The 57215-nt window shown below is 69.9% G+C and carries 45 protein-coding genes (2 of these 45 cut by a window edge); 17 read left to right on the top strand and 28 right to left on the bottom strand.

The genetic code is table 11. The annotated features are described in order from the left end of the window. Positions 1 to 214 carry the 3' portion of a response regulator gene (locus JGU66_23280; GenBank protein ID MBJ6763704.1) on the top strand. Its footprint begins 158 nt before the window's first position, so the window shows 214 of its 372 coding nt (coding positions 159-372); its start codon lies off the left edge, out of view; it ends in the stop codon at positions 212 to 214. A gap of 7 nt (positions 215 to 221) precedes the next feature. Here the strand turns inward: JGU66_23280 and JGU66_23275 are convergent, their stop codons facing one another. The 5 genes from JGU66_23275 to JGU66_23255 form a co-directional block, all read right to left on the bottom strand. Further along, complete coding sequence (locus tag JGU66_23275) at positions 222 to 1718, bottom strand: PAS domain-containing protein (protein ID MBJ6763703.1); 1497 nt, start codon at positions 1716 to 1718, stop codon at positions 222 to 224. Between the two features lie 265 nt (positions 1719 to 1983). Next, positions 1984 to 2439, bottom strand: coding sequence for a response regulator (locus JGU66_23270; protein ID MBJ6763702.1), 456 nt, complete (start codon positions 2437 to 2439; stop codon positions 1984 to 1986). 57 nt (positions 2440 to 2496) lie between these two features. After that, positions 2497 to 3888 carry a sigma-54-dependent Fis family transcriptional regulator gene (locus JGU66_23265; protein ID MBJ6763701.1) on the bottom strand — a complete coding sequence of 464 codons (1392 nt, stop codon included), beginning with the start codon at positions 3886 to 3888 and terminating at the stop codon, positions 2497 to 2499. Continuing rightward, positions 3870 to 5348: a HAMP domain-containing histidine kinase gene (locus JGU66_23260; GenBank protein MBJ6763700.1), complete on the bottom strand. Its 1479-nt coding sequence runs from the start codon at positions 5346 to 5348 to the stop codon at positions 3870 to 3872. The genes JGU66_23265 and JGU66_23260 overlap by 19 nt, the downstream gene beginning before the upstream one ends. Positions 5349 to 5447: 99 nt before the next feature. Next, on the bottom strand, positions 5448 to 5657 hold the full coding sequence (locus JGU66_23255; GenBank protein ID MBJ6763699.1) for a hypothetical protein: 210 nt from the start codon (positions 5655 to 5657) through the stop codon (positions 5448 to 5450). Positions 5658 to 5915: 258 nt separating this feature from the next. On the opposite strand from JGU66_23255, the gene JGU66_23250 reads away from it, so the two are divergent. Then, on the top strand, positions 5916 to 6329 hold the full coding sequence (locus tag JGU66_23250) for a response regulator (protein MBJ6763698.1): 414 nt from the start codon (positions 5916 to 5918) through the stop codon (positions 6327 to 6329). 5 nt (positions 6330 to 6334) lie between these two features. On the opposite strand, the gene JGU66_23245 is transcribed toward JGU66_23250, so the two are convergent. The 9 genes from JGU66_23245 to JGU66_23205 form a co-directional block, all read right to left on the bottom strand. Next, positions 6335 to 8119, bottom strand: coding sequence for a cation:proton antiporter (locus JGU66_23245; GenBank protein MBJ6763697.1), 1785 nt, complete (start codon positions 8117 to 8119; stop codon positions 6335 to 6337). A gap of 72 nt (positions 8120 to 8191) precedes the next feature. Continuing rightward, positions 8192 to 9898, bottom strand: a complete 1707-nt coding sequence (locus tag JGU66_23240; protein MBJ6763696.1) for a GAF domain-containing protein — start codon at positions 9896 to 9898, stop codon at positions 8192 to 8194. Positions 9899 to 10017: 119 nt separating this feature from the next. Next, positions 10018 to 11052 carry a chemotaxis-specific protein-glutamate methyltransferase CheB gene (gene cheB, locus JGU66_23235; protein ID MBJ6763695.1) on the bottom strand — a complete coding sequence of 345 codons (1035 nt, stop codon included), beginning with the start codon at positions 11050 to 11052 and terminating at the stop codon, positions 10018 to 10020. Beyond that, positions 11049 to 13241, bottom strand: a complete 2193-nt coding sequence (locus tag JGU66_23230; protein ID MBJ6763694.1) for a response regulator — start codon at positions 13239 to 13241, stop codon at positions 11049 to 11051. The genes cheB and JGU66_23230 overlap by 4 nt, the downstream gene beginning before the upstream one ends. Before the next feature lie 2 nt (positions 13242 to 13243). After that, positions 13244 to 14887, bottom strand: coding sequence for a methyl-accepting chemotaxis protein (locus JGU66_23225; protein MBJ6763693.1), 1644 nt, complete (start codon positions 14885 to 14887; stop codon positions 13244 to 13246). Next, a complete protein-coding gene (locus tag JGU66_23220; GenBank protein ID MBJ6763692.1) occupies positions 14884 to 15495 on the bottom strand; it encodes a chemotaxis protein CheW in 612 nt (203 codons plus the stop codon). The genes JGU66_23225 and JGU66_23220 overlap by 4 nt, the downstream gene beginning before the upstream one ends. Beyond that, positions 15492 to 16973, bottom strand: coding sequence for a chemotaxis protein CheR (locus JGU66_23215; GenBank protein MBJ6763691.1), 1482 nt, complete (start codon positions 16971 to 16973; stop codon positions 15492 to 15494). The genes JGU66_23220 and JGU66_23215 overlap by 4 nt, the downstream gene beginning before the upstream one ends. Continuing rightward, positions 16970 to 17455, bottom strand: a complete 486-nt coding sequence (locus JGU66_23210) for a purine-binding chemotaxis protein CheW (protein MBJ6763690.1) — start codon at positions 17453 to 17455, stop codon at positions 16970 to 16972. Before JGU66_23210 ends, JGU66_23215 begins: the two co-directional genes overlap by 4 nt. Before the next feature lie 76 nt (positions 17456 to 17531). Beyond that, complete coding sequence (locus tag JGU66_23205) at positions 17532 to 19235, bottom strand: CHASE domain-containing protein (GenBank protein MBJ6763689.1); 1704 nt, start codon at positions 19233 to 19235, stop codon at positions 17532 to 17534. A 155-nt stretch (positions 19236 to 19390) separates the two neighbouring features. Here JGU66_23205 and crtI point away from each other — a divergent pair, with 155 nt between their 5' ends. Continuing rightward, positions 19391 to 20977, top strand: a complete 1587-nt coding sequence (gene crtI / locus JGU66_23200; GenBank protein ID MBJ6763688.1) for a phytoene desaturase — start codon at positions 19391 to 19393, stop codon at positions 20975 to 20977. 15 nt (positions 20978 to 20992) lie between these two features. On the opposite strand, the gene JGU66_23195 is transcribed toward crtI, so the two are convergent. Next, a complete protein-coding gene (locus JGU66_23195; protein ID MBJ6763687.1) occupies positions 20993 to 21886 on the bottom strand; it encodes a LysR family transcriptional regulator in 894 nt (297 codons plus the stop codon). A gap of 121 nt (positions 21887 to 22007) precedes the next feature. Between JGU66_23195 and JGU66_23190 the strand changes: the two genes are divergently transcribed. Both JGU66_23190 and JGU66_23185 read left to right on the top strand, forming a co-directional pair. Continuing rightward, entirely contained in the window at positions 22008 to 22886 is an 879-nt protein-coding gene (locus JGU66_23190) for a PhzF family phenazine biosynthesis protein (GenBank protein ID MBJ6763686.1), read from the top strand. 28 nt (positions 22887 to 22914) lie between these two features. After that, positions 22915 to 23340 carry a nucleoside deaminase gene (locus JGU66_23185; GenBank protein MBJ6763685.1) on the top strand — a complete coding sequence of 142 codons (426 nt, stop codon included), beginning with the start codon at positions 22915 to 22917 and terminating at the stop codon, positions 23338 to 23340. A 41-nt stretch (positions 23341 to 23381) separates the two neighbouring features. On the opposite strand, the gene JGU66_23180 is transcribed toward JGU66_23185, so the two are convergent. Beyond that, entirely contained in the window at positions 23382 to 25166 is a 1785-nt protein-coding gene (locus tag JGU66_23180; GenBank protein ID MBJ6763684.1) for a methyl-accepting chemotaxis protein, read from the bottom strand. 202 nt (positions 25167 to 25368) lie between these two features. Between JGU66_23180 and JGU66_23175 the strand changes: the two genes are divergently transcribed. Continuing rightward, complete coding sequence (locus tag JGU66_23175) at positions 25369 to 25560, top strand: CsbD family protein (protein MBJ6763683.1); 192 nt, start codon at positions 25369 to 25371, stop codon at positions 25558 to 25560. A 61-nt stretch (positions 25561 to 25621) separates the two neighbouring features. Here the strand turns inward: JGU66_23175 and JGU66_23170 are convergent, their stop codons facing one another. Further along, complete coding sequence (locus JGU66_23170) at positions 25622 to 25783, bottom strand: hypothetical protein (protein ID MBJ6763682.1); 162 nt, start codon at positions 25781 to 25783, stop codon at positions 25622 to 25624. Between the two features lie 385 nt (positions 25784 to 26168). Here JGU66_23170 and JGU66_23165 point away from each other — a divergent pair, with 385 nt between their 5' ends. Continuing rightward, positions 26169 to 27152, top strand: a complete 984-nt coding sequence (locus tag JGU66_23165; GenBank protein ID MBJ6763681.1) for a universal stress protein — start codon at positions 26169 to 26171, stop codon at positions 27150 to 27152. Between the two features lie 95 nt (positions 27153 to 27247). Further along, a complete protein-coding gene (locus JGU66_23160; protein ID MBJ6763680.1) occupies positions 27248 to 29053 on the top strand; it encodes an ABC transporter ATP-binding protein in 1806 nt (601 codons plus the stop codon). Here the strand turns inward: JGU66_23160 and JGU66_23155 are convergent. Further along, positions 29041 to 29409, bottom strand: coding sequence for a thioredoxin family protein (locus JGU66_23155; protein MBJ6763679.1), 369 nt, complete (start codon positions 29407 to 29409; stop codon positions 29041 to 29043). The genes JGU66_23160 and JGU66_23155 overlap by 13 nt on opposite strands. A 265-nt stretch (positions 29410 to 29674) precedes the next feature. On the opposite strand from JGU66_23155, the gene JGU66_23150 reads away from it, so the two are divergent. Then, entirely contained in the window at positions 29675 to 31585 is a 1911-nt protein-coding gene (locus JGU66_23150; GenBank protein ID MBJ6763678.1) for a hypothetical protein, read from the top strand. A gap of 248 nt (positions 31586 to 31833) precedes the next feature. After that, a complete protein-coding gene (locus tag JGU66_23145; protein ID MBJ6763677.1) occupies positions 31834 to 32352 on the top strand; it encodes a hypothetical protein in 519 nt (172 codons plus the stop codon). Positions 32353 to 32394: 42 nt separating this feature from the next. On the opposite strand, the gene JGU66_23140 is transcribed toward JGU66_23145, so the two are convergent. Genes JGU66_23140 through JGU66_23120 form a run of 5 tightly spaced genes read right to left on the bottom strand, consistent with a single transcriptional unit; the run spans position 32395 to position 37638 of the window. Next, positions 32395 to 33177, bottom strand: a complete 783-nt coding sequence (locus JGU66_23140; GenBank protein ID MBJ6763676.1) for an immunity 49 family protein — start codon at positions 33175 to 33177, stop codon at positions 32395 to 32397. Then, positions 33174 to 33767 carry a hypothetical protein gene (locus JGU66_23135; GenBank protein MBJ6763675.1) on the bottom strand — a complete coding sequence of 198 codons (594 nt, stop codon included), beginning with the start codon at positions 33765 to 33767 and terminating at the stop codon, positions 33174 to 33176. The genes JGU66_23140 and JGU66_23135 overlap by 4 nt, the downstream gene beginning before the upstream one ends. Before the next feature lie 20 nt (positions 33768 to 33787). After that, complete coding sequence (locus tag JGU66_23130; protein ID MBJ6763674.1) at positions 33788 to 34630, bottom strand: AHH domain-containing protein; 843 nt, start codon at positions 34628 to 34630, stop codon at positions 33788 to 33790. 9 nt (positions 34631 to 34639) lie between these two features. Next, the gene (locus JGU66_23125) at positions 34640 to 37138 is read right to left on the bottom strand and encodes a TIGR02270 family protein (protein ID MBJ6763673.1); all 2499 of its coding nucleotides are present in this window, start codon (positions 37136 to 37138) and stop codon (positions 34640 to 34642) included. 32 nt (positions 37139 to 37170) lie between these two features. Continuing rightward, positions 37171 to 37638 (bottom strand): DUF4150 domain-containing protein, encoded by a 468-nt coding sequence (locus tag JGU66_23120; GenBank protein ID MBJ6763672.1) that lies wholly within the window; start codon positions 37636 to 37638, stop codon positions 37171 to 37173. Between the two features lie 390 nt (positions 37639 to 38028). Here JGU66_23120 and JGU66_23115 point away from each other — a divergent pair, with 390 nt between their 5' ends. Then, entirely contained in the window at positions 38029 to 39726 is a 1698-nt protein-coding gene (locus JGU66_23115; protein MBJ6763671.1) for a bifunctional aspartate transaminase/aspartate 4-decarboxylase, read from the top strand. A 17-nt stretch (positions 39727 to 39743) separates the two neighbouring features. Next, positions 39744 to 40886 (top strand): type II asparaginase, encoded by a 1143-nt coding sequence (locus JGU66_23110; protein ID MBJ6763670.1) that lies wholly within the window; start codon positions 39744 to 39746, stop codon positions 40884 to 40886. A gap of 98 nt (positions 40887 to 40984) precedes the next feature. On the opposite strand, the gene JGU66_23105 is transcribed toward JGU66_23110, so the two are convergent. The 4 genes from JGU66_23105 to JGU66_23090 all read right to left on the bottom strand — a co-directional run bounded on the left by JGU66_23105 (position 40985) and on the right by JGU66_23090 (position 44487). After that, positions 40985 to 41194, bottom strand: coding sequence for a hypothetical protein (locus tag JGU66_23105; protein ID MBJ6763669.1), 210 nt, complete (start codon positions 41192 to 41194; stop codon positions 40985 to 40987). A 46-nt stretch (positions 41195 to 41240) separates the two neighbouring features. After that, positions 41241 to 41576, bottom strand: a complete 336-nt coding sequence (locus JGU66_23100) for a hypothetical protein (protein MBJ6763668.1) — start codon at positions 41574 to 41576, stop codon at positions 41241 to 41243. A gap of 67 nt (positions 41577 to 41643) precedes the next feature. Next, positions 41644 to 42432, bottom strand: a complete 789-nt coding sequence (locus JGU66_23095) for an N-acetylmuramoyl-L-alanine amidase (protein MBJ6763667.1) — start codon at positions 42430 to 42432, stop codon at positions 41644 to 41646. Positions 42433 to 42540: 108 nt separating this feature from the next. After that, positions 42541 to 44487, bottom strand: a complete 1947-nt coding sequence (locus JGU66_23090; protein ID MBJ6763666.1) for a RecQ family ATP-dependent DNA helicase — start codon at positions 44485 to 44487, stop codon at positions 42541 to 42543. Between the two features lie 408 nt (positions 44488 to 44895). Between JGU66_23090 and JGU66_23085 the strand changes: the two genes are divergently transcribed. The 3 genes from JGU66_23085 to JGU66_23075 are packed head-to-tail and all read left to right on the top strand — an operon-like array spanning position 44896 to position 53967. Continuing rightward, a complete protein-coding gene (locus tag JGU66_23085) occupies positions 44896 to 46377 on the top strand; it encodes an SDR family oxidoreductase (protein MBJ6763665.1) in 1482 nt (493 codons plus the stop codon). Between the two features lie 16 nt (positions 46378 to 46393). Then, complete coding sequence (locus JGU66_23080; GenBank protein MBJ6763664.1) at positions 46394 to 52846, top strand: SDR family oxidoreductase; 6453 nt, start codon at positions 46394 to 46396, stop codon at positions 52844 to 52846. Between the two features lie 23 nt (positions 52847 to 52869). Then, complete coding sequence (locus JGU66_23075; GenBank protein MBJ6763663.1) at positions 52870 to 53967, top strand: fatty acid desaturase; 1098 nt, start codon at positions 52870 to 52872, stop codon at positions 53965 to 53967. Between the two features lie 78 nt (positions 53968 to 54045). Here the strand turns inward: JGU66_23075 and JGU66_23070 are convergent, their stop codons facing one another. Next, entirely contained in the window at positions 54046 to 54738 is a 693-nt protein-coding gene (locus JGU66_23070; protein MBJ6763662.1) for a TetR/AcrR family transcriptional regulator, read from the bottom strand. Positions 54739 to 54891: 153 nt separating this feature from the next. Here JGU66_23070 and JGU66_23065 point away from each other — a divergent pair, with 153 nt between their 5' ends. Further along, on the top strand, positions 54892 to 56301 hold the full coding sequence (locus JGU66_23065) for an MFS transporter (protein ID MBJ6763661.1): 1410 nt from the start codon (positions 54892 to 54894) through the stop codon (positions 56299 to 56301). Between the two features lie 28 nt (positions 56302 to 56329). Next, a protein-coding gene (locus JGU66_23060; GenBank protein ID MBJ6763660.1) for a carotenoid oxygenase family protein crosses the window boundary here: on the top strand, positions 56330 to 57215 show its 5' portion. The gene runs 455 nt beyond the window's last position; the window shows 886 of its 1341 coding nt (coding positions 1-886); its start codon is at positions 56330 to 56332; its stop codon lies beyond the right edge, outside the window.

Genomic DNA, 57215 nt, shown 5'->3' with positions numbered 1-57215 from the left:
GGACGTGGTGATGCCGCACCTGGACGGGCTGGAGACGTGCCGGATGCTGCGCGACCGGGACCCCACGCGGCTGACGCCCATCGTGCTGTGCTCCTCGCGCGCGGAGCCCAACAGCGTGCGCGCCGGGTTCGACAGCGGCTGCTCGGACTATCTGGCCATGCCCTTCATCGGCGACGAGCTGACCGCGGTGCTGCACCGATATCTGGACGGCTAGCGCGCCCTCACAGCAGCCGAGGCTGCTGCGGCGCGGGCAGGGGCGGCATGGAGCGGCGCGGCAGCGTCACGGTGAAGCGCGTGCCCTCGTCCTCGGAGGAGGAGACCTCGATGGTGCCGCCGTGCGCCTGGACAATCTCCCGGACGATGTAGAGCCCCAGCCCGTAGCTCATCTTCAGCGTGCGCGCCGTCTGCGGGCCGCGCCGGAAGGGCTCGAAGAGGTGCGGGAGCTGCGACTCGGGGATGGGGCGCCCCTCGTTGTGCACCTCCACCACCACCTTGGTGCGCAGCCCTATCGCCTTCAGGCGCACGGGCTGCTCGGCGGGCCCGTACTTGAGCGCGTTCTCCACCAGGTTGGACACCACCTGGGCCAGCCGGTCCGGGTCCCACTGGCCGCGCGTGTTGCCCTTGTGCTCCACGCTGATGTCGCGCTGGGGATAGGCGATGCGGAACTCGTGGGCCACCTTGTCCAGCAGCTCCTTCAGCTCCGCGGTCCGAGGCTCGATGATGACGCTGCCCACCAGCCGCGCGCGGGTGAAGTCCAGCAGGAGCCGCGTCAGCCGCTCGATGCGCACCGCCGCGGTGGAGATGCGCTGGCTGGTGCGCGCCGCGTCCTCGGGCGAGCCCCCCGTGGCCAGCACGCGCGACCAGTTCATGATGGCGCCGAGCGGGCTGCGGATGTCGTGGCTGATGATGCCCATCAAGTGTTCCTGGAACTCGGAGTGACGGCGCGTCTCCTCCTCGGACCACTTGCGCGTGGTGATGTCGCGGCTGATGCCGAACAGGCCGTACACGCGGCCGGCCTCGTCGCGCAGCACGCTCTTGGTGGACAGCCACACGCGCTTGCCGCTGGACGTGTGCTCCACGTTCTCGAACGAGAGCGTCTTCTCCGAGGCGAACACCGCCCGGTCGTTCGCGGTGAAGGCCTGGCCCATCTCGTCCGAGAACAGCTCCAGGTCCGTGCGGCCCAGCACGCCGTCCGGCTGGCGTCCCAGGGCCCGCGCGCCCGCGGAGTTGATGAGCTGGTAGCGGCCCTCCAGGTCCTTGGTGAAGACCGCGTCCGTCGTCTCCTCGATGAGGGACGCGAGGAGCGCGTCGGTGCGGCGGGCCTGCTCCCGGGCGCCGCGCTCGGGGGTGATGTCGCGGCCGTGCACCAGCAGGCCGCCCGCGAGCGGACGCGTGCGGACCTCGAACCAGGTGTCGGATTCAGGCCACGCGTACTCGTAGCTGACGCAGTCCTGCGTGCTCGCGGGTTGCTCGAAGCGCACGTGCTGCCGCAGCCCCAGGAGGTCCGGATACGAGTGGCGCAGGTCCTGCCCCAAGGGCGCCTGCTCCGCGAGCAGCTCCGCCATGCGTGGGTTCACGTAGACGACACGCCACTCCGCGTCGACGGCGAGGAACGCGTCCGGCAGCCCATCCAGGATGGCGTGCGGGCCCAGCCCACTCGTGTCCGGCATGGCGGGCGCGGCGGTGGGCTGGCGCTTGTTGGCGGGTGCGTGGGCCATCGACGGGCGGAAGGGGCAGGCCCCTTCTCAGGGAGAGCGCGCGGGCGCGGCGGAAGCGAGGCGAGAGGTGGCTGGGCAGAACGTGAAGCGCATCCAGTCGCCACCATACCCCGCTCCTCGCGCGACGGTAGCCACGCACCCCGCGGGACGAGGCACTCGCACTGCGCGTCACATCTCTGCTTGAAAATGAGAGTGCCCCGCGACCGGGGTGTTCGCTGGTGGTGAATGAATGTGGCGGTGATGGACAGTCGCGCCGTCGACTGCCTCACGACTGCCCGGTGAGGGTCCGGACCGCGTCGCAGAGGGCATCCAAATCGAAGGGCTTGTCGAAGGTGAAGGCGGCGCCCAGGCGGCGGGCCTCCAGGTGGGTGGCCTCGTCTCCGAAGGCGGTGATGAGGATGACGGGCGTGGCCCAGTCGACGCGGCGCAGGCGGGAGAGGACCTCCAGGCCGGTGCACCCGGGCATGCGCACGTCGGTGATGATGAGGTCGGGCACCACCTGCGCCACGCCGGCGCGGCCCCGCACGAGCATCTCGATGAGCTCGCGACCGTCGCGCGCCTCCAGGATGTCGCAGCCGTGGCGGCCCAGGGCCTCCGCCATGAGGCGCCGCATCTCCGTGTCGTCCTCGGCGATGAGCACGCGAGGGTCCGCGGGGGGCGCCTCGCTGCCCGGAACCCAGGGCAGCTCCTCTCCAGTGTCGGCACCGTCATGCCAGGCCATGCGTTCCTCCCAAGGGATTCGAGGTGTCCCCGGGGAAGAGCATCCCGTGTGCCAGCGTCAGGCTTTGCGGGTCGGCTCCTTGCCGTCCTTGTCCTCCGCCTCGCCGCGCTCCAGCTTGCGGTAGAGCGTCTTGCGGTCCACGCCGAGGATGCGCGCGGCGAGGGTGCGACTGCCGCCCACCGCCTCGAGCACGCGGTGGATGTAGCGGCGCTCCAGCTCCTCCAGCGTCACCAGCTCGGAGGCGTCCGTGTTCTCCGGGACGACGCGAGGGCTGCTGTAGTTGCGGACGCGCTCGGGCAGGTCGTCGACGGTGAGCTGCTCGAAGGAGGTGAGGGCCACCGCGCGCTCGATGCAGTTCTGGAGTTCACGCACGTTGCCCGGCCAACCGTAGGCGAGCAGTCGCTGCGCGGCGGCCGGAGACAGGCCCACCACGCGCTTGCCCGTGCGGGTGGCGAACTGCTCGATGAAGCGCTGGGACAACAAGAGGACGTCGTTGCCGCGCGCGCGCAGCGGGGGCAGTTCGATGCCGATGACGTTGAGGCGGTAGTAGAGGTCCTCGCGGAAGCGGTCCTCCTCCACGGCCAGCTCCAGGTCGCGGTTGGTGGCCGCGACGATGCGCGCGTCGAAGGGCACTTCCGTGTCCCCGCCCACCGGGCGCACCACCCGCTCCTGGAGCGCGCGCAAGAGCTTGGGCTGGAGGGTGAGGGGCAGCTCTCCCACCTCGTCCAGGAAGAGGGTGCCGCCGTGGGCCTTCACGAAGAGGCCGGCGCGCGGGGCCTTGGCGTCGGTGAAGGCGCCCTTGGCGTGACCGAACAGCTCGCTCTCCAGGAGGGGCTCGGGCATGGCCGCGCAGTTGATGGCCACGAAGGGCCCCTCCTTGCGGCGGCCTCGGGCGTGCAGCGCGCGGGCGGCCACCTCCTTGCCGGTGCCGCTCTCGCCGGTAATCAGCACGGTGGCGTCCACGTCCGCCACGCGGTCGATGAGGGCGTAGGCCTGCTTGAGGGCGGGGCTCTCGCCCACCACGCCGCTGTCATCCTGCTGACGGCCCAGCGCCTCGCGCAGCCGGCGCACCTCCTGGCGCAGCGCGCGATGCCCCACCGCGCGCTCCAGCACCAGCACCAGGGCGTCCACGTCGATGGGCTTGGTGATGAAGTCGTAGGCCCCGGCGCGGATGGCGGCCACGGCCGTCTCCATGCTGCCGAACGCCGTCACCACCACCACGGGGATGTCCGGGCGGTTGAGGACGATGCGCTCGCACAACCCCAACCCGTCCATGCCGGGCATGCGCAGGTCGGTGAGCACCGCGTCGAAGTCCTCGGACTCCAGGTGCCGGAGGGCCTCGTCGGCGGCGCCGAAGGCGTGGGGCTCGAAGCCGCGGCGGGCGAGGCCCTTCTCCAGCAGCGCGCGCATCTCGCGCTCGTCCTCCACAATCAGGATGCGGCCTGGCATGAGTCGGCTCCCGGGGGCAGGTAGATGGAGAAACAACTGCCATGCCCTGGCTGGCTGCGCACGGCAATCCAGCCGCCATGGTCGCGCACCAGGCCATAGGAGACGGACAGCCCCAGGCCCGTGCCCTCGCCCACGTCCTTGGTGGTGAAGAAGGGCTCGAAGATGTGGGGCAGCACCTCCGGCGAGATGCCCTCTCCTTCGTCCTCCACGTCCAGGCGCACCCACTCCGCCTCGGGGCCGCCCACGTCCGCGGGGGGCGCGGCGCGCGTGTGCTGGGCGCTGACGCGCAGGGCGCCCGAGCGCCGCATCGCTTGGATGCCGTTCATCACCAGGTTGGTGAGCACCTGTTGGAGTTGTCCACCGTCCACGTCCAGCGACAAGCCCGAGGGCACGTCCTGCGCCAGCGTGACGCCGTGCTTGGTGGCCATGGGCTTGAGCAGGCCCAGCGTGCGCGTGACGAGCTGCGCCACGTCCTCGGGCGCGCGGTGGGGCGTGCGGCGGCGCGCGAAGTCCAGGAGCTGACGGATGATGGCCGTCATGTGCTGGGCCTGCTGGGAGATGATGCGGGCGCACTCGCCCACCTCGTCGCCCTCGGCCTCGCCGGAGGCAATCATCTTGGCGCGGCCCATCACCACGTTGAGGGGCGTGCCCAGTTCGTGCGCCACGCCCGAGGCCAGCTTGCCCACCGTGGTGAGGCGGTCCGCGTGGCGCAGGTGCTCCAGCGTGGACAGTCGCCCCGCGGTCTCCGTGGCCAGCCGCGAGCGCGTCTCTTCCAACTGCTCGCCCATGCGGTTCATGGCCGCGGCCAGCGTGGTGAGCTCGTCGCCGCGGCCTCCGCGCAGGGGCACGCGCGCGGTGAGGTCGCCCTCGCCGATGCGATGGGCGAACGTCATGAGCTGCTCCACCGGGCGGCCCACCAGCCGACGGCCCAGGGCCATGGCGGCCAGGAGGAAGAAGACGGCGATGGTGGCCGTGGCGATGGCCGTGCCCATGATGGTGGTGCGCACGTGGAGCTGCTGCTCGGTCAGGGCCTCGGTGATTTCGATGGCGCCCAGGCGGCGGCCCAGCAGCACGGGCGTGTACGAGCGCAGCACGTCCGGGTCATCGCTGGCGTCCACCACCGAGCCGTCATGCCCGGCGCGCAGCGAGGCCAGGAGCGCGGGCGGCAAGAGGGGCGCGAAGCCCGAGCCCGGCCCGCCATCAATCCACACCCAGCGCAGGCGCACCTGTTCTTGAAAGCGGTTGGCCTGGTTGAGCAGCGTGAGGGCTTCCGACTCACCGGCCAGCTGCCACGCCTTTCCGATGGACCCGGCGAGCGTGTGGCCGAGCAATCGGTGGTCGTGCTGCATGTCGATGGCGGAGCGCGCCAGCTCTCGCTCCACCTGGAACGTCTGCAGCCCGGCCATGACGGCCACGGCGAGCAGGACGAGGGCGAGCGTGATTTTTCGGGCGAGCTTCACGGGAAAAGGCAACCCCCGGTCCGTGGGCGAGGGGGAAGAGCGCACGGACCGGGGATGGTACGCAAGAGGTACCGCGGGTACTGCACCTGCGAAAGGCGATCAGTTCGCGCTGCCCGCGCCCTCGCTCGGGGTCGCGGCGGCCTTCGGGGCAGGGTGCGCCTTCGTCCCCTTCTTGCCCTTCGCGGCCGGCTTCGCCGGGGCGGTGGCCGCCGCGTCCGTGCCCTTGGCCGCCTTGGGGGCGGTAGCGAAGGCGCTCATCGACGCGAGAGCGAAGGTCAGACCAACGACGAGGGACGTGGTGCGCTTCATGGTTTGCTCCGGGTTGTTCCCGCGATGGTGCGGGGATGTCCCGGGCTAGAGCAGCCGGCGTGCCAACACCGCCTCTCCTCGGAGCACCTCGGTGCGCGGGGCGGAACTCCCCGGCGCGGGTGGGGCAGATTGCCCCGACAGGGGCAGGATGCCCCGGGGCGAGGTGGACCCGAAGCGAGCGGACTCGGACGCGGCGGCTGGCATGTGCCGTGCTGGCCCGGAGGGTGAATGCCCTGCCCTCCCAGGTGGACTCCCGCGATGACCGCTCCTCCCGCCGCTCCCCGTGCGCTGCGCATCCTGCTGGCAGAGGACGATGACGCCATGCGTGCCCTCCTGGTGCGCGCGCTGTCTCGCGCCGGGCACACGGTGGTGGAGGTGGAGGATGGCTTCGAGCTGTCCGACTACGTCGAGATGATGGCCGGGCAGGGGGGGTCGTTGGAGCCGCCCGATGTCATCGTCAGCGACGTGCGCATGCCCGGGTGCTCGGGGCTGGAGGTGCTGGCGCGGCTGCGGCGGCGCGGGCTCACGTGCCCGGTGTTGCTCTTGAGCGCCTTCGCGGACGCGGAGACGCATGCGGAGGCCCAGCGGCTGGGCGCCCACGCGCTGCTGGACAAGCCGGTGGACCTGGACGTGCTGCGCGCCGCCGTCGTGGACGCCGGCGGCGCGGCCTGAGGACTTCAGGCGGACTTCTTCTCCTCGGCGGCGTCCTGCTCGAAGATGCGCTCCAGCTCCTCGCGCGCGCGGGCGGCCATCGCCATCAGGGCCTTCTCGTCGCGGTGGTACTGCGCCGTCTCGCGCACCATGGCCTCGTCGTACTCGCGGAAGCGGTCCACCACGCGCCGCGTCTCCGAGTAGGTGAGGCCCAGGGCCTGGAGCACGTCCTCGGCCAGCACCAGGCTGGAGTCGAACGTCTCGCGCATGAAGTGGGTGATGCCCAGCTCGATGAGCTTGTAGGCGTGCACGCGGTTGCGGGCGCGCGCGTAGATGGCCAGGTGCGGGAAGTGCTCCTTCACCGTGCGCGCGGTGCGCAGCGAGGCCTCGATGTCGTCGATGGCGAGCACGAACACCTTCGCCTTGTCCGCGCGCGCGGAGCGCAGCAGGTCCAACCGCGACGCGTCGCCGTAGAACACCTTGTTGCCGAAGCGGCGGATGAAGTCGATGTGCTCGGCGCTGGCGTCGATGGCGGTGAAGCCGATGCGCTTGGCGCGCAGCAGACGGGCCACCACCTGACCCACGCGCCCCATGCCCGCGATGATGACGGGGTGGTCTTCTTCCGGGGACACGTCGTACTCGCGCGCCGGTCCCGCGTTCGCCAGGCGCGGGCGCACCCAGCGCTCATACGCGGCGGACAGGAAGGGTGTCACGGCCATGGACAGCCCCACCACGCCCACCAGCAGGTCCGCCTGGGCGCGGTCCATCACCTGGAAGGACACGGCCAGCGAGAAGAGGACGAAGGCGAACTCGCCACCCTGCGAGATGACCACCGCGAGGCTCCACGCGGGCTCGTTCCGGCGGAAGGAGAAGCGGCCCAGGCCGTAGAGCACCAGCGCCTTCAGCGCGGTGAGGCCCAGCACCAGCCCCGTGACGAGCCACGGCCGCGCGGCGATGAGCGAGAGGTTCACCGACATGCCCACGGCGATGAAGAACAGGCCGAGCAGCAGGCCCTTGAAGGGCTCGATGTCCGCTTCCAGTTCGTGGCGGTACTCGGACTCGGCCAGGAGCACGCCGGCGAGGAAGGCACCCAGCGCCATGGAGAGGCCCACCGCGTTCACCAGCGCGGCGGTGCCCGCCACCACGAGCAGCGCGGTGGCGGTGAACAGCTCCTGGCTGTGGAACGACGCCACCATGCGGAACACCGGGCGCAGCACGTAGCGCCCCGACACCACCACCAGCGCCAGCGCGGCCGCGGCCTTCAGCCCGGTGACCCAGCCCGGCTCGGCGGAGGGCTCGGTGGAGTGGCCCAGGAGCGGCAGCAGCGCCAGCAGCGGGATGACGGCCAGGTCCTGGAACAGGAGGATGCCGAACGCGAGCCGACCGTGCTCGGTGGTGAGCTGGTTGCGCTCGGCGAGGAGCTGGAGCGCGAACGCGGTGGACGACAGGGACAGGCCGAAGCCGCTCACGAGGGCCGCGCCCGGCGGCAGGCCCAGCGCCCACGCCACGCCCGTCAGCAGGAGGCCGGTGGCCACCACCTGCGCGCCGCCCATGCCGAACACGGAGCGTCGCAGCTGCCACAAGCGCGCGGGCTGCAGCTCCAGCCCGATGAGGAACAGCAACAGCACCACGCCCAGCTCGGCCACGTGGAGGATGCTGTCCACGTCCGCGATGAGCCGCGCGCCATACGGTCCGATGACGGCCCCCGCCGCCAGATAGCCCAGCACGGACCCCAGGCCGAGCCGTTTGAACAAGGGCACGGCCACCACCGCGGCGGCCAGGAAGATGAGGGCGTGATGCAGGAAGGACATGGCCCCTCCTTCTCACGCCCACCACCGACGCGGCAACGTGGAGTGCGGCGCGGTGCCGCGTGCCCGGCGGGGTCAGAGGCTCGGCGGCGCGAGCCCGGGAAGTGGCGCGCCCGTGGAGCTGGGGCCCTGCACGGGCAGGGTGAACGTGAAGGTGCTTCCCACTCCTGGGATGCTCTCCGCGCGGATGGCGCCTCCGTGGGCTTCCACGAGTCCCTTGGCGATGGCGAGCCCCAGCCCCGTGCCCCGGCTGGCCGCGTCGCGCGCCTGCCAGTAGCGGTCGAAGATGTGGGGCAGCGCCTCGGGCGCGATGCCCGTGCCGGTGTCGCGCACGGAGAAGTCCACCTCGCCGCGCCGTGACGTCACCGTGACGGCGAGCGTGCCGCCCAGGGGCGTGAACTTGAGCGCGTTGCCCAGGAGGTTGCCGAGCACCTGGAGCACGCGACCGCGGTCGCACCGCACGCGCAGGGACTCGGGCGGCAGGTTCGCTTGCAGCAGCAGGCCCTTGGCCTCGGCGAGCGGGCGGATGGACTCCAGGGCCTCGGTGGCGAGCGCGGCGGCGGAGTGCTCGCTCGTGTCGAGCGGCAGCCGACCGGCCTCCAGCCGACCCCAGTCCAGCAGGTCCGAGATGAGCCGGGACATGCGCTCCGCGGCGTCGTGGATGCGCGCGGCCTGCTTCGCCACCGCCTCGCTCCCCGGCTTGCCCGCCGCGCCGCGCGTCAGCAGCGCCGCGCCGAGCTGCACCACGCCCAGCGGGTTCTTCAGGTCATGCGACACCACGGCGAGCAGGTCCTCGCGAGCCCGCGCGGCCCGCCGCGACTCGCCCACCAGTCGCGCGTTGTCGATGGCGAGGCTGGCGCGCAGGCACAGGTCCTCCGCCAGCGCCAGGTCGTCCGGGCCATAGCGGCGCCCGGAGTCCGAGGACACGAAGGTGACGGCGCCCAGCGTGTGCCCGCGCGCGCGCAGGGGGACAATCATGTACGAGCGCGCCTGGAGCAGCTGGAGCAGCGCGGGATGCGCGGGCTCGGCCGCGGCGGCGCGCAGGAGCGAGTCCGTCACCGCGGGCACCAGCTCGGGCTCACCCGTGCGCAGCACGCGCAGCAGTCCCACGGGGGCGTCTTCGTGCATCTCCGTGCGAGAGGGCAGCGCGCGCGCGCGCTCCTGCTGCGTGGGGTCCAGGCTGGCCACGGCCACGCGCGCCACCCAGGGCCCTTGCTCCAGCGCATCCACCAGACACCAGTCCGCCAGGTCGGGCACCGCCAGATGCGCCAGCAGCGTGTACATGCCCTGCGGATCCGGCGGGTGGGTGAACAGCGTCGTCATCGCCTGATAGAGGAACGAGCGGCGGCGCTCGGCCGTCTCCATCTCCGCTCGCGCGGCCTGCTCCACCTCCAGCGCGCGGGCGTACATGGCCTCGGCCTCGGTGAGGGGCCGCGCGGTGAGCAGCACGCGGGTAGGGGCTGTGCCATCACCGGGCAGGGGCGTGAGCAGCACGGCGTGCGGCGCGGGCCCTTGGAGCGTGGGCCAGGGCACCTCCACCGCGAGCGGGCCGCGCGAGGAGAGCGCCTGGGCGCGCGTGGCCTCCAGCGAGGCGACGGCCTGGGGCATCAGGCCCAGCTCCGCGCAGTGTCGGCCCACCACCTGCTCCACCGAGAGCCCGAGCGAGCGGGCACCCGCGAGGCTGCACGCCAGCACCCGCCCGGTGTCATCGAGCAGGAGGGCTGCGTCGGGGAGCGCGGCGAACGCGGCCTCGTAGGGAGGCGAAAGCGCGGAGGCGGACATCGGGTGGATCGTCGTGAGCACCTGATATGGACACCTCGCGAGGGCGGTGGCCATCCCGACCCGTGGCGATTCCTCCCCAGCTCTCGGCGCAGTCGACACTGCGCGCGGGGCGCTGTTCGCTAGGCGAAGGCGCGCAGGAGCCGCTCGGAGAGCTGCTCGAGAGGAAGCACCTCGTGCGCGAGGTGAGCGCCCACGACCACCCCGGGCATTCCGTAGACGACGGAGGAGGCCTCGTCCTGCGCGAGCACCCGGCCTCCCGCCTGGTGCAGCTCGCGGATGCCATCCAGTCCATCCTGGCCCATGCCCGTCAGCATGACGGCCAGCGAGGCCGCGCCATGGGTGCGCGCCACCGCGCGGAAGAGCCAGTTGGCGGACGGACGGAAGCCATGCACGGGCGCGGCGCTGGAGACCTCGGCGCGCCCGTCGGCCGTGAGGCCCAGGTGCCGGTCATCCGGCGCGAGGTAGACGCAGCCGGGGCTCAGGGGCTCGCCCGCCTCGGCCACCTTCACGCGCAGGGGCGTGGCCGTGCCGAGCCACCGCGCGAGTCCATCACCGAAGCCCAGCGCGATGTGCTGCACCACCAACACCGGCACGGGGAAGCTGGCGGGGAGCCCGGAGAGAATCTGGTACAGCGCGGCGGGCCCGCCGGTGGAGGCGGCCATGGCGACGATGGAGGGGCGCGTGGCGAGCGGAGGCGCCAGGGGCGCGGCCGCGGGGGTGACCCGGTCCGGCCAGCGGCGCACCACCTTCACCTCGGCCATGGCTCGGAGCGTGTCGCGCAGGCGGCGGCTCTCCGCGTCGAAGGACGGGGACTCGGGGCCCACGGGCTTTTGGAGCACGGCGAGCGCGCCGGCGCGCAGCGCGGCCATGGAGGTCTGGATGTCTCGCTCCACCAGCGTGGACACCACGACGACCGGCGTGGGCACGTCCGTCATGATGCGCCGGGTGGCATCCAGGCCGTCCATGCGCGGCATCTGGATGTCCATCGTCACCAGGTCGGGGCGCAGCCGCTCGGTGAGGGACACCGCCTCCACGCCGTCGCGGGCTTCGCCCACCACTTCCAGGCCGCTGTCCGCGCGGAGGATCTCCACCAGCAAGCGGCGCGCGGTGGGAGAGTCCTCGGCCACCACGATGCGCAAGGGGCTCGTTCTCATAGCAGTCGCCTCAGGGTCTCCAGCAGGCTCGTTGGGTCGAAGGCGCTCTTGACCAGATATGCGCTCGCGCCGGCGCGCAGGCCGCGCGCGCGGTCCTCCGGGCGGTCCCTCGCGGTGACGAGCACCACGGGCAGGCGCGCGAAGCGAGGGGAGCCGCGCACGGCCTCCGTCAGCGCGAAGCCATCCATCCGAGGCATCTCCACGTCGAGCACCAGCGCATCCGCCCCTCCCGCCTGGAGTCGCTCCCAGGCCTCGGCGCCGTCCACGCACGGCACCACCTCGTAGCCCGCACTCTCCAGGATGCTCAGCTCCAGCGCGCGCGTGGTGGGCGAGTCGTCCGCCAACACCACGCGGCGGCGCGCCTGCCGGGCCTGCGGGGAAGGGAAGAAGCGGTCGGGGGCCGCTCGCCCGCCCGCCGCTCGCACCAGTGACGCGGGGTTGAGCAGGAGCGCCAGATGGCCGTCCGGCAGCACCGCCGCGGCGGACACGTGGCGCGCGCGCCGCACGCGAGGCCCCAGCGGGCGCACCAACACCTCTTGCTCGGCCGTCACCCCATCCACCACCAGCGCGGCGCGCGCCGTGCCCGAGTCCAGCACCACCGCCTTGAGCCGCGCCTGCGGCGGGCTGGCGGGCAGGCCCAACAGCTCGGCCAGCGGGGCGAGCGGCACCAGCGCGCTCCCGGTCGCCCAGGTGGCGCGACCTTCGACTTCGCGGACGGATTCGGGAGACAGCCGCACCAGGCGCTCCACCGCTTCACTGGCCAGCGCGAGCGTCTGCCCTCCGGCGGAGACGAGCAGCACCCGCACGGTGCTCAGCGTGAGGGGAACGTCGAGCAGGAAGCGCGTGCCCACGCCCGGTTGGAACGTCACCGCCACGCCGCCGCGCAGCGCCTCCACCTGCGCACGCACGACATCCAGCCCCACGCCTCGGCCCGAGACCGCCGTCACCTGGGCGGCGGTGGACAGGCCGGGGAGGAAGACGAGCCGCGCGGCTTCCGCGTCGTCCTCGGGGACAGGGAGACCTCGGGCGCGGGCCCGCTCGCGCAGCGCGCGCAGGTCGAGTCCACGGCCATCGTCCTCCACCTCCACCACCACGCGATTGCCGCGCAGTTGCGCGCCGAGCACGATGCGGCCCTCCTCGGGTTTGCCCGCGCGTCGCCGCTCCTCGGGGGGCTCCAAGCCGTGCGCCACCGCGTTGCGCACGAGGTGCAGCAGCGGTTCGCGCAGGGACTGGAGCAGCGAACGGTCCAGCTCCAAGGAGCCGCCCTGCACCTCCAGGCGCACGCGCAGCCCTCGGTCATGCGCCACGTCGCGCGCGGCGCGCTCCAGGCCCGTGCAGCCTTCCTCGAAGGGGAGGGTGCGCGCACGGCGGACCTCGTCGTCGAGACCCGCGGCGGCCTGCCCCAGGAGTCGTTGATCCGCGGCGAGTGTCCGAGCCACGCGCGTCAGCTCGGACTCCGCGCGCCGCAGCACGGGCTCGGCGGGAGTGCCGCGCACGGCTTCGCGCAGTCCGGTCAGTTCCTCGCGCAGCGAGTCCAGCGGCTCGGCGCGCCCTTCCAAGCGCAGCGTGGCCACCCGCAGCTCTCCGCTGCGCGCGAGCAGGGCATCCAACTTCTGGGCGGACACTCGAACGGGCAGCGCCTCGGTGACCGGGGCCTGCGTCGGGGACCCAGGCTCCGCGGCGGCGCGGCCCGATGGCGACGAAGGCGTTGAACCAGGTGCTGGCGAAGGCCCTGGACCTGAGGCGGGCACGGGTGCTCGGGCCGCCCCGGGAGCCGCGGCGGTGAAGGGCTCATTCGTGGCCGCTTCCAGCCGAGGCACGAGCGCCTCCAGCTCCGAGCCGCCCAATTCCTCTCGTGCGGCGAGCTTGCGGCCCGCGTCATCCAGCGCGTCCACCGTGGCGAAGCACAGCTCAAAAATCTCCGGCGTGGGAGCGCGTCCGCGCTGGAGTGTGCCCAGCAGCTCCTCCATGCGATGACAGGCGGTCTCCACCAGCGGCGCGCTGGCGGCCCGCGCCGCGCCCTTCACGCTGTGCAGCGTGCGCATCAATCCGGAGACGAGCGTCTGCGCCTCGGGCGCGGCGGGGGCTTGCTCCAGCGCGAGCAGGTCGCGGTTGAGCGACACGACATGACCCTCCAACTCCTCGAGGAAGGAGTTGAGCAGCGCTTGGGCCAGCCGGTCGCGGTCCATCCTCAGCGCCCGTATTCGCCCAGGAGCCCCTTGAGCTTCTGGCCCATGGCGTTGATGTCCTGGAGCGCGCGCTCCGTCTGGCGCGACGACGTGAGGCCTTGCTGCGTGGCCTGGTTCACGTCGTGCATCGCCTGACGTATCTGCCCGATGCCAGTGGCCTGCTGGTTCGCGGACGCGGCGATCTGCGCGGCCGTGAGCGACGCCTGCGTGAGCAGATCCGACAGCGCCTGGATGGTGGCGCCTGCCTCCGTGACGACGCGGGTGGCCGAGGCCACGCTCTTGGTGCCCTCCTCGGTGGTCATCACCGCGCCGTGCGTGGCCTTCTGGATCTGCCCGAGAATCTGGCGCACCTGCGCGGTGGCCTTCTTGGACTGGTCCGCGAGCGCCTTCACTTCGGACGCGACCACCGCGAAGCCTCGCCCGTGCTCGCCGGCACGGCTGGCCTCGATGGACGCGTTGAGCGCGAGCATGTGCGTCTGCTCGGAGATGTCCGTGACGGTGGTGATGATGTCGCTGATGGCCTGGGCCTGCTCGGCGAGGGCGAGGATGCGCGAGGCGATGGACTCCACCTGCTCCCGCACGCTGCCCATGGAGGAGACGGCCTCCTCCACCGCGCGCCGACCCGAGCGGCCCACCTCGTCCGAGTGCCGAGCCGTGTCGCTCACCGCGCGCGCCCGCCCGGCGGCTTCCTCGGACGTCTTGGTGATTTCCTCGATGGTGCTCACCGTCTCCGTCACCGCGCTGCTCTGTTCCTGCGCGCCCGCCACCTGCTCGGTGGTGCTGGCGAGGATCTCCGCGCTGGTGCTGGCGAGCTGATTCACGAACTCGGCCACTGTCTTGAGCGTGTGCTCGCGCTCCTCGGACTGTCGCGCGAGCTGCACCTCCGACTGCTGACGGCGATCCGCCATGGCGTTGAAGGCGCCCGCCAGGTCCGCCATCTCGTCGTGGCGCTTGAGGTCGATGCGGTGCGAGAGCTGTCCCCGGCCGAGCTGCTCGGCGCCCTCGATGAGCTGGCGCAGTGGGTGGGTGATGCTCCGGGTGGTGAGGATGCTGCCCGCGATGACGATGGCGAGCCCCAGCAGGGTGCACACGGCGAGCACCGCCAGCGTCTGCTGCGCGGTGTCGCTGGCCGCCTCCGCGTGGGAGTCCCAGCGTGCCTGCTCCGTCTCCTGGAGTTCGGCGATGACGCGACGAATCTCTTCCATGAGGGCCCGGCCCCGCCCGTCGCGGACCGCGGCGCTGGCGGCCTCCTCGCCTTTGTCGCGGCGCAGGCGGATGGTCTCCTCCAGCTCGCCCAGCTTGCTGGCCACCAGCGGCTCCAGCCGGCCCATGCGCGCGCGCTGCTCGGGATAGCTGGACAGCGCGGCGCGCAGGCGGTCCAGGTCCTGGCGCAGCTCGGCCAGGGCCTGTTGATACGGCTGGAGATAGGAGTTGTCGCCCGTGAGGAGGAACCCTCGCTGGCCTGTCTCCGCGTCGATGAGCAGCGCTCGCAGCTCGCGCAGGTTGCGGAAGTTGTCGTGGGCTTCGAGCAGCCCCTGCGTGGTGCGCGTGAGCTGCCGGGCGCCGAGGAAGGCGGTCGCGCACACCACCAGGAGGACCAGCATGCTCAGGCCGAAGCCGAGCCTGATGCGATTTCCGATGGTCATGGGGCTCCTTCGTCGGACAGCTCGAAGACGAGGCGGTCGTCCTCCAGCAGGGCATCTCCCGCGAGCATGAGCGTGCCGTCCGCGAGGGCACCGGCCACCCACGGCCCGGCCTCCTCGACCAGTCGCGCGGGCGGCGACAGGAGGTTGTCGGAGGCGAGGCGAGACACGGTCTCGACCTCCTCGGTGCGCAGCACCAGCTCGGCTCGCGAGGTGCCCAGCACGAGCAGGGGACCGCGGGGCGCGGAGGGCTGTCGTCCGAACAGCGGGGCCAGCTCCACCACGGGCAGCACCTCGCCGCGCAGCAGCGTGAGGCCGCGCAGGAGGGCTGGCGCGCCCGGGAGGGGAATCACCTCGGGTTCGCGCACCACTTCCAACACGAAGTGAGAGGCCAGCAGATAGGCCTGGCCGGCGCTCTGGAAGCGCACCACTTCCCGCAACGAGCCGGGGGCCGGAGGCGGAGTCGCGGGCCGCGCCAGCTCGCGGGCTCGCGCGTCGAGCCGCGCCCGAGCCTCCGCCTCGGTGAGCGCATCGGGAGACTCGGCGCAGCGGATGAGTCGCTCGACGCGCGCCCGCGCAGCTTCCCAATCGATGCCGGACGCGCGGGTCATCCGATGCCTCCATCGGTGTCAGGCGTCAGTCGCTGTCGCTCGGCGCGAGCCACCTCCGCCAGTCGCCCCGCGCGCTCGCCCTCGCCCAGCGGGACGGGGCTGTCTGGCGGCAGCCTGCGACAGAGCGCCTCGGCTTCACCGTAGGCGCGCGCGGCGGAAGCCGTGTCTCCCTCTTGTCGGAGCACGTGCCCCAGCAGGAGCTGAGCCACGGCCAGTCCCGGCTCCAGGTACAGCGCTTGTCGCGCGGTCCGCTCCGCGTCAGCGAGTCGCCCTTCGCCCAACAGCAGCAGGGCCTCCTGGTAGCGGAGTCCCGCGGTGAGCGGGTGACGCCGGGTTGCTTCGCCGCACGCGTAGAGCGCGGCCTGCGGATTGAGGTTGGCCAGGGCGCGCACCGCGAGCATCGCGCGCGTGGGGTCCTCGTCGAGCGCCCCTGTCCTGCGCGCCGCCTCGCGCCAGTCGCCCCGGTCGAGTGCGCGGCGCGCGCTCGCGAGCGCATCGGAGTCGAGCCGCGGCGGCTTCGGCTCCTCGGGCGGTGGAGGCGGGACGGGCGGCGGCGCTGGCGCCAGCGCGGGGGCACGAGGCGGGACGTAGGCGGGAGGGTCGGGCGGTGGTGCGGGAGCCACGACGGGCACGGCGTGCGGGATGGCGGTGCGCGCGAGGGGCCGGCGGTACAGCACGCCCCAATCCGTCAGCACGGGCTCCAGCGGCACGATGTTCGACAGGGGCGGATCCGACGGACCGGTGATGAGGTATCCGCCCTCCGCCAGCGAGTCGTGGAGCCGGCGCGCCACCGCCTCGACGGTGGGCCGGTTGAAGTAGATGAAGACGTTGCGGCAGAAGATGACGTCCAGTCGCCAGACGTCGCTGCCGGGCGAGGGCCACGTGTCCACCGCGAGGTTGAGATAGGCGAAGCGCACGTGTCGGCGCACGTCGGCGGACAGCGTGAAGGCGCGTGCCTCGTGGCTGAGATAGGGCCGCATGCGCTCCGCGGCGGGGCCTCGCAAGGACCACTCGCCGTAGCGAGCCAGCCGCGCGCGGGCCAGCGCGACCCGCGAGATGTCCGTGGCATAGACAGACATGTGCTCGGCCCAGCCCTCGGTCATGAGGAGGACGGCCATCGAGTACGCCTCCTCGCCCGAGGCGCAGGCGGCGCTCCAGAAGCGCGCGGTGTGCTCCGGGCCCAGGCGCTCGCGCAGGTCGGGCAGCACCACCCGGCGCAGGTACTCGTAGTGCTCGGGCGTGCGGAAGAAGTACGTCTCGCCGACGGTCAGCTCGCCGAGGAGGTCATCCAGCGCGGCGGGGTCCTCCTCCAAGCGTTGTCGATACACCACCAGGTCCGTCAGCCCCGTGCGTGCCAGCGCGCGCTGGATGCCCTCCTCGGCGGCGGCGGGACAGCTCGGCGGCGCGAGCCCCGCGCGCTCCTCCACCAGGTCGAGCACGGCGGCGTAGTCCGGATGGAGCGGTGGGCCCACGCTCATGCGGACTCCGGCGGGGCCGCGAGCGCCGCGTCGAGCTGGAGCGACTCGGCCTCGGTGAGGAACGCACGCGGGTCGTGCACCAGCACCATCCCATCCGGCAGCTTCGCGACGCCCGCCACGTAGCCCACGCCCGGGAGCGCGTGCGGCGAGCCGTCCCACTCACCGGGCGCGAGGGCATGGAAGCCCTCGGCGCGATCCACGCGCATCACGAAGCGGCGAGGACCGGCGCGCACGACGATGAAGTGGTCCTGGGGCGACAGCGCACGCGCGGGGCGGCGGAAGCGGCGACGCAGGTCGAGCACGGGCAGCACCTCGCCGCGCAAGTCGAGCAGGCCCTCCACCACATCCGGCGCGCGAGGCAGGGCCGTGAGGCTCGCGGCGCGGACGATTTCGCGCACGTCCTCGGTGGGCACTCCGCAGCGCTGGCCATCCAGGATGAACACCAGCACCTCGCGCGGACCCGCCTCCGGAAAGGGATTCATGGGTGGGTATCGCAAGCGGGTGGGGGAAGTGCCGCTCGTGACGCGCGGGGTGTCATCCAGTGAGCGAAGGCCCGGGTCATGGCGGGGGCGCGTCCGGTGGAACGTGGACGTCCGGACCGCGCGGCGGTCCCGCCAGGGGCAGCGTGACGGTGAAGGTGGAGCCTCGGCCCGGCGTGCTCGCCACGGAGATGTGTCCGCCCAACGCCTCCACGAGCTGGCGGGTGATGAACAATCCTAGCCCCAGGCCGCCGTAGTGGCGGCTGGAGACGGCGCGCTCGAAGCGCTCGAAGATGCGCGGCGCGTCCTCGGGCGCGATGCCGATGCCGCGGTCCTCCACTTCCAGCCACGCGTGAGCGCCGTCGCCATCCACGCGCACGTCCACGGGCGCGCCGTGGCCGTACTTCAGCGCGTTGGACAGCAGGTTCGTCACCACCTGCTCCAGCCGAAGCCGGTCCCAGTGTCCGCGCACGCCCGGGCTCGCGCGCACGGTGAGGCGCACGTCGGTGCCCTGGGCCTCGGCCTCGAAGCGCCGGGCCAGCTCGCGCACGACCTCACCCAGGTCCAGCGATTCGAGCTGCAGCTCCATGCGCCCGCGGGTGATGCGAGACAAGTCCAGGAGGCTGTCCATGAGCTGGGACAGGCGCGCGGTTTGTCGCGCGCACGTGGCCACGCCGCGTGCCACGCGCTCGGTGTCCAGGGGCGCGCCCGGGCCGAGCTGTCGCTGGAGGAGCTGGAGCTGGAGCTGGAGGGACGTGAGCGGCGTGCGCAGCTCGTGCGCCGCGATGCCGAGGAAATCGTCGCGCAGGTGGACCGCGCTCTCCGCGGCCTGCGCGAGGCGACGCTGCTCGGCGGTGGCCGCCTCCGCGCGTGTTTGAGCCCGGGCTTGCGCGCGGGTGACCAGGCACAGCAGCAAGGTCAGCAGCAGCCCGCTGCCCAGCACCACCCACTGCTGAGAGCGCGCGCCCAGTCCCGCGTAGCCGGACGGCGCGGTGAAGCGCAGCGTCCAAGAGCGCCCGGCGATGTCCACCGTCACCACGCGTTCCATGCGCGAGGCATGGGGCGGCGGCGGACGGGGCGTGGACTGGAAGAGGAGGGGCCCTGTGTTCGCGACGGTGCCGTCATGGATGTCCAGCGCGAGCGTGCCCGCGGTGGGCACCGGGAAGCGCAAGGCCTGGATGAGTTCGCGCGCGTGGAAGGGCGCGTAGATGAAGCCGCGCAGGGTGCGCCGTCGCGCCTCGACGGTGGTGGGCGAGGGCGGCACGTAGAAGGGGACGACGAGGTCGAAGCGCGCTTCGGAGTCGTCATCGCTGAGGAAGGGAGGCAGCGGGCCGCTGGCGGCGGGCTCGCCCGTGTCTCTCGCGCGCGCCAGGGCCTCTCGCCGAGTGGGCTCGGCCATCAGGTCCGTGCCGAGCGGAAGGGGGGCCGCAGCTCCGAGCGGCTCCATGTACAGCAATGGGGCGTGGCCCTCGGTCCACGGCGCGTAGCCGATGCCCTGGAGGCCGGGGTTGCGCTCTCCCAGCTCCAGGCTGTGGACGTACTGGTGGAACTCGCCGGGGTCTACCTGGTGGCTGCTGGCGAACAGGGAGCGCACGCCGAGCAGTGCGGCCTGATGGGTGTCCATGCGCTGCTGGATGCGCGAGGTGCCCTCGGTGACCGCGTCCTCGAAGCGGCGCTGACGGCGCTCCGTGATGGCGCGGTGCACGTAGGTCGTGGCCACGGTGGTGACCAGCAGCCCCACCAGCAGGGCGCAGAGGGTGGCCGCGTTGTGGCGCAGGGGCATGGGCAGCCGGGAGGACACAGGAGGGCCTCTCCAGCATGAACAGCCAGCCCGGGTCCGCCGAGTCCCGGTGCGGCATTTCCCGCCCGGCCTGTCCGCCACTGGAAAGGACGGGGACGGGTTGCATCGAGGGGGCCATCCGAGCATCGATGCGGCCCATGGTTCGGCACGTCATCGTCGTCGGAGCAGGGCCGGGCGGGCTGTCGGCCGCCCTCAACCTGGCGGGTCAGGGGCTGCGCGTCACCGTGGTGGAGAAGGACGCGGTCCCAGGCGGGCGCATGCAGGGACTGAGATTGGGCGCGCAAGGCGAGTACGCGCTCGACACGGGTCCGTCCATCCTCCAGCTCCCCGGCGTGCTGGAGCAGATGTTCCGGCGCGCGGGCAAGCGACTGGAGGACTACGCGCGGCTGGTGCCGGTGGACCCCAACACGCGGGTGCACTTCTGGGATGGGACCCACCTGGACACCTCCCGAGACCTGTCGCGCATGGAGGCGGAGCTGGCGCGCTTCGGTGCCCAGCAGCCCCAGGCGTTGCGGAGATGGATGGCGGAGGGCCGCGAGAAGTACGCCGTGGCCTACGAGAAGTTCATCTGCACGCACGCGGAGGACCTGGGCTACTACGCGCCCTGGCGGCTGGCGCCCACGCTGCGCTTCAAACCCTGGCAGACGCTGTACCGGCACCTGGATGGTTTCTTCCACGATGACCGGCTGACGTATGCGCTGTCGTATCCGTCGAAGTACCTGGGGCTGCACCCCACCACGTGCTCGTCGGTGTTCAGCGTGATTCCTTTCATCGAGCTGGCCTTCGGCGTGTGGCACGTGGAGGGAGGCTTCCGCGAGCTGGCGCGAGGGATGATGCGCTGTGCGCAAGACCTGGGCGCCACGTTCCGATTGGGCACGGCGGTGGAGCGCGTGCGCGTGGAGGCGGGGCGCGCGGTGGGCGTGACGCTGGCGGACGGCACGAGGCTGGATGCGGATGCGGTGGTGATGAACGCGGACCTGGCCTACGCGGCGAAGTCACTCGTCCCCGCCGAGGCGCGCGAGGGCGGTCGCTTGTCCGACGCCACGCTGGAGAAGGCGAAGTACTCGTGCAGCACCTTCATGGCGTACTACGGGCTCGACCGCGCCTATGCGGACCTGCCGCACCACCTCATCTACCTGTCGGAGAGCGCGCGCCGCACGGACCGGGACGCGCTGGAGGACAGGCACGTGGACGTGGAGGACCCGTCCTTCTACGTGTGCAACCCGGGAGTGACGGACGCGTCGGGCGCGCCCGCGGGCCACTCCACGCTGTACGTGCTGGTGCCCACGCCCAACACGTCGCGTCCGGTGGACTGGAAGCAGACGGAGGCCACGCTGCGCGAGCGCATTCCAGACATGCTCGCCAAGGTGGGGCTGAAGGACGTGCGTCGGCACGTGCGCGCGGAGCGCTACTTCACCGCCGAGACGTGGCGTGACGACTTCCATGTCTTCCGAGGCGCGGTGTTCAACCTGTCCCATACGTGGGGGCAGCTCGGGCCGCTGCGTCCGCGCGTGAAGGACGCGAGCGTGGAGGCGCTGTATTGGGTGGGCGGAGGCACGCACCCGGGCAGCGGACTGCTCACCATCATGGAGAGCGCGAACATCGCCGCGGACTACCTCACGCGCGCGGCGGGACAGGGCTCCTTGCCGGGCTGGCCCTATGTCCCGCCGCTGGAGGATGCGTCCGCCTCGGGTGCGCCGGAACAGCTCGCGGGTGTCCGTTAGCGTGGGGGTTCGGAGTCAGGGCGGGGGAAGCAGCGTGCGCTGAAACCAGTCGCGGAGCGTGGCGACGTCGGCGCGGGTGCTCAGGCTCGGCGCGCAGACGAAGTGATAGGTCTCGCCGCGAAGGGTCTCGGCGAATGGCTGGCACAGGAGGCCCGTGGCCAAGGCGTCCGCGACCAGGAGCAGGCTGACGATGACGACGCCCTGTCCCGCGAGCGCGGCCTGGACCGCGTGCAGGCTGTCCGTGAAGCGCAGACCCGCCTCGGTGTTCACTCCCGTGACGCCGGCCTCGGCGCACCAGCGTGCCCAGGTGGGCGGGGGCTTGGGGACGCGCTGCCCATCGATGTGGAGGAGTCTGGCGCGGCGCAGGTCGCTGGCGCGCGTGAGCTTCAGCCGAGGGCTGCACACGGGGGCGAAGGTGTCGCGCTTCAGCGCCACGGCCTCGGTTCCAGGGAAGGGCCCCTTGCCGTAGCGGATGGCCACGTCGACCTCGCCCGCCCTCAATGAGACGGGTGCGTCACCGGCATGGAGTCGGAGCTCGACCTCGGGCAGGAGGCGGCGGACCGCATCGAGACGCGGAACCAACCACTGGCTCAAGAAGCCCGGAGTGGAGGAGAGCGTCAGCGTGGCCGGCGTCGGTCCCCGTCGCAGGCGGGACACGACTCGGCTGATGTCCGAGAAGCCCGTGGTGGTCGCCTCGTGCAGCTCCGCGCCCGCGGGCGTCAGGGACACCGCGCGAGGTGTCCGGTCGAGCACGCGCACACCCAGGTAGTCCTCGAGCTGCCGAATCTGGTGGCTGATGGCCGTGGGCGTCACGAACAGCTCCGCGGCGGCGGCCTTGAAGCTGGCGTGGCGAGCCGCCGCGTCGAAGGCACGCAACGCGTTCAAGGGAGGAAGCTCGTACGGAGGCATGCTGAATCCAGCTCATCTTCAAGGTGAGAACTTCGCTTTTGCCGTGTCACAGGGCCCTCATTACCTTTACCCGGGCCCGAGCAAGGTGAGCCTAGCTCATCTCCCCATCAAGGAACGACGCATGCCATCGCTGACCGCAGGGTTGATTGATGTGTTCGCGGATACGCCGTTGAGTGGCAATCCCCTGGCGGTGGTCGAGGGCGCGGATGCCCTGCCTGATGACACGCTTCGGAGCATCGCGCGTGAGTTCAATCAAGCGGAGACGACCTTCCTCCTGAGGAGCACGCGAGCGGATGCGAAGCTGCGCTCGTTCACGGCGAGCGGCGTGGAGATTTTCGGGGCGGGACACAACGCGCTCGGAGCGTGGCTGTGGCTCGCGGAGCGCGGCGCGCTCGGGCCGCTGGAAGCTCCCAAGACCTTCCAGCAGGAGCTCGGCGCGGAGGTGCTGCCCATCACACTCGAAGCGCGCGCGGGTCGCATTCACGGACGGATGAAGCAATCCCCGCTGCGGCAGTCACCGCCGCTCGGGAACGTGGGGCCGTTGGCCGAGGCGCTCGCCCTGTCCGTCGCGGACGTGCTGACGCATCCCGCGCCCCGGGTCGCGAACACGGGGGCGGGCCACCTCCTGGTGCGCGTGCGGGATGCTGGGACGGTCGACCGTGCTCGGCCCGCGAGCGACAAGCTGCTCGCGGTGCTGGCGTCAGCGGGAGCCGAGGGTTGCTATGTCTATGCATTCGACCCGGCCGCGCCCGGGACGGCCTATGCGCGCTTCTTCAATCCCACGGTGGGGCTGTGGGAGGACGCGGCGACGGGCACGGCCGCGGGGCCGCTGTGTGCCTCGCTGGGCGCGGAGGGGCTGCTGGCGGCGGACTCGACCCTGGTCGTCGAGCAGGGCGTGCACCTGGGGCGGCGCAGCTTGCTGCACGTGCGCCTGACGCCGGAGCCTGAAATCTCCGGCTTCGGTGTCGTGGTGATGCGCGGATGGCTCACCGTGGGCTGAGCCCCTGGATGGAATGGAGGAGGACGCAATGAATCACGACGACGAACGGTACCTGGGCCGGGCGATAGAGATTGCCGCGAAGGCGCGCGCGGGAGGAGACGCACCCTTCGGCTCCCTGCTCGTGGACCGGGACGGGCGTGTGCTCAGGGAGGCGCACAACACGGTGCTCCGCGACCGAGACATCACGGCGCACCCGGAGCTGAAGCTCGCGAAGTGGGCCGCGCACGAGCTGCCCAAGGACGTGGCGGCGGGGTGCACGCTGTACACGAGCTGTCAGCCCTGTGGCATGTGCACCGGAGCCATCGACCGCTCGGGCATTGGCCGGGTCGTGTATGCCCTCTCCTCGGAGCAGTTGATTCGACTGAAGCCCTCGGGTGACTTCCCCAAGGTCCCGCAGGAGGGGCCGGCGCTGTTCGAGGCCGCGCGCGTCCCCGTCGAGGGCTACTACCGCTGAGCGGTGGGAGGTCTCCGGGAGGTTGTCATCCCGTGCCGCGCTTAGACGTACCGCTCGGCCAGTCGGGAGACTTGCCCGGTGGCCTGGGACACGGCGGTGGCGGCCTCCTGCGTGGTGCCGAGCTGCCGCAGTGTCTCCGCCATCAGGTCATCCAGCTCGCGCACGGCGATGAAGAGCTGATCCACGCCCGCGTGCTGCTGTCCCACGGCCTCGGCGATCTGCCGCACCGCGCTCGCCGCGTCCAACGCCAACGCGATGAGTTCACGCAAGCGCTCGCCGCTGAGACGCAAGGGCCCGAGCGCGGCCTCGACTCCCTGCGCGCTCCGGTCCGCCTGACTGACCGCCGCGCCCGTGGCGTCCACCATGCCCTCCAGCAACCCGCGCACCTGCCCTGTCGCGCGGATGGACTGGTCCGCCAGCTCGCGCATCTGTCGCGCCACCACGCCGAAGCCTCGGCCCTGCTCGCCCGCGCGGCTCGCCTCGATGGCCGCGTTGATGGCCAGCATGTGCGACTGGTCCGCCAGCGACTTCACCAGCTCCGACACGCGGCCCACCTCGCGCGCCCGGTTCCCCAGGTCGCTCACCTGCTGGTGCAGCCCCGCGGTGATGTCTCGGATGTCGGCCAGGCCCTTCTCGGTGCCCGCCAGCGCCTCCTCGCCCATCTTCCCCAGCGACGCCGCGCGCTCGGCCACCTGGAGCGTGTTGCGCGCTCGCGCCGAGGCCACGTTCGACATCTGCTGAATCTCCTGCGCGGTGGCGCGCGCCTGATGCAGCGCCGCGGCCTGTCGCGACAGCGTGCGGTTCTGCTGGTCGCTCGCCTCGGTCAGCCGCGAGCCGGCCCGAGCCAGGTGCCCCGCCGAGGAGCTCAGCGACCGGGGCAGCTCCTGGAGCCGCTCATAGAGCATCCACGTGCGAGCGGACAGGTCGCCCAGCTCATCCGTGGACACCCACTGCGGCGGCGTGGCGCGGCCCTCCACCAGCGCCTCCAGCGATGCGCCCACCGCTCGCGCGCCCGTGGCCAGCCGTCGCGCCGCCCACGCGGCGGTGAAGATGGAGCCCAGCGCCGCGAAGCCGCCCAGCATCGCCACGGGCGTCGCGAGGTCCGCCTGGAGCGGCTGGATGCTCGCGCGCACGCGCGCCGCGCCCTGCCCATCCCGAGACAGCTCCAGGTCCCGCGCCAGCGAATCCAGGCTGCGCTCCAGGCGCAGCTCCATGGTCACGATGCTGGTGATGCACGTGACGAGCAGCGCGGAGACGACCAGCGCCGGCAGGAACCAGCTTTGCCGAGGCAGGAGCAGGCCCTGGCTCGCGGGGCGCTCGTGCGGCGCGCGGCGGAACGCCTCCAACGTCACCGGCGCCAGCGTGCGCTCGTAGAGCATGTACAGGATGGGCGCGCTGAAGAGGCCCGCGCTCATCGCCACCGCCACGCCCACCAGCACCACCATGGGCTGCCGGTCCAACGCCACGCCAATGGCACCGTTGAAGAAGATGCCGCCCACGAACCAACCGACCTGCGCTTCCCCGAAGGCGAGCACCGCGGGCAGGCGCATCAGCCGACCCAGCCGCGCGCCTTCCTGCCCCGGCTCCTCACGCAGCGCGCGCCGCAAGAGCACGCCCACCGCGCCAATGGGCACCACCAACGCCAGGCCGCCAATCACGATGGGCGTGACGACGCCCAGCACGAAGCCCAGCATGCTGCTGTCGATGTCCAGGAGCTGGGTATCAACGTAGATGGCGGGAGCGACCGCCACCGTGACGACGAGGGTGCGCAAGAGCAGCAGCCGGAGGAGCAGCGCGCCGGAAGAGTCGTTCGAGGAGGTCGTCATCTTGTAGGTCGAGCGGAACGCTCCCAAGCCTGAGCGGGAAGCGAGAGTCCGTCAACGAGCCAGGTCGGATCGAGGTGCGGGAAGTCCCTACTCTCCGGGGCTATCTGGGAGGAGGACGGCCAGCCAGGAGACGGGGGTCTGTCACGAGCAGTGAGGGTGCCCAGGGTGACGAGGGGAACCCATCCCCAAAAGGAGGCCCGCCATGGGCGAGCTGTTCGACAAGGCGAAGGGGAAGTTGAAGGAGGCCGCTGGTGCCCTCACCGGCGATCGCAAGCTGGAGGCCGAGGGCAAGGCCGACAAGGCCAAGGGCGACATCAAGGGCAAGTTCGAGGATGCCAAGAGCGCCGTGAAGGACGCGGTGGACTCGAACGCGCCACGCAGAGGTGAACCGTAGCGTCCCCGAGTCCCGCGCGAGCCCGCGCCCAGTCAGGGCGTCCTGGGCTCGCGCTGGGGCCTCATCGCTTCGGTGTCCCCGGGGGGCATGCCACCTCGAGGAACGTGGTGGACTTGCCGCTGACCATCACCCACAGGCAGCGCAGCACACACGCGACGCCGAACTCCCGGTAGATGAGCCCCAGGTGGGTGACCACCTCTCGTCCGGTGATGACACCGCGCATCGCACCGCCCCCTTGCGTCCCTGCAGCCAACCGGACACCCGCCGAACCGTCGTGTGTCGCGCCGCCCCCTTTGCAAGCAGCTGGCCGGGCCTTGGCGGCTCGGCGGGCGCTCGGTGTCCTCCGCGTGACAGCCCAACACCGCCATCCGCCGTCATCTCGTGCGCGAGGGTCTGGGCGCAGGTGCGTGGGGGCGCGCGGAAGGCGGGAATTCTTACAGGCGTCCCGTCCATCCGGTGACGCACGGGGCAGGGGCTCGCTGCGCATGGAGGCTTGTCCGCTCGGAAGCAGAGGGCCCGCGCGAGCCCTGGGCTCCTTGCTCGGGGCGTTCGATGTGCGACCCAGGGCGCTCGCGGGCACTACTACTTGAGGGAGAGGGGGTTTCCACATGCGGCCACACGAGACACTCAGGGGAAGCAAGCCACTGCTGTTGGCGGGTCCCACGCGTGGCCAGCGGGGCCTGTCCCGCGTGGTGGTGGGGATGGACTTCTCGCTGGGCTCCGAGTTCGCGCTGGCGAGGGCGTTGCGGCTGCCGCTCGGACACGGCGCCACCTTCAGCGTGCTGCACGCCAGTCCGCCGCTGGATGGGCGGAACGGGCCGGATGGCACGCTGCCCTCGGACCGCTGCCTGCGCCGCGCCGTGGCGTCGGCGTGCCGGCGGCTGCGCGGTCGGTTGGACGTGGAGGTGTGCGAGGCGGCGCGTCAGGGCGAGCCCGCCGAAGTGGTGGCGGCGCTGGCGGACGAGCTGGGCGCGGAGCTGGTGGTGGTGGGCCGGCCGCACGTGACGTACCCGGTGCGCGAGCTGGCGATGGACGCGTTGGTGCGCCGGCTCGTGCGGCGGGTGGGCACGTCGGTGCTGGTGGTGGTGCCGCATCCCGCGCGCGCGTATCAGCGGCCGTTGGTGGCGGTGAACTTCTCGCGCGAGTCCCGCCGGGCGCTGGAGCTGACGCTGCGCCTGTGTCCCTCCTCGGCGGTGGTGGATGTGTTGCACGTGGTGGATGCGCGCGAGGAGGAGTCGGCCCTGGATGAGAGCGGCTCGCGGGCCGAGCGGCGCCTGCTATTGCGTCAGGAGCGCGAGTCCGCGGCGCGCGCGGCGCTCGTGCGCTTCCTGGCCCCGTATCGCGAGATTGGCCGCACGCTCCAGCTTCGCGTGCGCTGGGGCGAGCCCTCCGAAGGCATCCTGGCCGAGTCCCTGGACCAAGGCTCGGATCTGCTGGCCCTGGGCATGTCCTCGGCCGAGGCGCGCACGCCGATGACGGAGCGGGTGCTGGCGCGCGCGCCCTGCGATGTCCTGGTCTCGCGGCACCTGCGCTCCTTGGCGCGTCCGGGAGAGGGGGGCCTGGAGGACCTCACCGGAACGCCGCACGCGTGACGCCAGCACGCGGCGCGGGACAGAGGGGCGCGTTATGAGAGGGGACCTTGTCTCCTCCATCCGCACCCCGCCCGCCGACACCCATCTGGGCCCGCATGAAGAACGCGGGCAGCCTCTTCAAACAGCTCCCCGGGACGTTCCACCTCTTCTGGCAGGCGAGTCCGCGTCTGGCGGTGGGGCTGGGCGCGCTGACGCTGGTGGCGGCGCTCTTGCCCGCGAGCATCGCGTGGGTGGGCAAGCTCATCGTGGACACGGTGGTGGCGGCCTCGCGCGGAGATGTCGCGGCGCACGAGCGGGTGTGGGGGCTGGTGGCGCTGGAGTTCGGGCTGATGGTGGGCTCGGCCATCATGGACCGGGCGCTGAACCTCACGCGCGAGCTGCTGCGAGCCAACCTGGGCAACCTGCTGAGCGAGCGGATCCTCCAGAAGGCGCTGGAGTTGGAGCTGCGGCACTTCGAGGACTCGGACACCTACGACAAGATGCAGAACGCGCGGCGCGAGGCGAACAGCCGGCCGCTGTCGCTCGTGATGCAGGCGTTCGCCATCGTCCGCAACCTCATCACCCTGTCCACGTATGCGGTGTTGCTCGTCTCGCTGTCGCCGTGGAGCGTGGGTGTCCTGGTGGCCGCGTCCATCCCCGCCTTCATCGCCGAGGCGCGTCTGGCGGCCGAGGGCTTCCGGCTCTACTCGTGGCGCGCGCCCGAGGGCCGCAAGCTCAACTATCTGGAGTGGATCCTCACGCGCGACAGCCACGTGAAGGAAGTGAAGCTGTTTGGCCTGGGGCCGCTGGTGCTGGGGCGCTACCGGACGCTGTTCCAGAAGTTCTTCGATGAGGACCGGGCGCTGTCGGTGAAGCGCATGGCCTGGGGTCTGGGATTGGGCCTCTTGTCCCTGGGGGCCTTCTACGGTTGCTATCTCTTCGTGGCGGGGCGGGCGGCGTCGGGCGGCATCACCGTGGGAGACATGGTGCTGTACTTGTCTGTCTTCAGACAGGGACAGGCGTCGTTCCAGGGCATCCTGACCAGCGTGGGGTCCATGTATGAGGACGCGCTCTTCATGACCAACCTGTTCGCGTTCCTGGACATCCCTACGGGCGGCGAGTCGCCTCGGGTGTTGCCGGCGGTGTCTCCTCCGCGAGCGCGGCGCAATGCCATCGAGCTGAAGGACGTGTCGTTCCGCTATCCGGGGAAGGACGCGTGGGCGCTGCGCGATGTGTCACTGAAGCTGGAGCCCGGGCAGAAGCTGGCGCTGGTGGGCGAGAACGGCGCGGGCAAGAGCACGCTGGTGAAGCTGCTGTTGCGCCTGTACGAGCCCACGCAGGGCGACATCGTCTATGGCGGGGTGAACCTGAAGGACATGGACGTGGAGGACCTGCGCACGCGCTTCGGGGCCGTGTTCCAGGACTTCGTGCGCTACCAGTTCAACGTGGCGGAGAACATCGGGCTGGGGCACGTGCCGGCGCTGGAGGACCGCAACCGCATCGTGCGAGCGGCGGAGCAGGGCGGGGCGAACACGGTCATCGCCGGGCTGCCCGGCCAGTACGACACCATGTTGGGCGGCTGGTTCGAGAAGGGACAGGAGCTGTCCGCGGGGCAATGGCAGAAGCTGGCGGTGGCGCGGGCCTTCATGCGCGAGGACGCCGAGGTGCTCATCCTGGACGAGCCCACCGCGAGCATCGACGCGGAGGCCGAGCACGCGCTCTTCGAGCGGTTCCAGGCGCTGGCGGCGGACCGAATCGCCATCGTGATTTCACACCGCTTCTCCACGGTGCGGATGGCGGATCAGATCGCCGTGCTGCACAACGGCCGGGTGGACGAGCTGGGCAGCCACGATGAGCTGATGGCGCGCAACGGGCGCTACGCGCACCTGTTCCACCTCCAGGCGCGGGGCTACCGGGACTGAGGGGCGGAGTCCTCGGGCTTGGGCAGGTGGTCGCGGATGACGCCCAGCCAGTAGGCCTTGCCGTAGTACTGGCTCATCTTGCCCAGGAGGGTGCCGTTCTTGAACAAGAGGAACGTGGGGATGCCGAAGAGGCCGAAGCGGCGGGCCAGCTCCTCTTCCTGGTAGGCGTTGACCTTGACGACGCGCATCCGGGCGCCGTCCAGCTCGGACAGCAATTCGGGCTCGGCCTCGGCGTAGATGTCGCAATTGGGGCAGCCGTCGCCCCAGAAGTCCACCACGACCAGCTCGTCGCGGGGTTCCAGGACCAGTCGGTCGAAGGTCTCGGTGGTGGCGTCGTAGCGCGCGGGAGGTGCCATGGCGGGTGCCTAACGGGAGGGCGGGCGCGCTTCAACCCTCGGGCTTGGGGCGCCGGCCGGGGCTGGGGCGGGCGGCCGGGCGCTGGGAGGTGCGCCGAGCCGGGGCCAAGGGAGCCGGGATGGAGGGGCCCGCCGAGTCAGGTTGACCAGGTATGTCTGGGTGGGGGCGGGAGAAATCGCAACCTGGGGGCCGCGAGACGCGCTGCGCGAAAGGGCGCGGGCGCCATAAGGTGTATCGCGCAGGGGCTGATGTCGTGGAGGGGTCATGCACGAGTGGTTGGAGGCACTTCGGAAGTCGGCGAAGACAGCGTCATCGGGCGTCCTCGCGGAGGAGATCCGCCGCGCCGAGACAGAGTGTGGTGTCCCGTTCCCCGAGGAGCTGGCGGACCTGTACCTGTCCATCAACGGCGGTGAGTTCCTGGGCGAGGTGAACCTCTACGTGCTGCACGGCGACGAGGGTGCGCCGAGCGTGCTGGAGAAGACGCGCCTCAAGCTCGTGGGGCTGCCGGCGGCGGGCGTGTGGCGTATCGGCGTGAAGGGGCAGCACCGGCATCTGTTCGGCGCGCGCAAGTCGGCGATGGTGGAGCAGGGGGACGGAGGCGGCCCGCTGCCGGGCTGGATGGACGCGCTGGAGGCAGACGACTGGGTCTACGGCACGTGGGACACCGAGAAGAAGGAGATGCGGCTGTACCGCTCGTTGAAGGGCATGTTGGAGGTGCTCATCCCTCCCGCCGAGGTGGAGAGCTTCGGTGAGCGCACCTTCGCGCGAGCGATGAACGCGGTGTTGCAGGGCGCGTTGTCGGGGCTAGAGGCCGCGGAGGAGGAGTCGAGCCTTCGCGAGGAGCCGCGCGTCGTCTACGACGAGGACGAGCAGGCGTCGCGAGAGGCGGTAGAGGCCGGAGACATGGCGGCCGAAGGGATGCGGGTGAAGCGAGTCGCGGAGCCCAAGCGACCCCTGCCGCCCCCGTCCAAGCCCCGAGTGCCCAAGGCCCGCAAGCCCGAGCCCACCCCTGCTCCTGAGCCAGTCAGCGCCTCGGAGCCCAAGAAGCCCCAGGACACCGAGGCACCGGCACCCGTCGCCGCGACGGAGGCCGTGCCCGAGAAGAAGGCCCCCGCGGCGAAGACGGCCGCCAAGAAGGCCCCGGAGCCGAAGGAGGCCCCGGTCCAGGTCGACGCGTTCGAGACGTCCGTGTTTGAGAAGAGCACGGTCTCCGCGAAGGCCGAGGGCGCCAAGGCGACCGCGAAGCCAGCGGGTGACAAGGCCAAGGCCACTACGTCCACGCAGGCGGTGATGACCACGGTGTTTGAGAAGCCGTCGGCCGCGCCCGCCAAGGCGGCAGGAAGCAAGGCCACGGTGTCTGGGAAGCCGTCGGCTGCGCCCGCCAAGGCGGCAGGACGCACGGTGTCTGAGAAGCCATCGGCCGTGCCCGCCAAGGCGGCAGGAAGCAAGGTGTCGACGAAGCCGGTCGTTGCGCCCGCTGTGGTGGTGGGAGGCAATGCCGCCAAGAAGTCCGTCGCTGCGCCAGCGAAGCCGTCGGTCGTGTCTACGAAGTCAGTGGGAAGCACGTCGTCGGTAACGCCCGCCGCGCCAGCGAAGCGAGGTGCGACCAAGGCTGCCACGGCGAAGGCTGGGGCATCGGTCAATGCCGCCGCGAAGAAGGCTGGTGGCAAGGCCGCGACGAAGGCGCCTGGGGTGAATGCGCCCGTGACGAAGAAGTCCGCGAGCAAGACAGCGGCGAAGAAGCCCGCGAGCAAGGTCGTGGCGAAGCAGTCCACAGGTAAGGCCACGGCGAAGAAGCCCACAGGCAAGCCCGTCACGAAGAAGCCCGCGAGCAAGGTCGTGGCGAAGAAGTCCACGGGTAATGCCACGGCGAAGAAGCCCACAGGCAAGCCCGTCGCGAAGAAGCCCGCGAGCAAGGTCGTGGCGAAGAAGTCCACGGGTACTGCCACGGCGAAGAAGCCCACAGGCAAGCCCCTCGCGAAGAAGCCCGCGAGCAAGGTCGTGGCGAAGCAGTCCACGGGTAAGGCCACGGCGAAGAAGCCCACAGGCAAGCCCCTCGCGAAGAAGCCCGCGAGCAAGGTCGTGGCGAAGAAGTCCACGGGCAAGACCGCCGCGAAGAAGCCCGCGAGCACGAAGTCGCCTGCGAAGAAGACTGGCGCGAGTCGGCGTCGTTAAGTTCCGTGCAGCGGAAGCTCAAGGCCACGGCATGCACAATGCCGTGGCCTTTCTTCTGTCCGGACTCCGGGCCCGAAGGGCTTCATGAGGGTTGGTGCCGGGCCCCCTTCTCACGAGGAAACGCCCCAGGTCGGGCCAGGGGCTCGCGGAGGCGGGCGGTTCGCATCGAGAACCTTGGACGCGCTAGTGTCGGGGAGCTTGGGGGAACGCATGCGCATTCCGTCACCGCAGGCCGCGAGAGGGTTGTCATGAGCACACCTTCCGACAGCGCGAAGCCGCTCCCGGAGAGTTCGCTGCACGAGCCCATCCTGGGCAGTCGCGCGGGGCAACTCACGGGGCTGGATGCCACGGGCGCACCGCTGGTCGACTATCCCGGCAACGCCTCGGGCCCGATGGTGGCGAGGTTGGCCGTGGTGTTGGATGCGAAGGGCTTGCATGAGGCGGTCGCCCGTCACCAGAAGGTGGTGCTCCTCTTCGAGAACGGAGACCCTCGGCTGCCGTTCGTCATGGGCCTCATCCAGGAGCCCAGTGCGACGCCCCTGGTGGACGCGCTGCTGAACACGCCGGCTCCGGTTCGACCTCCCACGGAGGCCCACGTCGACGGCAAGCGAGTGGTCATCGAGGGCCAGGACGAAATCGTCCTCAAATGTGGCGAGGCGAGCATCACGTTGCGCCGCAACGGCAAGGTCATCGTGAAGGGAACGACTCTGGAATCGCGGGCGACAGGAACCCACCGCATCAAAGGCGGCTCCGTGGAGATCAACTGAGTCCTGGATATCGGTCCGGTATCCACTTCGTTCTTGATGAGTCTATGGGCGAAGCCAGGCATCCTCTTTCATCGGCCGGCAGGATGCCTCTCGGGCCAGCCTCGGAATCAAGTCCAACCGCTCGGGCGCGGCGAGCCTGCGGGACTGCGCGAGCCGCACGAGGGCGAGTCCATTGAGATAGACTTTCCCCTCTGTCGCGTCGATCTCATGGTCGAAGTCGAGTTGCTTCCGATAGTGCTGGATGTTTGCCTTTCTTGTTTCGAGCACCGCGTCGAGACTCGCGCAGAACGCATCTTCGTTCATATCGAGCAGGGCTTCGCAGACAGTGAGATAGGCAGTGGGCTCGCCCTTCACCAAGCGGGTCCAACGGTCGAGGATGTCCTGGAGTGCGGTCGTGTCCCCGGGCGTACCCAGCAGTCGTTGCTGGAAGTGGAAGAAGAGGAAGTCTTCCTCGTACTCAACGCCTTGCGCGAACGTCTTGGGTGAATGCGAGGCGATGAGGCGCGCGGTGTCGAGGTCTCCCGCAGCCAGCGCGGCGACAAAGCCCGTATCCTTGCTGATGGCCAGCAAGGGCCCTGGAGTGGGGACCTCCGCGGCGGCCCGCCTCAGGAGATTCAGTCGGGCCAGTCCTGACTTGCACAAGAGTGTGGCGAACTGCTCCCCGTTCAGGTCCTGCAACAGGGCACAGATTCCCAGGATGCGATAGGAGAAGGTGATGGTGGCGAGGTCTTGGTCGACGGCGTCGCCTTCCTCCACCGACTGAAGGGCCCGCTGAAGCTGGTAGCCGTAGTTCTCCTGCGCCAGTTCCAGGGGATCATGTCTCATTGGATATCGACCTTCGTGCCCAGGGGGTAGAAGACCGTTCCCTGCATCCCTTGCGCTTCCATCAGGGCCTTGAGGTCCTCTCGCACCAGGATGACTCGAGGCATCATGGAGAGCCGGAAGAGATTGACCTTCGGGTCCAGCTCCGCATCCTTCAAGTAGAGGCGCCGCAGGCGGTCGAACTGGGGTTCTCCGCTCGGACTGGTGACTCTCGCGCCCATGCTCCGCTCCATGTCCCCCCAGGGGCGCGTGCCAACGACATTGGCGATGTAGCAGTCGTCACTGGCGGGACGTCCCTTGTGGGTGAGCAGCGAGAAGCGCAGGAACTCGATGGGCTCGGTTGCATGCGAGGCCAGCAGTTCCTTCATTCGCGCGGACACCAACAGATAGCCGAGGGTGTTGGGAATGGCGTCCGGGATCTTGCTTCCCGGGACCTCGGGAGCCATCTGGAGGCTGAGCCCTTGCGGGTACTCCGTGCCCAAGGGCTTGCCCACAGTGGGCTTGTAGAAGTTGGACAAGGCGCTCGGGTACTTCCAGACCTGGCAGTACTCGGGTTTCGCGGAGTCGGCGCTGAGTATGAAGTAGCTGGTCACTGTCGTTCGAGTGTGAGGGTTTACAATGTCAGGGTCGCAGGCAGCTTGTTGATGTGGGCCTTCCGGCTCGCTTGAGCTTCAGCCCGCCCCCACTTCACCAGCAGCCAGTACAGTTCCTGTTGCATCCGTTCAAGCTGCCGCTTGGTGTCGCCGGAGATTCTACCTTTGGTGTCTGGGCAGTCCTCATCCTTGATTTGATTGAACTTTGCCCGGAACTTGTTGAGTTCTGTGACGCAGCGGACGGCGTAGGCCGTCTCCTTTCCATGACGCCCCGCGTGTCTGGGGAGCCCTAGCACGTGAGCTACGTCCCAGGTGCAAGGCAGAATGATCATGTTGAGGCGTGAGTTGATGTTGTATTTGACCTGCGTCTGGAGAATCTCCCGCTCTTCGGGTTTCTCAAGAACCTCGAAGACGGTCTCTTCCGGCAGGATGTGATGGTGTTCGTGTTTGAAGGGCCGAAGTTCGTTCTCGTAGTTCTGCCCTTTGTCGAACTTCCAGGCGTCCTTGTCGTCCATGGGATTGACGGGCTTGTGGGAGTCCTTCGTCCCGCTCGCGGGTGTCGGGCCGCGGGCGGTCTTCATGACAAAGGTCTTGCCCATCAATCGCTGCGCTGCGGTCAGCCGCTCCTTGGCGCCGGTGCGCCAGGAACCCTTGAGGCCATCCGTGGGGTCCAGTTCATAGAGGGAGCGCTTGCTGCGAACGCTCTTGGACTCTTCCACGCTGTTGTATTTGTAGGCGCAGGCCGGGTACGTCGGGCTCTTCGCGTGCCCCGTCACGTGTTTATAGAGACACCCCGTGGAAGCGTCGCTCTCGGGGTGTTTGTCCTTGTCGGGAAGCTCGGTCCAGTGCCGTTTGGATGTCATGGTCGTGCCTCAGGCTACGGGGACGGGAGAGTGGATGAGCAGTGAGCCGCGGCCACCTTCATCGCCGCAGACCCAGAGGAGGGCGCTTGATTCTGGGAGGTAGCCTCGCTCGAATCCGCGCACCGCCATGCAGATTCCGAGTGGGCCAGAGGCCGCGCCTGTTTCTCCGAAAGAGGAGGCGGGGTACCACGTGGGTGAATCCCCGAGGTATCCGTGCCCGCGCAGCGTGACGAGCGCGTGGCCCCAGTCGGTCGCGCGATAGCTGTCCCCATTCAAGGCCGCGATGACCCGGAGCGCCTGGTCCCGTGGCTCGCCGAGCGAGGCCAGGGTCCGCCGGATGCAGCGCACGAGTGCTCCGCCCAGTGCTGGTTTGCGCGACAGCCGATGGAATGGCTCCGCGTCAACGTGGGGCGCGTCCATCGTCGCCAGAATCCGGGCTCCGCGCCTGACTGCTGTGTCCCCGCGCTCCACGAGAATGAAGGCTGAGGCTTCCCCTGGAAGGAGTCCTACGGGATTCCCAGGTGATTTCAGCAGGCGCAGTTGGTCGAGCGCGTCGACGAGCCCGGGCTCCATGAGGCTGTCAACGCCGCCGATGATGCAGGAGTCGATCGTGCCTGCCTCGAGTTGCCGATGCGCGTCTTGCAGCGCGAGCATGAAGCCAGTCTCGCCCAATGCGAGAGGTTGCACCTTCGGAGTGGTGTGGAGCCTCGCGCTCCGGAGAACGGCGGGGATCAGTCGCTGGTGGTAGCCGGCGAGGCGTTCCTCATGGTTCGCGGGCGGGACCGCTTCCCGCTCAGCCAGCTGTTGAAGGTAGTAGCCGTTCGGAGCGCAGAGATGGAACGCGCATCGTGGCCCGAGGAGCTCCCGGTCGGTCCGCGAAAGCAAGTCCAACAATGCCTCGGTGGCCAGCACCGCGAGGCGGGCATGACCCGAGAACCCCTCGGTGAGCCAGGGGATGCCAATGCCTCGCGCGGGTTCGAGGTGTCGGCTTTCTGGGTCCCATACCTGCACATCCTTGAGCTCACTGATGCGGGACAGGCCCGCGCGGCTGGCAGCGCAGCTGGCGATGACATCGTCGCCAAGCGCGGAGACCATGCCCAACCCCGTGATGGCCAGCCGCCCCGCGGGTGGGCGTGTGCTCTGTCGTGGGCGGTCCGAACCTCGTTGCGCCAGGGGGATCACCCGCTGAGGTCGAGCGGTGGCGACCAGTTGCTGGAAGGGCTGATTGGGACTCACCCGTCCCAGGACGTCCTGGCTTGTCTGCAGCTGGGTCCGCTGTCTCGCAGTGAAGCTTCGTGACGGGAGGAGGAGCTGGCCGCGGCTGCGCAGCTCCAACTCCTGAAGCAAGACGTGGCGCCGCCGCATGGGCACTTGCTCAAGACATTCCAGCAGCCACTTCCCACTCAAGGGAGCGCCCAGCAGGTAACGTACCCCGCGCTCGAAGCGGCCTCGGTGCTCCTGCCACCACGTGCGGACCGCGTCAGACGCGGCGAGAGGGAGTTTGTCTGCGGAAGTGGGTTCCACCGCATCGCCAGAGTCGTCCTCCTCTTCGGGCGCGGAGGGCTCCGGCGGTGTGCGCGCGTAGCGGCCCGTGAGTCGCAGGCCAGTGATGGCACAGAACGCTTCCGCTGCGAGCCGTCCAAGGGCTGCGTCGTCGAGCAACTGCAAGCAGTGCTCCGCCGCCTCGACACGCCCGCTGAATCCCAGGGCCCAGACGACCTCGTCGCGGTTGCTGGCCGATGTCGCCGCTTCCAGCAGCCACTCCATATCGGCGCCGCTGCCCCCGAGTCCGAGCAGGAGCAAGGCTGTCCCGTCTGGTGCGGGACCCGCGGCCAGTTTTCTGCACAAGGGCCAGGCCGAGCTCAGGCCCATGGCCAGTGCGGTCTGGAGTGCTTCGGCACGGACGGTGGGGCTCGGTGACTCCAGCGCCTTGAAAACCGAACGCTCGGAGACTCGTGCCTGGGTAACGCGAGCGACCTTCAATGCTGCCGCGACCACCTCGAGGGATGCGTGCGAGAGCAGTGGCTCAAGAGGGAGTCCTGGCTCCTCGCCCCAGGCAGCCATGACCTCCAATGCGGCGGCTTGCACGCCGGCTTCCGGCGCGGCGAGCATGGGTGAGAGGGATTTCAAGACGCGCGGCGAGGCGCACAGCTCCAGGGCGCGTCGCAGCGAAGGGAGTGTTGCACTCTCGGCTTGCGCGAGCGCTTCGAGGACTGCGGTCTCCGCCTTCTCGTCTCCGGATGAGAGCAAGGCCAGTGCTGCCGCGGTGACGACCTCCGAGTCCTCCGCCGCGAGTCCTGGAACCAGCAGCTTCTGGTGGACGCGGGGGCCACCCAGCACCAGCGCGTCGACGTGCGCCAGCATGCGCGCCTCGGGACCCTCGGCCAACTCCGTCAGGGTGTAGTCCGGGGAGTCCAGCCCACGCTCCCAGACGGTCCACAGGAAGGAGGCCTCGTTGAGGTGATCCTCCAGAAGCTCCTGTTGTGCTTTGGAGGATGCGGGTCTCATGGTGCATTCAGCTGCCGCGGTGCGCGCCGCACTCAGTCATCAAAGTCATTGCTGCACGCCACACACTTGGGCTTGCCCGCGCTCTTGCCGATCGCGACGACAGGCGGTTGAATCAAGGGCGCGGGCGGCGTGTTCTTGTCGTTGTGGAGCATGAGGTCCATCGCGCGAGCGACGTTCTTGCCCTCGAACTTGACGTCGAACGAGAAGTTCGCGAACTCGGCCTTGCCTTTGGTCTTTCCTGAGGCGACGCCACCAGCGGAGCCAGCCTCATCACCGGTGCTGGTGCTGAAGTTCGAGTCCTTCACGCAGACGGGATTGCCCTCCACGCTGACGTTCTTGGCGCCCTTGTCGGTGTCGGACGACTTGGCGACATTGGGATAAGGGATGGGCACGGGGCCCCCGGGGGTCGGTGTCTTGCAAACATCTGGGAATGCGACCGTCACCCCGTTCGAGTCCTTGGTCACCACGGACATTTTGTTGACACCGACCGTGTTCGCCATGAGACCAAGTGTAGCCGTTGGCCTTCGAAGGGGGCAAATCCGACCTTGTTCCACTCCTGAGGTCTGCGCCCTGTCCTTGGCTCAGTGAGTCGCCCTGCAGCGGATCATCCCAGGGGTGGTGTCGCCGGTGACTTCAAGCCACCGATGAGGCATTGATTGTCTGGGTTTCAGGGCGAGTGACATCCCTTGAGATGGCGATACTCCCAGCCAGGGGTTGGCCATGGCGCTGGATGCGCTTGCCCACCTGCCCCGCGGGGTGGGGTGGGCGAGGAAACGGCCCGTCGTTCGGGCCCGCGTGAAGTCTCGGTGACTCGGGGGGACCGAGGGGGCCGGCGCTTCGCTGGGCTTGGGTGCTTCTGTCCTGGCATCGCCCTGGGGCACTGCCCACCGTTGGCCCGTGAGCGGGCCACCCGTGGGCCCCAGCGACGAGAGGAAGGCACCGTGAGCGAGGAGACGATTCCCGAGAGCGAGTATCACAAGCTCAGCCCCTTCGAGCTGAAGGACGAACTCATCCAACTGGCCGACGAGTCCGTCCGCACACGCGCCGCCGTGATGCTCAACGCCGGGCGCGGCAATCCCAACTGGGTGGCCCTCACGCCGCGCGAGGCGTTCTTCCTGCTGGGCGAGTTCGCCCTCACCGAGAGCCGACGCGTCTGGAATGAGCCCGACGTCGGACTCGGCGGCATGCCGAAGTCTCCCCAGATTGCTCAACGCTTTCGCCAGTTCCTCGCCGGCCGCGAGGACAACGCGGCCGTGCGCCTGCTGCGCGACGCGCTCGACTACGCCACCTCCACCCTCAAGTTCGACCCCGACGCGTTCATCTGGGAACTCACCGACGCGGCCATCGGTGACAACTACCCCGTGCCGGACCGGATGCTCGTCCATACCGAGCGCATCGTGCAGCAATACCTCGCTCAAGAGATGTGCGACGGCTCGCCACCGCCGGGCCGCTTCGACCTCTTCGCCACCGAGGGCGGCACCGCCGCGATGACGTACATCTTCTCGTCCCTCGTGGCCAACGGCGTCCTCCGAAAGGGAGACACCATCGCGCTGGGCGCGCCCATCTTCACGCCCTACCTGGAGATTCCTCGCCTCGACGAGTTCGCCTTCCGCACCGTCGATGTCTTCCAGAGCGAGACCACCTCTCACGGCGAGCACACCTGGCAGTACCCGGACTCGGAGCTGCGCAAGCTCGAGGACCCGCGCGTGAAGGCTTTCTTCGTGGTCAATCCGTCCAACCCCGGCGCGGTGGCCATGCGGCAGAAGTCCATCGACCAACTCGTGCGGCTCGTGCGCACCAAGCGCCCCGACCTCATCATCCTCACGGATGACGTGTACGGCACGTTCGTCAAAGGCTTCCGCTCGCTCGCGGCGGACCTGCCGCACAACACGCTCCTCGTCTATTCCTACTCCAAGCACTTCGGCTGCACGGGGTGGCGGCTGGGCGTGGTCGCGCTCCACGAGGACAACGTCATCGACGCCGCCATCGCGCGGCTGCCCCAGGCCGAGCGGGCGCGATTGACCGCGCGCTATGGCTCCATCGCGTTGGAGCCCGCGAACCTCAAGTTCATCGACCGGATGGTGGCGGACAGCCGCGCCGTGGCGCTCAACCACACCGCGGGCCTCTCCCTGCCGCAGCAGCTCCAGATGGCGCTGTTCTCCCTCTTCACCCTGCTGGACAAGGAGGACGCCTACAAGAAGCGCTGCCAGCGCATCTGCCAGGACCGCTTGCAGGCCCTCTTCCAGGGCATGGGCATCCCCCTGCGCGACGACCCGCTGCGCACGGCCTACTACCAGACGCTCGACCTGGAGGCGTGGTGCCGGGAGCACATCGGGGAGGACTTTGTCGACTTCGTGGAAGCACACCACGACCCGCTGGACATCGTGTTCACCCTGGCGCGGCGCTATGGCACGGTGCTGCTCAATGGCAGCGGCTTTGACGGCCCGCCGTGGTCGGCGCGCGTCTCCCTGGCGAACCTGGACGATGACGCCTACCCGCGCATCGGAAAGGACCTCAAGGAGGTCGTGCTGCTGGCCATCAAGGAATGGAGGGAGTCCGGGGGGGCTCCTCCGCGCACGATTCACTGAGTCCGGGAGGCTCGACCATGAGACGTCTTGGCAGTGTCTTGAGGAGCTGGCTCGTCATCTGGGGGCTCGCGGTTCCCGTGCTCGCGGTGGCGCAAGGGCAGGGACAGGCACCCCCGCAGGAGAAGACTCCCGCCGCGGCCCCGAACGCGAAGGACGCGAAGCCCGAGAAGCCGCTGGCCAAGGTGCGCATCGTCGCCACGGGAGGCACCATCGCGGGCTCCCAGGGCAACGCGCAGCAGTACGGCTACAAGTCCGGGGCCTTCAAGGTGGAGGACCTCATCAAGAGCGTGCCCAACGTGGACAAGCTGGCGTCGCTGAGTGGCGAGCAGGTCGTCAACATCGGCAGCCAGGACATGAATGACGCTGTCTGGTTGAAGCTGGCCGCGCGAGTCAACGCGCTGCTCGCCTCGCCCGACGTGGACGGCGTGGTGGTGACGCACGGCACGGACACCATGGAGGAGACCGCGTACTTCCTCGACCTGGTGGTCAAGAGTGACAAGCCCGTGGTGCTCGTCGGGTCGATGCGCCCGGCCACGGCCATCAGCGCGGACGGCCCCGGCAACCTCTACAACGCGGTGGCGGTGGCCGCGGATCCGAACGCGCGGGGGCGCGGCGTGCTGGTGGCCATCAACGACGAAATCCACGCCGCGCGGAACGTCACGAAGATGAACACCACCAACGTGGAGACGTTCCAGAGCCCGAACCGAGGCGCCGTGGGCGTGGTGCACACGGGGGACATCAACTGGTTCGAGCGCATGGACAAGAAGCACACCACGCAGTCGGAGTTCGACGTGGCCAAGCTGGAGAAGCTGCCCCGCGTGGACATCCTCTACGCGCACGCGAACATGAGCCCGGACCTCATCGAGGCGGCGGTGAAGAATGGCGCCAAGGGGCTCGTCATCGCGGGCGTGGGTGACGGGAACATGACCCAACAGGCCATCGATACGCTGGCGAAGATGGCGAAGAAAGGGATTGTCGTGGTGCGCAGCAGCCGGGTTCCCACGGGGCTCGTGCTGCGCAACAACGAAATCAACGACGACTCGATGGGCTTCGTGGCCTCGGGGGAGTTCAACCCGCCCAAGGCTCGCGTGCTGCTCCAGCTCGCGCTCACCCAGACGACCGACCCCCACAAGGTCCAGGCCGCCTTCGACAGCTATTGAGCGCGCGGGACTCGCAAAAGAAAACCGCCTGCCTCGAAACGGGTTTCCGAGGCAGGCGGACTTCGTCACGTCATGAGTTCAGACTGCCAGACGCGGAGTTACTCCGTCGCCGGCAGGCCGCAGTGGCCCGGCGCCGGGGTGCTGTACCAGGCGCAGATGTTCTTCGGACAGAACTGCTGCGTGGTGTAGCTGCGGCACCACGACTCGGGAGCACCCTGAGCAGAGACGTCCTTGCTCGGCTGCTCCTCGTTGCCCGCGCCACAGGCGCTCACCAGACCGACCAGACCCACGAGAGCCAACAATCGCATTGCCTACCTCCGGTTGGGGGATGTGAAGCCTAACTCACCTACGGTGCTATCCGCGGCCTTTCAGCTTCCACCACAACAGGTGGACGAAGGACGCGGGGCTCTGCTCGACGCGCATCAGGGCTTCGTCCTCGCGGCCTCGGCGGGGAGCGGGCAGTGGCGGCCCACGGGTGGGGGAGGGCAGTGGCTCGGCGCCGTGCAGCCCTCGGGCCTGTCGCTCCATCACTTCGGCGAACGAGCGGCGAACTCCGTTGCGTTGCGTCACGGGCGCGGCGCTGTTCACGCGCTCGGTGGCGCGCACGCGGAGGACGGCATCGGCGCCCTCCGCTCGGGAGATGCCGGAGACCCGGTCGACGGGTCCCCGCGTTCGACGTCCGTGGCTCATGCGGACCTCCAGCCCGCGAGAGCGTAACGCCCTCGCGGCCCTCAGGCCACCGAGCCTCGGCGCGGTGCTACCCGACCTTCTTCTCGGTGGCGCGGGTGATGCGGTCGAAGTCGAAGTTGGGCGAGGGGTCGTGCTTCTTGCTCGTGATGTCCTTGTGACCCACGACGTTGCCCACGGGGACTTCGTAGCGCTTGGCCAGATATGGGACGAGCTGCTCCAGGGCCTTGTACTGGGCCTCGGTGTAGGCGTCCTTGCCGTCGCCCTCGTTGACGATCTCAATGCCAATCGAGCGGTTGTTCACGTCGCCGGGCTTGCCCGGCAGCGAGCCCTCTCCGGCGTGCCAGGCGCGCTTCTGGTCGCCGACGAGCTGGTAGATGGTGCCGTCCTTGCCAATCACATAGTGGGCGCTGACGGGACCGCCGCGGTGCTCCTTGTACCAGAGCTTCGCCTTGCCCCAGGGCGAGCTGGCCTTGCCGGTGAGCGTCTCCAGGCTGCTCTTGTCGGATCCATCCGCCGTGTGGTGCAGCACGATGGAGTCGATGTCCTGGCCCGCGGGCCGGTCGTTGAAGTTCTTCGAGGGGCGCACGACCATCGGCGGCGTGGGATTGGTGGGATCCGTCGACGGCGGCGTCAGCGGCTGGAGCGGCGCCGGAGGCGGAGGCGGCGTCGGCGAAGGGCCTGGGCTCGGAGACGGCGTGGGCTGAGGCTTCTTCGAGGGCTCGAAGGTGTCCGTGGGCTTCGGCGTCGGCCCAGGAGTGGGCGTGGGTGCTGCCTTCGCCGTGGGCTGCGACGACGAGGTGAGCCCGAGCGGGCGCAGAACGGTGTTCCGAATGATTCGGGAGAAGGGTCCGACCATGGGGAGAGGTCCGGGGGACTGCGTGGGGAGATGAAGGTTTATCGGCCCGTGTGCGGGCAAGTTGTGTCGAATTCTGCGAATGCGTTGCGGAGGCCGCCTCGTGACGCGTCAAGCCGACGCTTCACGCGTGAGCGCTTCGCAGCAGGCGAGGACCTGCGCGAAGGGCCACTCCTCCAAGGCCCCAAAGAGCGCGTGGCCTCCCAGCTTCGCGCGAGTCATCGCGGGGCTGCTCAGGCCACACAGGAAGCGCGTGGCCTGTCGCGGGTGGCCCAGGGCGTCGGGGTGTCGCGCGATGAGCGCGCGCAAGGTGGGGGTGTCGAGCTGCTCACGAGGCGCGGCGCGCGCGCGCGGCGCGGGCAGGGACTGGGCCGCGCCCGTGCGACAGAAGGTGCAGTGTCCGCAAGGGCGGGCGCGCTGCTCGCCGAAGTGGGCCACGAGCGCGTTCGTCTGACAGCCCGCGTGCGTCACCAGTCGCAGCACCTCCTGGACGCGTGAGAGCTCCTGGGTCTCGCGTTGCTCGAACCGCCGCTGGAGCATCGCGACGAGCGCCTCGCCGTCTTCGTGGGGACGCAGGCGCGAGTAGCGCTGGCGGGGCTCGGAGACCTGCGTCTCCGCGAGCCCCTGCTCCTGGAAGTAGTCGAGCGCCTTCATCACGCGCTCGCGCGGCTGGCCCAGGGCCTGAGAGACGGCCTGCATGTCGAAGGTGAACCAGGTGCGGCCCTTCTTCGCGTGGGAGAACAGGTCGCGCACGAAGCGCGCGCGCTCGCCCTGGAAGCGCCCGAACAGCTCCTCCAAGGCCACGAGGGGCCGCACCTTGTAGCCCGCGTAGTAGGGCGTGCCCTGTCGCAGCACGCCCGCCAGCTCCAGATACGTGAGCGCGGTGCGCAGCACCAAGGGGCGCAGGTCGTGGCGCAGGCCCAGGGCATACAGGTCCACGTGGGGCTCGGGGCCCGCGTCGAGCAACTCGGTGACGAGTCCCCGAAGCGCGCGAGGAATGGGCGTGTCTCCGAGCGCGAAGTTCTCCAAGGTGGGCACGTCGTCCGGGCACGCGAGCAGCTCCACGATGGATGGCTGTCCGTCTCGTCCCGCGCGGCCCACTTCCTGGCTGTAGCTCTCCAGGCCCTTGGGCAGGTTGTAGTGGTACACGAAGCGGACATCCGCCTTGTCGATGCCCATGCCGAACGCGATGGTCGCCACGACGATGCCGGACGCCGAGGCCGTCCAGGCTTCTTGCACCTGCGCGCGAGCCTCGGGCTCCATGCCCGCGTGGTAGGCGCTCGCGGGGAAGCCCTTCGCGGAGAGCAGTGTGGCCACGCGCTCGGCCGTCTGCTGAAGCGTCACGTAGATGATGGTGGGTCCTGGTGCGCGCGCCCGCAGTCGCTCGAGCAGCAGCGCGTCTCGCAGCTCGGCGGAGGTGGGCGTGGTCTCCAGCGCGAGGTTGTCTCGATAGAAGCCGGTGATGACGGCGTTCTCCGCTGGGATGCCGAAGCCCTGGCAGATGTCGCGCACGACGGAGGGCGTGGCCGTGGCGGTGAGCGCCAGGGTGCGCTCGACCTTCAACGCGCGCGCGGCCTGCGCCAGCTTCAGATAGTCCGGACGGAAGTTGTGGCCCCACTCGGAGACGCAGTGGGCCTCGTCCACGGCGAAGAGCGAGATGCGCAGCCCGTGCAGCAGCTCCACGAAGCGCTCGTTGTTGAATCGCTCGGGGGCCACGTAGAGGAGCTTGAGCGAGCCCGCGCGCAGCGCCTCCGTCACCTCGCGCGAGTCCTCCAGGGACAAGGAGGAGTCGAGGCGCGCGGCGCGGATGCCTCGGCGCTCCAGGGCGTCGAGCTGGTCCTTCATCAAGGCGATGAGCGGCGACACCACCACGGTCAGCCCGTCGAGCACTTGCGAGGGGAGCTGATAGCAGAGCGACTTGCCGCCGCCCGTGGGGAACACCGCGAGGGCGGAGCCGTGCGGTGGCAACAGCCGCGAGAGCACCTCGCGTTGGCCAGGGCGGAAGTCGTGCAGCCCGAAGCGCTCGCGCAGCACCGTGCTCAGCGTGTCGTCTTGCATCGTCCATCCTTCGCCGACGTGGCGGCGTTGTCCCACCGAGTCGATGAGGTGCCGCACCTCTTTCCGGAGGCGCACTCCACCGTCAAGCGCTGTTCTTGATGTGGATGCGCGTTCGAGGTCGAGCGGATTCGTTCGGCCCGCAGTGCGCGCGTGTGCGCGCGGCTCGCGGTTCGCCGCGCTGCATCGCGCGTCATGGCGTGTGGCGATGTGGCACGCCGCTTCCTCGAGGTGGGTGCCGCACCGGATTTCTCGCACGGTGGCTTCTTCGGCGGCGACAGCGGACGCGATGGCTCAAGACCTCGGAACAAGACGGGTTGAGCGTGTGGGCTCGCACAAATGTCAGTCCCCCAGGGCACAACGTGCGCGGTTCGTTCAACCCCGTGCTGTTGCTCACCGAGAAGGCTCAGAATGTCCGCGATTTCTTTGCTGTCGGGCGGCGAAGTCCTGGAGCGAGTTCGCCGCTGTGCTGCGTCAGTCACCCGCTATCCCCTGGATATCCTCACCGCGGAGGCTCAGCTCGAGGATGAGCTGGGAATCGACTCGGTGAAGCTCGCCGAGATTGTCGCTGTGGTCTGCCGTGAGTTCGCCATTCCCACGGACTTGCTGCCGCGCAGTGGAAAGGCCCGGACGTTGGGGGCCATGGCGGAGCAGGTCCACGTGTTGCTCAGGGAGGCTCGACCGGCTCAGGTCGTCGCGCCCATCCCCGTGCCGGTTGAGGAGAAGGCTCCCTTGCCTCCCGTCGCGGTCGCGGCGGATCTCGAGCAGCGCGTGCGCGCCGTGTTCGCTCGCGTGACGCGCTATCCCGAAGCGCTGCTGACGCTGGACGCGGACCTGGAGGACGAACTCGGAATCGACTCCGTGAAGCAGGCCGAGGTCCTGGCGGTGCTCGTCAAGGAGCTGGGGCTGTCCCAGGCGCCGAAGCCGTCCCAGCGATTGCGGACGATCGCCGCCATCTGCGAGGCGGCGAGGGTTCAGGGGAAGCCCGCCCCCGTCGCGCCTCCTGTCGAGGCGCCGGCCGCCCCGCGTGTGGCGCCCGTCACGAAGGCGCCTCGCGCGCGTGCCCCCTTCGAGGGAAAGGTCGCCCTCGTCACGGGGTCCGGCAAGGGCATTGGCAAGGTCATCGCCACGCGGCTCGCCAGCGCTGGGGCCACGGTCATCGTCAACTCGTTCCATTCGCGTGAGGAGGGGGAGCGCACCACGCAGGAGATCCTCGCCGCGGGCGGACAGGCGCTGCATCTGTGGGGCTCGGTGGCGCAGGAGGAGCACCTGGAGCGGATGTTCTCCGCCATCGCGGAGCGGTTCGGCGGGCTGGACTTCCTGGTGTGCAATGCGTCCAACGGGCTCATCGGCCCGTTCGATCGGATTACGCCACGCGATTGGGACAAGGCCTTCCGCACCTGCATCACGGGCACCTACGAGTGCGCGATGCGCGCGCGGCCCTTGATGGCGCGTCGGGGGGGCGGCTCCATCGTCACGATGTCCACGTCCATGTCCCAGCGGTACATGCACGACCTGGGCTGCCAGGGCGTGGTGAAGGCGGGGGTCGAATCGCTCACGCGTTATCTGGCGGCGGAGCTGGCGCCCGACGGGATTCGCACCAACTGCGTGTCCGCGGGCCCCGTCCACGGCGAGCTGCTGGAGATGTTCCCGGACGCGGCGGACCGGGTCTCCCGGTGGGAGGCCGCCACGCCAGGCGGCGTGCTCTGCAGCGCGGATGACGTGGCCGACGTGACGGAGCTGCTGCTGGGCTCGAAGACGCAGCGGGTGAACGGCGCCATCTGGGTCGTGGACGCCGGGCTCTCCGGCACCGTCGACGGACTGTTGCCGGGCGCGGACGCCCAGACCTCCAACGGACATGGCCGGCGCGCGCAGCCCACGCTCGACGCCTGAAAGGGGACGGACCACCATGGGCTACTTCGCCGTCCCGTACGACATCCACTTCGATGACACGATGGCCTACGGGAGCCATCACTTCCTCACCAACTTCAAGTTCCAGTGCGCGGGCCGAGAGCACCTGCTCTTCAGCCCCCACTTCTTCGAGGTCCCCGAGTTCCGGCGCGACTTCGACCGGGTGCTCCTGCTCACCTACGAGGGGTACTCGCGCAACCTCGCGCCCGCGAACCTGGGCGACTCGCTCGTGGTGCTGACCACGTTCGAGGAGCTGGGCGAAGTCTCCGTGCGCTTCTGCTTCCGAACGCTGAAGAAGGATGGGACGCCGGTGGCCTGCGGCTACCAGACCGTCCTGTGCGCGGACCGGGACTCGGGTCACCTCCGCTCCTTCCCCGCGTCCTTCCGTCCCTGCTTCGAGTCGCTGCGCGCGATGTTCGAGCCAGAGGCGGAGGACAGCTTCCGCGACCGGGTGCTGCGAGGCGGGGCCTCGACCCATGGTCTCTTCCCGGACTCGCTCCGACAGCTCGCCCGCGAGCTATTGGCGGGCCCCACGCCGCTGGGGAGCGCGCGCATCGTGGAGGAGACGCAGGCCTCGACTCCCACGCGGCCCGCGCATCCCGTCCCCTTGCCCGAGCCTCGACTGGCGCCGGGCGCCTCGGTCTTCCTCTTCGCGGGACAGGGCTCCTTCGACCCCGCGCTCTTCGTGCGGCTCAAGGTGCTCCAGCCCGAGCTGCGCGATGAGCTGGCCTCGGTCGTGGATGTGGCGCGCCTGCATGGACTCGACGCGGCACCGCTGCTCGCGGCCTCGGATGCCGGGGCGGTTCAAGCGGCGCTGGAGCGCGCACCCTTGATGGATCAGCTCGGCATCTTCTTGTCGGGCGTGCTCGGTGCCCGATGGCTGCGCCAGGGCGGCGCGACGCCGGACGTGTTCGTGGGACACAGCTTCGGGGAGATCGCCGCGCTGACGGCGGCGGGGGCCCTGGACATGCGTGGGGGCGCGGAGGTCGTGTGTCTGCGCATCCGCGCGCTGCAAACAGTGAAGGACGACCTGGGCACGCTCGCCGCAGTGGCCCTGGGAAAAGAGGAGACGGAGCGGGCCATCGCGGAATGTGGGGCGCAGCGGCTGGAGCTCGCGGGCTTGAACCACGCGCGGCAGACCGTGGTCTCGGGTGCTCGCGCGGAGCTGGAGCGGCTCCGGGGCCATCTGGAGCAGCGGGGACAGGGGTTCACCTTCGTCACCAGTCGCTATCCGTTCCATCACTCGGGGCTCGCGCCCGCGGCGGAGGTGTTCCGCGCCTCGCTGGCCCGCGTGACGATGAAGTCGCCCCAGGGGCTCGTGTACTCGCCCATCGAGCGACGCGCCTATGTCGGTGAGCCGGGTGAGCTGGCCTCCGCGCTCGCGTCTCACCTCGTGCGTCCGTTCGACTTCTTCGGTGCGGTGGAGACCCTGGCGCGCGCGGGCTGCACGCGCTTCGTGGATTGTGGGACGGATGGCCGGCTGGCGCGCATCGTCCGGCGCATCCTCCCGTTGGACTCCCAGGTCGAGACGAGCACCCTCGTCAGCGCGCTTCCGGAGCCGATGCCCACGGAGGTTCCGCGTCGTGAACCCGTTGCTCCGGTGCGCGACACGCGTGAGACCGGGGCTGATGCTGACGCGGAGATCGCAGTGGTGGCCCTGGGCTGCATGCTCCCGGGTGGGGCCAAGGACCCGGAGGCGTACTGGCAGAACATCCGACGCGGCATCAGCGGCATCGTCGACCCCGGCGTGAATGATCCGTCGCTGGTGACGGACTTCGTGGGGCCCACGGGCACGCCGGACCGCACCTATACGCTCCTCACGGGCGCGGTGCGGGATGGAGACCTGGTGGCTCCTCCCGGGCTGTCGCCTTCTCGCTTCCAGGGCTACGTGCGCGAGCAGAAGCTGCTGGCCATCGCGCTGTCGCAAGCCGTGCGAGGCTTGGGAGAGGTCACCGCGTGGAGCGCGGGGCGCATCCAGTGCCTGTTGGGATCCACGGCCGAAGGATCCGCGGACTACGATGCCGCGCTCAGCATCGAGGCGGGCGAGTCCCTGCTTCGTGCTCAGGGGCTCCACTCGGCGGACGTTGAGGTCGTGGCTCGCGCGGCGCGCTCGGTGCTGGGCGTCACGTCTCACTCCTCCGCGCTGGCGCCGCATCCGACGCTCCAGTCGGTGGTGACGGAGGTGGTGGGCTCGGGCGTCTCCACGGTGCTGCTCGACGCCGCGTGCGCTTCGTCCCTCTATGCCATCGCGCTGGGGATGAAGGCGCTCCAAGCCGGAGACGCGCGGCTCGTCTTGGCGGGAGGCGTCTTCTCTCCGGGCCCTGGCAACAGCTGCCTGTTCTCTCAGTTCAATGGCCTGTCCGCCACGGGGAGTCGTCCCTTCGATGCGCGCGCGGACGGAGTCATCTTCGGAGAAGGCGCGGGCGTGGTGGGGTTGATGCGAGTGTCCGACGCGCTCGCGTTCGGGCTTCGGATCCACGCTGTCATCCGTGGCGCGGGGCTCTCCAGCGATGGGCGGAGCAGCTCCGCGAACGTCCCTCGCTCGGAGGGACAGGTGGCCGCGATGAAGGCTTGCTACGCGGCGGCTCAGGTCGACCCGGCGACCATCCAGTACATCGAGGCGCACGGGACGGCCACGCCCGCGGGAGACGCCACGGAGCTGAAGTCGATGGCGCGCATCTTCGGAGGCCAGGGCAAGAGCGTCCAACTGGCCAGCGTCAAGGCGCTGATTGGCCATGTGGGCTGGGCCGCGGGTGCCGCATCCGTCATCAAGCTGTGCAAGGCGCTGGAGCACCGGTGCTTCCCCAAGCAGTCGAACTTCGACCACGCGGGCGCCGAGCTGCGCGCGCTCGGCTCGGACTTCGAGGTGTCCACACAGGAGCAGCCCTGGCCGGAGAACGGCGTGCATCCGCGCCGTGCCGCGACCAATGGCTTTGGCTTCGGCGGCACCAACGCGCACCTGGTGCTGGAAGAGTATCGAGAAGGAGCGGCGTCGCGCCGGGTCGAGCCTCGGACCACCGAGGGACTCAATCTGGTGGTGGTCGCGGCGGAAGGGCTGTTCCCGGACGCGAAGGGAGTGCCCACCGCGGGAGTGCCAGCGGAAGCGGGGACGCGCTTCGACACGCGAGCCTTCCGCTTGCCATCCACGGTGCGGCTGTTGCCAGACATCTCCGAGGACATGGATTTGACGCAAGGCGTGGCGCTCTCGGTCGCGAGCGCGCTCGTCCAGAAGCTCAACGGCTTCGATGCGCTCAAGGCCGGGACCGCCATCGTGCTCGGGCTGGAGGGAAAGACACGGCGAGGCGTGGAGGCCATCCAGCGGGTCCTCGCCTCTTCCACGCGGCGCGGTCTGCTCGCGCTCGCGGGACGCGCGTCGGAGGGAGCCGCGCTGAAGCCGCTCGCGGAGCGCTTCCATGACACCGTGCTGAACTCCTTGCGTCCCTCCGGGCCGTACACGCTCCAGGGGATGATGCCCAACGTCACGCCCGGACGCGTGGCGGGAGCGCTCGACGTCAAGGGACCCAACTTCGTCGTCGACGCGGCGGGTGCGTCGCTGGCGGCGGCGCTGCGCGCGTCGCGAGGCATCTTGGACAGTGGCTTCGAGATGGTGCTGGTGGGCAGCGCGCACGTACTCCGGCCCGGAGCCCAGGAGAGCGCATCCTCGCCAGCCGAGGGCATGGTGTTGCTCGCGGTCACGACGGAGGCGACTGCCGCGCAGCGCGGACTGACACCGCTCTGCCGCCTGCGGGCGTCCTCCGTGGACTCGACCTCAGCGGCTCCGCACATCGAGCTGCCCGCACACTCCGCGGGGGAAGCCTTGGCGCTGCTGCGCGCCCTGCATGCGGCGGGAGAGGGCCATGCCGCCACACTGCGCTTCCATCCGGAGGCGGCGACGGGTGCGCGGCTGGAGCTTCAACTCCAGCCCATGACACCTGCACGCGCCTCCTCGCCGAGTGCGCAGCCGGAGCCCGTCGTGGCCGAGGCGTCCGAGGGCTTCGACCACTCCGCGCCCATTGGCTATCACGCGCCGGTGCTCGTCGAGCGCCCGGTGCGTACCGCGGGCGCTCCGCGGTTGAAGGGGCGCCGGGTGCTCTTCCTCGCGCGAGACGAGGCCATGGCCCGCGCCATCGCGAACCATGCGGAGTCCCTGTGTGGTCCCGACTACTTCATCCTCCACACGGGTGGAGCGGGTGGCGCTGGTCGGGTGCGAGGCATCGACCTGTCACGAGAGGACGCGGCCGAAGCGGGCCTCGCGGCGCTCGCGTTCGAGCCCCAGGTCATCCTCGCGGTCTGCCGACCGGAGTCCGATGCTCGCGAGGCGGAGGTCGTCGCCGAGACGGCCTTGCGTCATGAGGTGCTGGAGCTGCTCTTCCTCGTCGCGCGGAGGACCTACGAGCGCCTCCGTGCGGGAGAGGTCGAGTTGGCGAGTGTGTGCGTGGGCGGAGTGGGGCCGCGACGGGTCCTTCACCCCGTCACGGGCCTCTTCGCCGGAATGCTCAAGTCCATCGCGCGGGAGGTCCCTGCTCGAAACGTTCGGGCCATCGCGACGTCGGCAGGGACGCTTCAGGAGTCCCTTGCCCAAGCCCTCATCGAGCTTGGCTCGGAGGAGGAGGGAGCGCCTTCGGTGGAGGTCTGCTTCGACGGGCCCCAGCGCTGCGTTCGTCGCCTGCGTCCGACGGAGCGTCCGGCACAGGGTGCGGCCCTGCTCGATGCGAACTCCGTGGTCCTGCTGACGGGAGGGGGCCGAGGTGTGACGGCGGTCCACGCCGCGGCGCTGCTGAAGCGCTACGGATGCAAGGTGGTGCTCCTGGGGCGCAGCGGTCCATCGGATGCCCCTGAGCAGGTCCTGCGAGCCACGGAGGACGCACTGCCCACTGTGGAGCGGGAGTTCTATGCCTCGGAGCTGGCCGCCAACCGCGCGGCGCGGATGCCGGAGTTGCGCGCGCGCTTCGAGCGCTACCTGGCCGTGCGTGAGCTGAGAGCCACCCTCGAGGGGCTCGCGCGGCTCCCGGGGCGGACCGTCTACCGCGTCGCCGACGTGACGAAGCCGGAGGACGTGGCGCGGGTCATGGATGAAATCGCCCGGGAGGAGGGGCGCCTGGACCTCGTGGTGCATGGGGCCGGAACGCAGACCTCCAAGAAGCTGAACCGGCGTCGGCTCTCCGAGCTGCGGACGAACCTGGGCACCAAGCTGCTCGGGCTGCGGAACCTCCGGGACGCGTGCGAGCGGCGGTTCACGAAGCCGGTGTCCTTCCATGTCCTCACGTCCGCCTTCAGCTTCTTTGGCAACGATGGGCAAGCGGACTACGGCGCGGCGAACGAGGCGCTGGATCGCCTGTGCGCCTGGGTCAGCGATGCCAGTCAGCAGGTGCGCTGGTGCAGCGTGGGGTGGCTCGCCTGGGATGGAATCGGCATGACGCGCGGCTCGGAGTACCGCGTGCTGGGCGCCAGCCGTCAGCTCCGAGGCATCCGCGCCGAGGAGGGGGAGGCGCTGTTCCTCCAACTCGTCGAAGGACAGCCGAGCGAGCCCATCAACGTGCAGCTCACCGACAGCGAGCGTGCTTTCTATTCGCTGGAGCTGCTCCCACCCGAAGCTCCGCGAAGTGGGGGGCGTGGGCCCGTGCGGCGTGACGTGGTGGTGGATGCCATGCGGGTCCCGTGTCTGTCGGACCACCTGGTTCGGGGCACGCCCACGTTGCCCGGGACATGGGCACTGGACTTGATGCTGCGTGAAGCACTCGGCGACCAACGGCCGGAGCTGCGCACCGTCACCATCGAGGACGTCCGCTTCTCACGCTTCATCCGAGTGAAGCCCGGAGGCCAGCAGGCCTTGCGCGCGGAGTGCACGACGCTGGAGGACTCGAAGGCGCGGCTCGTCGTCCAGGTGAAGCTCACGGGCGACATCGTCCACGCGACCGGCGTGGTGTTGGAGCGAGACCTCGTCTACGCCGAGGCCCGCTTCACGCTGACGGCCGACGCACCTCGGGGGGAGCCGTGGCTGGACCTCGCGACTCCTTCGGGCGCTGGCATCCCGGCGCACGACCCGCATTGCGCCACCGGTGGGCCCATCGAGCTGCGGAAGATGTTCGATTGCCTGACGGACATCACGCTCGACCGGTCGGCGCGCTTCGCGAAGCTGGGCCTCCCCTCGACACCGGGGCAGGCCGGGGACGCGGTTCCCGCGCTCGTCATGGACGCGGCGCTGCGGCTGAGCGCGATGCATGTCGAGGGGGTGTCGGACGCGGTCTTCGCGCCCACGCATTTCCAGCGAGCCACCTTCGACCGAGGGCTGGTGACAGGCCAGAGCGGGGCGCCTCCGCACCTCTCACTCAAAGCGCTCACGCCTCGATTGGAGGGGGACGTTCTTCGCTGCGGCACGGTCGCGGCCATCGATGACGCGGGACGCCTGCGGATGTTGCTCGAAGGCGGCCTGGCGCGGCCCATGGCCTGAACTTCGTTCTTCATCGGTGACCCATGAATTCGACCGCGCTCTCAATGTCGACCGTTCCCGTTCCCGTGGATGACCCGAAGTTGCTTCGCTCGGAGCTGCGGCGCCTCCTCCCCGCGGAGGCGTTCAAGCCCCAACCCCACCGAGGCGTCATCGCGCTGTCGCTGGTGCCGCTCAGCATGGTGCTGATGGGGTGGATTGCGTGGGGAGGACTGCCCGGTTGGGCCTGCTTCCTCCTGTCCTTCGTGGTGGGGCAGTTGGTGACCACGGTGGGGCTGGCCGCGCATGAGGCCCTGCATCACGCGGTGTTCCGCAGCCGGCGGCTCGAAGACCTCATCGGCTGGTTGGGCTTCAGTCCCTTCCTGGTAACGCCCGGCAACTGGCGTGCATGGCATGTCCAGGCGCACCACAGCGCCGCCAACGTCCACGCGCAGGATCCGGACATCCTTCCGCGCCAGCCCGACCTCCGCACCCATCTGTTCGCCCGGCTGTTCCATGCGATTTCACCGGGCTCGCGCAACTGGCTCAGCTACGTGAGCTTCAGCCTGTTCTTCACCGCGCAGGGACAAGCGTTCCTCTGGTACCACTGCGACCAGCCGCAGTTCCGACACGTCCGGTTGAGTCGGCTCCGGGAGCGGTCCTTGACGGTGCTGCTCGCGTTGGGCTGGGGCTGCCTCGGGTGGGTGATGGGGCCGCGGGGCGCGCTCTACGCGCTCGTGCTTCCGCTCGTCTTCGCCAACATCACCCTGATGATCTACATCGCCACCAACCACTGGCTGCAGCCCGCGTCGGAGGACAATGACAACCCCTTCGTGAACACGGCCAGCGTGGAGACGCACCCGGTGATGAACTGGCTCCACTTGAACTTCAGCTATCACCAGGAACATCACATCTTCCCGGCGATGAGCCCCAAGTTCGCCCCGCTGGTGCGTGAGCACGTGCGCGCGCTCAACGCGGACGCATCCACCGTCTATCCGCACCTCCAGGCGCTGCGGCTGCTGTACGCGCGTCCGGCGCTCTATTCCCCCACGGATGGGCACACGCTGATGGGGCCCGAGGGAGCGCCCTCCGTGACGACGGAATCGCTGCGCCAGCGACTGCTGGCCCCGAGGTCATCGGCATAGGGGAGTGTTCCCTGCGTCGGCAGGCGCCTCCCGGAGCCCGTCTCTCCGGGAGGCCGCGGCCCATGCGGACGTCGAGCCCTAGCGGCGTGCACCCTCGGAATCGAGCAGGTGCTTCACCTCTTCCTGGAGGAGCACGCCGCCGTCGAGCCCCATGTCCTTGAAGATGGAGGACAGCTCGAGGCTGACGATGCCGTGCAGGCGGGTCCAGAAGAGGACCCCGAGCCGCAGCACGCGCGGCGCGAAGCGCTCCTGAGGGTTGCGTCGTCGCGCCCAGTCCGTGAGCTGACGCTCCAACTCATCCGAGGCCTTGGCGTGGGGCCGCTCGCCCACCACGTCCGCGAGGGTTCGCAGGAGGAGGAGCATGCCCTCGTGAATCTCGGAGATTGCCTCGGTGGGGTCCGTGAAGGTCGCCGGCCGCTCTCCGAAGAGCAGCGCGTAGCGGCGTGGGTGCTTCAGCGCCCACCCGCGATAGGCGAGGGCGTAGGCGCTCAGTCTCGCCATGGGGGCGCGTCCCGAGGACGTTTCGCCCGCCTCTCGCAGCGCCGTGACGAGCTGGCCGTATGCCTCGGTGTGCAGGGCGCCGAGCAGCGCGTCGCGCGACGCGAAGTACCGATAGAGCGCGGGGCCCGACATCCCCATCTCCTTGGCAATCGCGTTGAGCGACAGCGTCGCGAGTCCACCGTCATCGACTTGTCGCAGGGCGAGGTCGCGAATCTCGCGGACCGTCTCCGCGTGGATGCGCTCGCGCCGGGTGGGGGGAGGGGAAGTCATGCCGCGGAGCGTAATAGGGACACGCTATTGCGTCATGGTGTCAGTTTAGTTATATGGTCTAACTAAGTGAAGGCCCTGTAGCTCGCGACCCCGCCCGGGGCCGAGACGGTCGTGCCCGAGCAGTTCCGCGCAGCAGCACCCACGAGCAACGTCATGACTCATTCCCGCACGCGGCCCCGAGTGGCCGCGATGGATGGCTATTGGCCGCTGGTCCCGCTGGCCCTGGCTCAGTTCGTCGTCGTGCTGAGCACCTCCATCGTCAACATCGCCCTGCCTTCGCTTCGCCTGAGCCTGGGGCTCACGTCGGCGGAGTTGAGCTGGGTCATCAACGCCTATGTGCTGACCTTCGGTGGGTTCCTCCTCGCGGGGGGACGGGTGGCGGACCTGCTGGGGCGCCAGCGGGTGTTCCAGGTGTCCTTGGCGGCCTTCGGTCTGGCGTCGCTCTTGGCCGCGCTGGCGCCGGGCGCTGCCAGTCTGATCGCCGCACGGGGCGTGCAAGGCGCGAGCGCCGCGGTCGTGTCTCCCACGGCCCTGTCCATCGCACTCGCCACCTATCCAGAGGGCAGGGCGCGGAGCACGGCCCTGGCCGTATGGGGTGGCGTGTCGGGGGCGGGCGGGGCGGTGGGCGTCATCGCGGGAGGACTGCTCACGGCTGCCTCGGGTTGGCGCGCGGCCTTGGGGTTCGCCGTCCCCGTCGTGTTCGTGGCCCTGGCGATGCGCCGCTTCCTCGGGACCGCGGAGCCCGAGGACACCCGCCGCGCGTCCTTCGATGCTTCGGGCGCCATCTTGATCACCGGCGCGCTGGGCTTGCTCACGGCGGGCCTCTCGGGCGCCACGGAGGCCGGCTGGCTGTCGCTCCGCACGCTGGGGTTCCTCGCCGTGGGGGCCCTGCTGCTCGTGGCCTTCATCCAGGTGGAGCGGCGCAGCGCGACGCCGCTGGTGAGCCCGAGCCTCTTCGCGCACCCGAGCGTGCGCCTCGCCAATGGGGCGATGGCGCTGGTGGGCGGGGCGTGGATTGGCCTGTTCTTCTTCTTGCCGCTCTATCAGCAGCGCGTCCTTGGCTTTGGTCCCCTGCGGACGGGACTCACGCAGTTGCCGCTCGCGGTGTCCTTCATGGTGGCCTCGGCCTTCGTGCGTCGCATCCATGAGCGGGTGGGCAGCCGAGGCACATTGCTCGCTGGACTCGTGATGCTGACGCTGGGGCTCGCGGGGTTCGGGCGCGTCGCGGTGGATGGCTCGTTCGTCGCGGACATCCTCGGCCCGTCGCTCCTCGTGGGGGCTGGCCTCGGCGTGGCCTTCGTCGAGCTGACCCGGCTCGCCACGCAGGGGGTCTCCGCCGCCGAGGCGGGAGTGGCCAGTGGGCTCGTGAGCACCACCCGGCAGGCGGGCGGCGGCGTGGGCCTGGCCTTGCTCCTCGCGCTCTCCGCCAGTCGCACCGGGAGCGCCGCGGCGCCCGGAGTCCTCGCCCTCACCGAGGGCTATCGCGCGGCCTTCCTCGCCGCCTCGCTGTTCACCGGGCTCGCCGCGCTCCTGGCGCTGCGCGTCCCCTCACCCCGCCGCTGAATCCCGCTCATCCCTTGGAGAACCCGTCATGACCACCCCTCCTCCGTTCCTGTCTGGCTCCTTCACGCCTGTCCCCGACGAACTCACCGCCACCCGGTTGCGCGTGCGCGGCACGCTGCCTCCCGAGCTGAACGGGCAGCTCGTGCGCAACGGCCACAACCCCAAGCCGGGCGTCACGCCGATCCACTGGTTCAAGGGCAGCGGCATGCTGCACGGCATTCGCCTGCGAGAGGGCCGCGCCGAGTCCTACCGCAACCGGTGGGTTCGCACGCCCGCCCTGGACGGCGCGCCCTACATGACCGAGCGGGGCCCTGACTTCACCGCGCACAGCGCGGGCACGCACGCCATTCGTCACGCGGGTCGGATGCTCGCGCTCAACGAGGCGGGGTTCCCCTTCGAGGTGACGCCCGAGCTGGACACCGTGGGCGTCTACGACTTCGCCGGGAAGCTCACCACGCCCATGACGGCGCACCCGAAGGTGGATCCGCTCACCGGCGAGCTGCACTTCTTCGGCTACGGGCCCTTTCCTCCGCACCTGACCTACTACGTGGCCTCTGCCACGGGAGAGGTCATCCGCAAGGAGGTGGTGCCGGGCGCGGGTCCCTCGCTGATGCATGACTTCGCCATCACCGCGAATCACATCATCTGGTTCGACATGCCCGTGGTGTTCGACATGCAGAACACGTCGGGGATGCCCTTCTCGTGGAACAGCGACTCCCCCGCGCGCATCGGCGTCATGTCGCGCGCGAGCGGCGACGTCCGTTGGTTCGAGGTCGACGCCCGTTACATCCTCCACGTCACGAATGCGCATGAGGACGCGGACGGTCGCATCATCGTCGACGCGCCCGCCTTCGACCGCGGCTCCTGGGAGCGCTCGACGGCGTGGTGGGCGGGACAGGCGGACCGCGGGCCTC

The sequence above is a fragment of the Myxococcaceae bacterium JPH2 genome (assembly GCA_016458225.1).
In the GTDB taxonomy this organism is placed as follows: domain Bacteria; phylum Myxococcota; class Myxococcia; order Myxococcales; family Myxococcaceae; genus Citreicoccus.
This window is presented reverse-complemented; position numbering and strand designations above follow the sequence as displayed.

Excerpts from the sequence above, each read along its gene's own strand:
- JGU66_23275 (MBJ6763703.1), bottom strand. The coding sequence starts at position 1,718 with ATGGCCCACGCACCCGCCAACAAGCGCCAGCCCACCGCCGCGCCCGCC.
- JGU66_23270 (MBJ6763702.1), bottom strand. The coding sequence starts at position 2,439 with ATGGCCTGGCATGACGGTGCCGACACTGGAGAGGAGCTGCCCTGGGTT.
- JGU66_23265 (MBJ6763701.1), bottom strand. The coding sequence starts at position 3,888 with ATGCCAGGCCGCATCCTGATTGTGGAGGACGAGCGCGAGATGCGCGCG.
- JGU66_23255 (MBJ6763699.1), bottom strand. The coding sequence starts at position 5,657 with ATGAAGCGCACCACGTCCCTCGTCGTTGGTCTGACCTTCGCTCTCGCG.
- JGU66_23250 (MBJ6763698.1), top strand. The coding sequence starts at position 5,916 with ATGACCGCTCCTCCCGCCGCTCCCCGTGCGCTGCGCATCCTGCTGGCA.
- JGU66_23245 (MBJ6763697.1), bottom strand. The coding sequence starts at position 8,119 with ATGTCCTTCCTGCATCACGCCCTCATCTTCCTGGCCGCCGCGGTGGTG.
- JGU66_23240 (MBJ6763696.1), bottom strand. The coding sequence starts at position 9,898 with ATGTCCGCCTCCGCGCTTTCGCCTCCCTACGAGGCCGCGTTCGCCGCG.
- cheB (MBJ6763695.1), bottom strand. The coding sequence starts at position 11,052 with ATGAGAACGAGCCCCTTGCGCATCGTGGTGGCCGAGGACTCTCCCACC.
- JGU66_23230 (MBJ6763694.1), bottom strand. The coding sequence starts at position 13,241 with ATGGACCGCGACCGGCTGGCCCAAGCGCTGCTCAACTCCTTCCTCGAG.
- JGU66_23225 (MBJ6763693.1), bottom strand. The coding sequence starts at position 14,887 with ATGACCATCGGAAATCGCATCAGGCTCGGCTTCGGCCTGAGCATGCTG.
- JGU66_23220 (MBJ6763692.1), bottom strand. The coding sequence starts at position 15,495 with ATGACCCGCGCGTCCGGCATCGATTGGGAAGCTGCGCGGGCGCGCGTC.
- JGU66_23215 (MBJ6763691.1), bottom strand. The coding sequence starts at position 16,973 with ATGAGCGTGGGCCCACCGCTCCATCCGGACTACGCCGCCGTGCTCGAC.
- JGU66_23210 (MBJ6763690.1), bottom strand. The coding sequence starts at position 17,455 with ATGAATCCCTTTCCGGAGGCGGGTCCGCGCGAGGTGCTGGTGTTCATC.
- JGU66_23205 (MBJ6763689.1), bottom strand. The coding sequence starts at position 19,235 with ATGCCCCTGCGCCACAACGCGGCCACCCTCTGCGCCCTGCTGGTGGGG.
- crtI (MBJ6763688.1), top strand. The coding sequence starts at position 19,391 with ATGGTTCGGCACGTCATCGTCGTCGGAGCAGGGCCGGGCGGGCTGTCG.
- JGU66_23195 (MBJ6763687.1), bottom strand. The coding sequence starts at position 21,886 with ATGCCTCCGTACGAGCTTCCTCCCTTGAACGCGTTGCGTGCCTTCGAC.
- JGU66_23190 (MBJ6763686.1), top strand. The coding sequence starts at position 22,008 with ATGCCATCGCTGACCGCAGGGTTGATTGATGTGTTCGCGGATACGCCG.
- JGU66_23185 (MBJ6763685.1), top strand. The coding sequence starts at position 22,915 with ATGAATCACGACGACGAACGGTACCTGGGCCGGGCGATAGAGATTGCC.
- JGU66_23180 (MBJ6763684.1), bottom strand. The coding sequence starts at position 25,166 with ATGACGACCTCCTCGAACGACTCTTCCGGCGCGCTGCTCCTCCGGCTG.
- JGU66_23175 (MBJ6763683.1), top strand. The coding sequence starts at position 25,369 with ATGGGCGAGCTGTTCGACAAGGCGAAGGGGAAGTTGAAGGAGGCCGCT.
- JGU66_23170 (MBJ6763682.1), bottom strand. The coding sequence starts at position 25,783 with ATGCGCGGTGTCATCACCGGACGAGAGGTGGTCACCCACCTGGGGCTC.
- JGU66_23165 (MBJ6763681.1), top strand. The coding sequence starts at position 26,169 with ATGCGGCCACACGAGACACTCAGGGGAAGCAAGCCACTGCTGTTGGCG.
- JGU66_23160 (MBJ6763680.1), top strand. The coding sequence starts at position 27,248 with ATGAAGAACGCGGGCAGCCTCTTCAAACAGCTCCCCGGGACGTTCCAC.
- JGU66_23155 (MBJ6763679.1), bottom strand. The coding sequence starts at position 29,409 with ATGGCACCTCCCGCGCGCTACGACGCCACCACCGAGACCTTCGACCGA.
- JGU66_23150 (MBJ6763678.1), top strand. The coding sequence starts at position 29,675 with ATGCACGAGTGGTTGGAGGCACTTCGGAAGTCGGCGAAGACAGCGTCA.
- JGU66_23145 (MBJ6763677.1), top strand. The coding sequence starts at position 31,834 with ATGAGCACACCTTCCGACAGCGCGAAGCCGCTCCCGGAGAGTTCGCTG.
- JGU66_23140 (MBJ6763676.1), bottom strand. The coding sequence starts at position 33,177 with ATGAGACATGATCCCCTGGAACTGGCGCAGGAGAACTACGGCTACCAG.
- JGU66_23130 (MBJ6763674.1), bottom strand. The coding sequence starts at position 34,630 with ATGACATCCAAACGGCACTGGACCGAGCTTCCCGACAAGGACAAACAC.
- JGU66_23125 (MBJ6763673.1), bottom strand. The coding sequence starts at position 37,138 with ATGAGACCCGCATCCTCCAAAGCACAACAGGAGCTTCTGGAGGATCAC.
- JGU66_23120 (MBJ6763672.1), bottom strand. The coding sequence starts at position 37,638 with ATGGCGAACACGGTCGGTGTCAACAAAATGTCCGTGGTGACCAAGGAC.
- JGU66_23110 (MBJ6763670.1), top strand. The coding sequence starts at position 39,744 with ATGAGACGTCTTGGCAGTGTCTTGAGGAGCTGGCTCGTCATCTGGGGG.
- JGU66_23105 (MBJ6763669.1), bottom strand. The coding sequence starts at position 41,194 with ATGCGATTGTTGGCTCTCGTGGGTCTGGTCGGTCTGGTGAGCGCCTGT.
- JGU66_23100 (MBJ6763668.1), bottom strand. The coding sequence starts at position 41,576 with ATGAGCCACGGACGTCGAACGCGGGGACCCGTCGACCGGGTCTCCGGC.
- JGU66_23095 (MBJ6763667.1), bottom strand. The coding sequence starts at position 42,432 with ATGGTCGGACCCTTCTCCCGAATCATTCGGAACACCGTTCTGCGCCCG.
- JGU66_23090 (MBJ6763666.1), bottom strand. The coding sequence starts at position 44,487 with ATGCAAGACGACACGCTGAGCACGGTGCTGCGCGAGCGCTTCGGGCTG.
- JGU66_23085 (MBJ6763665.1), top strand. The coding sequence starts at position 44,896 with ATGTCCGCGATTTCTTTGCTGTCGGGCGGCGAAGTCCTGGAGCGAGTT.
- JGU66_23080 (MBJ6763664.1), top strand. The coding sequence starts at position 46,394 with ATGGGCTACTTCGCCGTCCCGTACGACATCCACTTCGATGACACGATG.
- JGU66_23075 (MBJ6763663.1), top strand. The coding sequence starts at position 52,870 with ATGAATTCGACCGCGCTCTCAATGTCGACCGTTCCCGTTCCCGTGGAT.
- JGU66_23070 (MBJ6763662.1), bottom strand. The coding sequence starts at position 54,738 with ATGACTTCCCCTCCCCCCACCCGGCGCGAGCGCATCCACGCGGAGACG.
- JGU66_23065 (MBJ6763661.1), top strand. The coding sequence starts at position 54,892 with ATGACTCATTCCCGCACGCGGCCCCGAGTGGCCGCGATGGATGGCTAT.